At 73.1% G+C, this 54,877-nt stretch carries 55 protein-coding genes; 20 read left to right on the top strand and 35 right to left on the bottom strand.

All coding sequences use genetic code 11. The annotated features are described in order from the left end of the window. Positions 1-63: 63 nt before the first annotated feature. The gene (locus ACFVHV_RS13975) at positions 64-819 is read left to right on the top strand and encodes an alpha/beta hydrolase (protein WP_359902844.1); all 756 of its coding nucleotides are present in this window, start codon (positions 64-66) and stop codon (positions 817-819) included. 119 nt (positions 820-938) lie between these two features. Then, positions 939-1,733, top strand: a complete 795-nt coding sequence (locus tag ACFVHV_RS13970; RefSeq protein ID WP_359902841.1) for a hypothetical protein — start codon at positions 939-941, stop codon at positions 1,731-1,733. 62 nt (positions 1,734-1,795) lie between these two features. On the opposite strand, the gene mqnP is transcribed toward ACFVHV_RS13970, so the two are convergent. Next, the gene (gene mqnP, locus ACFVHV_RS13965; RefSeq protein WP_380351297.1) at positions 1,796-2,692 is read right to left on the bottom strand and encodes a menaquinone biosynthesis prenyltransferase MqnP; all 897 of its coding nucleotides are present in this window, start codon (positions 2,690-2,692) and stop codon (positions 1,796-1,798) included. Further along, positions 2,689-4,146, bottom strand: a complete 1,458-nt coding sequence (locus tag ACFVHV_RS13960; protein WP_359902835.1) for a menaquinone biosynthesis decarboxylase — start codon at positions 4,144-4,146, stop codon at positions 2,689-2,691. The genes mqnP and ACFVHV_RS13960 overlap by 4 nt, the downstream gene beginning before the upstream one ends. A gap of 92 nt (positions 4,147-4,238) precedes the next feature. On the opposite strand from ACFVHV_RS13960, the gene ACFVHV_RS13955 reads away from it, so the two are divergent. The 4 genes from ACFVHV_RS13955 (at position 4,239) to ACFVHV_RS13940 (ending at position 7,862) form a co-directional block, all read left to right on the top strand. Then, positions 4,239-4,661 (top strand): PLD nuclease N-terminal domain-containing protein, encoded by a 423-nt coding sequence (locus ACFVHV_RS13955; protein WP_380351296.1) that lies wholly within the window; start codon positions 4,239-4,241, stop codon positions 4,659-4,661. A 452-nt stretch (positions 4,662-5,113) separates the two neighbouring features. Further along, a complete protein-coding gene (locus ACFVHV_RS13950; RefSeq protein WP_359902830.1) occupies positions 5,114-6,715 on the top strand; it encodes an acyl-CoA carboxylase subunit beta in 1,602 nt (533 codons plus the stop codon). A 104-nt stretch (positions 6,716-6,819) separates the two neighbouring features. Beyond that, positions 6,820-7,029 carry an acyl-CoA carboxylase epsilon subunit gene (locus ACFVHV_RS13945; RefSeq protein WP_359902827.1) on the top strand — a complete coding sequence of 70 codons (210 nt, stop codon included), beginning with the start codon at positions 6,820-6,822 and terminating at the stop codon, positions 7,027-7,029. 221 nt (positions 7,030-7,250) lie between these two features. Continuing rightward, on the top strand, positions 7,251-7,862 hold the full coding sequence (locus tag ACFVHV_RS13940; RefSeq protein ID WP_359902825.1) for a ScbR family autoregulator-binding transcription factor: 612 nt from the start codon (positions 7,251-7,253) through the stop codon (positions 7,860-7,862). Between the two features lie 70 nt (positions 7,863-7,932). On the opposite strand, the gene ACFVHV_RS13935 is transcribed toward ACFVHV_RS13940, so the two are convergent. Continuing rightward, a complete protein-coding gene (locus tag ACFVHV_RS13935) occupies positions 7,933-8,577 on the bottom strand; it encodes a ScbR family autoregulator-binding transcription factor (protein ID WP_380351294.1) in 645 nt (214 codons plus the stop codon). Between the two features lie 349 nt (positions 8,578-8,926). Between ACFVHV_RS13935 and ACFVHV_RS13930 the strand changes: the two genes are divergently transcribed. Beyond that, entirely contained in the window at positions 8,927-10,048 is a 1,122-nt protein-coding gene (locus tag ACFVHV_RS13930; protein ID WP_380351292.1) for a ScbA/BarX family gamma-butyrolactone biosynthesis protein, read from the top strand. 62 nt (positions 10,049-10,110) lie between these two features. Here ACFVHV_RS13930 and ACFVHV_RS13925 read toward each other — a convergent pair whose 3' ends face one another. The 7 genes from ACFVHV_RS13925 to hemL form a co-directional block, all read right to left on the bottom strand. Continuing rightward, the gene (locus ACFVHV_RS13925; RefSeq protein WP_380351291.1) at positions 10,111-10,497 is read right to left on the bottom strand and encodes a hypothetical protein; all 387 of its coding nucleotides are present in this window, start codon (positions 10,495-10,497) and stop codon (positions 10,111-10,113) included. A 138-nt stretch (positions 10,498-10,635) separates the two neighbouring features. Then, on the bottom strand, positions 10,636-11,763 hold the full coding sequence (gene ccsB / locus ACFVHV_RS13920; protein WP_359902814.1) for a c-type cytochrome biogenesis protein CcsB: 1,128 nt from the start codon (positions 11,761-11,763) through the stop codon (positions 10,636-10,638). 3 nt (positions 11,764-11,766) lie between these two features. Continuing rightward, positions 11,767-13,545: a cytochrome c biogenesis protein ResB gene (locus tag ACFVHV_RS13915; RefSeq protein WP_359902811.1), complete on the bottom strand. Its 1,779-nt coding sequence runs from the start codon at positions 13,543-13,545 to the stop codon at positions 11,767-11,769. A gap of 2 nt (positions 13,546-13,547) precedes the next feature. Further along, positions 13,548-14,318, bottom strand: a complete 771-nt coding sequence (locus ACFVHV_RS13910; protein WP_359902907.1) for a cytochrome c biogenesis protein CcdA — start codon at positions 14,316-14,318, stop codon at positions 13,548-13,550. 2 nt (positions 14,319-14,320) lie between these two features. Further along, on the bottom strand, positions 14,321-14,938 hold the full coding sequence (locus ACFVHV_RS13905; RefSeq protein ID WP_359902808.1) for a TlpA disulfide reductase family protein: 618 nt from the start codon (positions 14,936-14,938) through the stop codon (positions 14,321-14,323). A 164-nt stretch (positions 14,939-15,102) separates the two neighbouring features. Then, positions 15,103-15,753, bottom strand: coding sequence for a histidine phosphatase family protein (locus ACFVHV_RS13900; RefSeq protein WP_359902904.1), 651 nt, complete (start codon positions 15,751-15,753; stop codon positions 15,103-15,105). Positions 15,754-15,827: 74 nt separating this feature from the next. Beyond that, on the bottom strand, positions 15,828-17,156 hold the full coding sequence (gene hemL / locus ACFVHV_RS13895; RefSeq protein ID WP_380351288.1) for a glutamate-1-semialdehyde 2,1-aminomutase: 1,329 nt from the start codon (positions 17,154-17,156) through the stop codon (positions 15,828-15,830). Between the two features lie 439 nt (positions 17,157-17,595). Here hemL and ACFVHV_RS13890 point away from each other — a divergent pair, with 439 nt between their 5' ends. Next, positions 17,596-18,078, top strand: coding sequence for a hypothetical protein (locus ACFVHV_RS13890; RefSeq protein ID WP_078589103.1), 483 nt, complete (start codon positions 17,596-17,598; stop codon positions 18,076-18,078). Positions 18,079-18,136: 58 nt separating this feature from the next. Here the strand turns inward: ACFVHV_RS13890 and ACFVHV_RS13885 are convergent, their stop codons facing one another. The 5 genes from ACFVHV_RS13885 to ACFVHV_RS13865 all read right to left on the bottom strand — a co-directional run bounded on the left by ACFVHV_RS13885 (position 18,137) and on the right by ACFVHV_RS13865 (position 23,880). Further along, a complete protein-coding gene (locus ACFVHV_RS13885; protein WP_359902799.1) occupies positions 18,137-19,585 on the bottom strand; it encodes a DHA2 family efflux MFS transporter permease subunit in 1,449 nt (482 codons plus the stop codon). Between the two features lie 95 nt (positions 19,586-19,680). Beyond that, positions 19,681-20,172, bottom strand: a complete 492-nt coding sequence (locus ACFVHV_RS13880; RefSeq protein ID WP_359902797.1) for a MarR family winged helix-turn-helix transcriptional regulator — start codon at positions 20,170-20,172, stop codon at positions 19,681-19,683. A 63-nt stretch (positions 20,173-20,235) separates the two neighbouring features. Then, positions 20,236-21,525, bottom strand: coding sequence for a glycosyltransferase family 39 protein (locus ACFVHV_RS13875; RefSeq protein WP_380351286.1), 1,290 nt, complete (start codon positions 21,523-21,525; stop codon positions 20,236-20,238). A 198-nt stretch (positions 21,526-21,723) separates the two neighbouring features. After that, complete coding sequence (locus tag ACFVHV_RS13870) at positions 21,724-23,397, bottom strand: RICIN domain-containing protein (protein WP_380351284.1); 1,674 nt, start codon at positions 23,395-23,397, stop codon at positions 21,724-21,726. A 243-nt stretch (positions 23,398-23,640) separates the two neighbouring features. Next, a complete protein-coding gene (locus ACFVHV_RS13865) occupies positions 23,641-23,880 on the bottom strand; it encodes a chaplin (protein ID WP_359902789.1) in 240 nt (79 codons plus the stop codon). Between the two features lie 496 nt (positions 23,881-24,376). Here ACFVHV_RS13865 and ACFVHV_RS13860 point away from each other — a divergent pair, with 496 nt between their 5' ends. The 3 genes from ACFVHV_RS13860 to ACFVHV_RS13850 all read left to right on the top strand — a co-directional run bounded on the left by ACFVHV_RS13860 (position 24,377) and on the right by ACFVHV_RS13850 (position 25,490). Next, positions 24,377-24,619, top strand: a complete 243-nt coding sequence (locus ACFVHV_RS13860) for a chaplin (protein WP_359902786.1) — start codon at positions 24,377-24,379, stop codon at positions 24,617-24,619. A 110-nt stretch (positions 24,620-24,729) separates the two neighbouring features. Then, positions 24,730-24,999 (top strand): chaplin, encoded by a 270-nt coding sequence (locus ACFVHV_RS13855; RefSeq protein WP_359902783.1) that lies wholly within the window; start codon positions 24,730-24,732, stop codon positions 24,997-24,999. Positions 25,000-25,112: 113 nt separating this feature from the next. Next, the gene (locus ACFVHV_RS13850; protein ID WP_380351282.1) at positions 25,113-25,490 is read left to right on the top strand and encodes a hypothetical protein; all 378 of its coding nucleotides are present in this window, start codon (positions 25,113-25,115) and stop codon (positions 25,488-25,490) included. 91 nt (positions 25,491-25,581) lie between these two features. On the opposite strand, the gene ACFVHV_RS13845 is transcribed toward ACFVHV_RS13850, so the two are convergent. Then, the gene (locus ACFVHV_RS13845) at positions 25,582-26,247 is read right to left on the bottom strand and encodes a hypothetical protein (protein WP_359902778.1); all 666 of its coding nucleotides are present in this window, start codon (positions 26,245-26,247) and stop codon (positions 25,582-25,584) included. A 299-nt stretch (positions 26,248-26,546) separates the two neighbouring features. On the opposite strand from ACFVHV_RS13845, the gene ACFVHV_RS13840 reads away from it, so the two are divergent. The 3 genes from ACFVHV_RS13840 to ACFVHV_RS13830 all read left to right on the top strand — a co-directional run bounded on the left by ACFVHV_RS13840 (position 26,547) and on the right by ACFVHV_RS13830 (position 27,802). Then, on the top strand, positions 26,547-26,891 hold the full coding sequence (locus ACFVHV_RS13840) for a rodlet layer protein (protein WP_359902775.1): 345 nt from the start codon (positions 26,547-26,549) through the stop codon (positions 26,889-26,891). A gap of 84 nt (positions 26,892-26,975) precedes the next feature. Then, entirely contained in the window at positions 26,976-27,320 is a 345-nt protein-coding gene (locus tag ACFVHV_RS13835) for a rodlet layer protein (protein ID WP_359902772.1), read from the top strand. Between the two features lie 212 nt (positions 27,321-27,532). Further along, the gene (locus tag ACFVHV_RS13830) at positions 27,533-27,802 is read left to right on the top strand and encodes a hypothetical protein (RefSeq protein ID WP_359902770.1); all 270 of its coding nucleotides are present in this window, start codon (positions 27,533-27,535) and stop codon (positions 27,800-27,802) included. A gap of 79 nt (positions 27,803-27,881) precedes the next feature. On the opposite strand, the gene hemB is transcribed toward ACFVHV_RS13830, so the two are convergent. The 7 genes from hemB to ACFVHV_RS13795 form a co-directional block, all read right to left on the bottom strand. Beyond that, on the bottom strand, positions 27,882-28,862 hold the full coding sequence (gene hemB, locus ACFVHV_RS13825; protein ID WP_359902767.1) for a porphobilinogen synthase: 981 nt from the start codon (positions 28,860-28,862) through the stop codon (positions 27,882-27,884). 68 nt (positions 28,863-28,930) lie between these two features. Beyond that, a complete protein-coding gene (locus ACFVHV_RS13820) occupies positions 28,931-30,580 on the bottom strand; it encodes a bifunctional uroporphyrinogen-III C-methyltransferase/uroporphyrinogen-III synthase (protein ID WP_359902764.1) in 1,650 nt (549 codons plus the stop codon). After that, positions 30,577-31,584 (bottom strand): hydroxymethylbilane synthase, encoded by a 1,008-nt coding sequence (gene hemC / locus ACFVHV_RS13815; RefSeq protein WP_359902761.1) that lies wholly within the window; start codon positions 31,582-31,584, stop codon positions 30,577-30,579. The genes ACFVHV_RS13820 and hemC overlap by 4 nt, the downstream gene beginning before the upstream one ends. A gap of 41 nt (positions 31,585-31,625) precedes the next feature. Continuing rightward, a complete protein-coding gene (locus tag ACFVHV_RS13810) occupies positions 31,626-32,990 on the bottom strand; it encodes a glutamyl-tRNA reductase (protein ID WP_359902758.1) in 1,365 nt (454 codons plus the stop codon). Between the two features lie 25 nt (positions 32,991-33,015). Beyond that, on the bottom strand, positions 33,016-33,918 hold the full coding sequence (locus tag ACFVHV_RS13805; protein ID WP_359902755.1) for a redox-sensing transcriptional repressor Rex: 903 nt from the start codon (positions 33,916-33,918) through the stop codon (positions 33,016-33,018). Between the two features lie 101 nt (positions 33,919-34,019). Then, the gene (locus tag ACFVHV_RS13800; RefSeq protein WP_359902753.1) at positions 34,020-34,775 is read right to left on the bottom strand and encodes a 3'-5' exonuclease; all 756 of its coding nucleotides are present in this window, start codon (positions 34,773-34,775) and stop codon (positions 34,020-34,022) included. 172 nt (positions 34,776-34,947) lie between these two features. Beyond that, on the bottom strand, positions 34,948-35,241 hold the full coding sequence (locus ACFVHV_RS13795) for a glutaredoxin family protein (RefSeq protein ID WP_359902750.1): 294 nt from the start codon (positions 35,239-35,241) through the stop codon (positions 34,948-34,950). A gap of 104 nt (positions 35,242-35,345) precedes the next feature. Between ACFVHV_RS13795 and ACFVHV_RS13790 the strand changes: the two genes are divergently transcribed. The 3 genes from ACFVHV_RS13790 (at position 35,346) to ACFVHV_RS13780 (ending at position 39,404) form a co-directional block, all read left to right on the top strand. Next, positions 35,346-36,392, top strand: a complete 1,047-nt coding sequence (locus ACFVHV_RS13790; RefSeq protein WP_380351279.1) for an HAD family hydrolase — start codon at positions 35,346-35,348, stop codon at positions 36,390-36,392. A 635-nt stretch (positions 36,393-37,027) separates the two neighbouring features. Continuing rightward, positions 37,028-37,849: an ECF subfamily RNA polymerase sigma factor, BldN family gene (locus ACFVHV_RS13785; protein ID WP_380351316.1), complete on the top strand. Its 822-nt coding sequence runs from the start codon at positions 37,028-37,030 to the stop codon at positions 37,847-37,849. 265 nt (positions 37,850-38,114) lie between these two features. Then, a complete protein-coding gene (locus ACFVHV_RS13780) occupies positions 38,115-39,404 on the top strand; it encodes a DUF5667 domain-containing protein (protein ID WP_380351278.1) in 1,290 nt (429 codons plus the stop codon). A gap of 158 nt (positions 39,405-39,562) precedes the next feature. Here ACFVHV_RS13780 and ACFVHV_RS13775 read toward each other — a convergent pair whose 3' ends face one another. The 5 genes from ACFVHV_RS13775 to ACFVHV_RS13755 form a co-directional block, all read right to left on the bottom strand. After that, complete coding sequence (locus ACFVHV_RS13775; RefSeq protein ID WP_380351276.1) at positions 39,563-40,570, bottom strand: lysophospholipid acyltransferase family protein; 1,008 nt, start codon at positions 40,568-40,570, stop codon at positions 39,563-39,565. Positions 40,571-40,577: 7 nt separating this feature from the next. Further along, positions 40,578-41,699, bottom strand: a complete 1,122-nt coding sequence (locus ACFVHV_RS13770) for an NAD-dependent epimerase/dehydratase family protein (RefSeq protein WP_359902740.1) — start codon at positions 41,697-41,699, stop codon at positions 40,578-40,580. 148 nt (positions 41,700-41,847) lie between these two features. Continuing rightward, positions 41,848-41,946 (bottom strand): 30S ribosomal protein bS22, encoded by a 99-nt coding sequence (locus tag ACFVHV_RS13765; RefSeq protein ID WP_003948845.1) that lies wholly within the window; start codon positions 41,944-41,946, stop codon positions 41,848-41,850. A gap of 190 nt (positions 41,947-42,136) precedes the next feature. After that, positions 42,137-42,346, bottom strand: coding sequence for a helix-turn-helix domain-containing protein (locus tag ACFVHV_RS13760; protein WP_045699258.1), 210 nt, complete (start codon positions 42,344-42,346; stop codon positions 42,137-42,139). A 214-nt stretch (positions 42,347-42,560) separates the two neighbouring features. Continuing rightward, entirely contained in the window at positions 42,561-43,757 is a 1,197-nt protein-coding gene (locus tag ACFVHV_RS13755; protein ID WP_380351274.1) for an acetoin utilization protein AcuC, read from the bottom strand. Between the two features lie 178 nt (positions 43,758-43,935). Here ACFVHV_RS13755 and ACFVHV_RS13750 point away from each other — a divergent pair, with 178 nt between their 5' ends. Then, positions 43,936-44,457 (top strand): hypothetical protein, encoded by a 522-nt coding sequence (locus ACFVHV_RS13750; protein WP_359902736.1) that lies wholly within the window; start codon positions 43,936-43,938, stop codon positions 44,455-44,457. Between the two features lie 28 nt (positions 44,458-44,485). Here ACFVHV_RS13750 and ACFVHV_RS13745 read toward each other — a convergent pair whose 3' ends face one another. Together ACFVHV_RS13745 and proC are read right to left on the bottom strand one after the other, a co-directional pair. Further along, positions 44,486-45,661, bottom strand: a complete 1,176-nt coding sequence (locus tag ACFVHV_RS13745) for an MFS transporter (protein WP_380351315.1) — start codon at positions 45,659-45,661, stop codon at positions 44,486-44,488. Between the two features lie 166 nt (positions 45,662-45,827). After that, on the bottom strand, positions 45,828-46,655 hold the full coding sequence (gene proC / locus ACFVHV_RS13740; RefSeq protein WP_380351273.1) for a pyrroline-5-carboxylate reductase: 828 nt from the start codon (positions 46,653-46,655) through the stop codon (positions 45,828-45,830). Between the two features lie 168 nt (positions 46,656-46,823). Here proC and ACFVHV_RS13735 point away from each other — a divergent pair, with 168 nt between their 5' ends. Together ACFVHV_RS13735 and ACFVHV_RS13730 are read left to right on the top strand one after the other, a co-directional pair. Beyond that, entirely contained in the window at positions 46,824-47,273 is a 450-nt protein-coding gene (locus ACFVHV_RS13735; RefSeq protein WP_359902728.1) for a hypothetical protein, read from the top strand. Between the two features lie 124 nt (positions 47,274-47,397). After that, positions 47,398-48,690: a hypothetical protein gene (locus ACFVHV_RS13730; protein WP_380351271.1), complete on the top strand. Its 1,293-nt coding sequence runs from the start codon at positions 47,398-47,400 to the stop codon at positions 48,688-48,690. 19 nt (positions 48,691-48,709) lie between these two features. Here ACFVHV_RS13730 and ACFVHV_RS13725 read toward each other — a convergent pair whose 3' ends face one another. From ACFVHV_RS13725 to ACFVHV_RS13705, 5 genes are all read right to left on the bottom strand, one after another. Then, positions 48,710-49,240: a hypothetical protein gene (locus ACFVHV_RS13725; RefSeq protein WP_359902722.1), complete on the bottom strand. Its 531-nt coding sequence runs from the start codon at positions 49,238-49,240 to the stop codon at positions 48,710-48,712. Positions 49,241-49,374: 134 nt separating this feature from the next. Next, a complete protein-coding gene (gene ilvD, locus ACFVHV_RS13720; protein ID WP_380351269.1) occupies positions 49,375-51,219 on the bottom strand; it encodes a dihydroxy-acid dehydratase in 1,845 nt (614 codons plus the stop codon). Positions 51,220-51,359: 140 nt separating this feature from the next. Next, complete coding sequence (locus tag ACFVHV_RS13715; protein WP_380351268.1) at positions 51,360-52,166, bottom strand: class I SAM-dependent methyltransferase; 807 nt, start codon at positions 52,164-52,166, stop codon at positions 51,360-51,362. Between the two features lie 46 nt (positions 52,167-52,212). Next, the gene (locus tag ACFVHV_RS13710; protein ID WP_359902899.1) at positions 52,213-53,016 is read right to left on the bottom strand and encodes a sugar phosphate isomerase/epimerase; all 804 of its coding nucleotides are present in this window, start codon (positions 53,014-53,016) and stop codon (positions 52,213-52,215) included. Positions 53,017-53,652: 636 nt separating this feature from the next. Further along, positions 53,653-54,615 carry a Ppx/GppA phosphatase family protein gene (locus tag ACFVHV_RS13705; RefSeq protein ID WP_359902714.1) on the bottom strand — a complete coding sequence of 321 codons (963 nt, stop codon included), beginning with the start codon at positions 54,613-54,615 and terminating at the stop codon, positions 53,653-53,655. Positions 54,616-54,877: the final 262 nt, after the last annotated feature.

The following is a 54,877-nucleotide window of genomic DNA, read 5'->3' as shown; positions in this document are numbered from 1 at the left end:
CGGCCGCCCGTCCCCCGCGCACCGTCCGTTCGGGCGGGCGGTTCGCGGGGAACGACCGTTGGCATGACGATCCCTCACCGCTCGACCGGCACCGGCGACCACCACGTCCTGGTCCTGCACGACTGGTTCGGCACCAGCGAGGGCTGGGGCCCGTTCCTCGACTACCTCGACGGCGACGCCTTCAGCTACGCCTTCCTCGACTACCGCGGCTACGGGCGGCGCAAGGACGTCCCCGGCGCGTACACCCTCGCCGAGATCGCCTCCGACGCGCTCGCCCTGGCCGACCAGCTCGGCTGGGACCGCTTCTCGCTGGTGGGCCACTCGATGGGCGGCAAGGCGGCCCAGCAGGTGCTCGCCGAGGCGCCGCTGCGGGTGCGCAAGCTGGTCGGCCTGGCCCCGGTGCCGGCCGGGGCGTACCCCCTGGACGAAGCGGGCGAGGCGCTGTTCTACGGCGCCGCCGAGGACCGGGAGAAGCGCTTCGCCATCCTGGACCTGGTCACCGGACAGCGGGCCGGCCGGGTCTGGCTCGACCGCATGGTCGACCAGTCCCTGCGGCTGTCCACCCCGGAGGCCTTCGGCGGCTACGTCCGCGACTGGGCGACGGCCGACCTCCAGCGCCGGATCGACGGCAACCCGGTGCCGGTCAAGGTGATCGTCGGCGAGCACGACCTCGCCCTCACCGCCGAGGTGATGCGCGGCACCTTCCTCTCCCACTACCCCAACGCCGAGCTGGAGGAGCTCGGCGGCAGCGGGCACTACCCGATGTACGAGGCCCCGGTGGCCCTGGCGGTGTCGCTGGAGGGCTTCCTGCACAACTGAGCCCGGCCCGGCGCACCGGGCCGGCGCGCACCCGGGTGGACGCGCCGGGTAGACGCTGACGCATGGACCCTAGACCCGCACGCATTGGGCGTCTCATCCTTCTCGCTTACGTTCGATGCATGACAGATGAGCGAGTTGACGGCACGTCCCGGGTCCTGGTGATCGGCGTCTCCGGGGCGGTCGGACGGCACGTCGGGCTGCAGCTCGCGGCCTCCGGAGTACGGGTGCGGACACTGCCCCCGCGGGACCTGCTCGCCCCGGTGTCGCTGGAGGCGGCGGTGCGGGGCGCCGGGGCCGTCCTGCTGGGGTGGCCGTTCCCGACGGCGGACGGGGCCACGGAGGCGGTCGGCGTGCTGGCCCGGGAGGTCGGGCGGGTGGTGCTCCTGTCGCCGGCCGGCCCCGGCCGGCCGGCGGGCGGGGTCGAGGCACTGCTCACCGGCAGCGGGGTACGGCACACGGTGCTGCGGGCGCACGGCTTCGCCGCCGCGCTGCAGTGGGCGGAGGAGATCAGGGCCGGGGGCGTGGTGCGGGGCTACGGCGGCGCGGCCGGGCTGAACCCGGTGGACGAGCGGGACATCGCGGCGGTCGCCGTCCGCACCCTGGTCGAGGACGGCCACGACGGGGCCCGGTACGTCCTCACCGGCCCGGAGTCACCAACCCAGGCGGAGCAGGTGGAGATCATCGGCGCTGCCGCGGGCCGCCCGGCCACCTGGCAGGAGGTCCCCCGCGAGACCGCCCGCCGCCGGCTGTCCGCCACCGGCCGGGCCCCCGCCGCCGTCGACGGCGCCCTGGACCTCGTGCACGCCCGCCTCTCCGCCCCCGAACCGGCCACCACCACGGTCCGGGACGTCACCGGCCACCCCGCCCGCAGCTTCCACGCCTGGGCGACGGACCACGCCGCCCTGTTCCGCTGAACCGGCCCGCCCGGCCCGGCGGTTCAGTAACGCCGGTACGCGTCACGGCGGTTGCCCGGGTGTCAGATCCCGAGGCCGCGGACGGCCAGGTCCACCAGGGCGAAGAAGAACAGCGAGATCCCCACGAAGCTGTTGGTCTGGAAGAACGCCCGGTTGAGCTTGGACAGGTCGTTCGGCTTCACGATGGTGTGCTCGTAGACGAACGCGCCCGCGACGACCACGAGACCGAGCCAGAAGGCCACGCCGGCGTCCGTCAGGAACCCGAACCAGCCCAGCAGGAGGGTGGTCAGGAGGTGGCACACCCGCGCGCCGCGGATGGCCGCCGGGACGCCGTAGCGCGCGGGCACCGAGCGGACCCCGTTCTCGCGGTCGGACTCGACGTCCTGGCAGGCGTAGATCAGGTCGAAGCCGCCGATCCAGATGCCGACCGCCACGCCGAGGACGACCGCGTCCCAGGACCAGCTGCCCGTCACCGCCAGCCAGGCGCCGACCGGCCCCATCGCCTGGGCCAGGCCGAGGATCGCCTGCGGGAAGTTCGTGAACCGCTTGCCGTACGGGTAGACCACCATCGGCACCACGGCGATCGGCGCGAGCGCCAGGCAGAGCGGGTTGAGCATCGCGGCCGCGCCGAGGAAGACCACCAGCGCGACGGCCGAGCCGACGTACGCGGTCTTCAACGACACCACGCCGGTGACGAGTTCGCGCGTGGCGGTGCGCGGGTTCCGGGCGTCGATCTCGCGGTCGATGATCCGGTTCGCCGCCATGGCGAAGGTCCGCAGCCCGACCATGCAGACCGTGACGACGAACAGTTCGCCCCAGTGCACCCGCCCGTCGGCGAGGAACATGGCCGTCAGCGCGGCGATGTACGCGAACGGGAGCGCGAAGACCGAGTGCTCGAACGCCACCAGGCGCAGGAACGCCTTGGTGCGCCCGGGGGTCTCGGCGGCGGCCGTGCTCACAGTCCGTACTCCTTCCAGCGGCGCGACACCAGCTCGGCCGTGGCCGGGTCCGAGGAGACCATCTCCGGCCAGCCGCCGTCGCGGGTGTAGCCCTCCTCGGGCAGCTTGCGGGTCGCGTCGATGCCGGCCTTGCCGCCCCAGAACTGCTGGTACGAGGCGTGGTCCAGGTGGTCGACCGGGCCTTCGACCACGGTGAGGTCGCGGCTGTAGTCGACGTTGCCGAAGGCCCGCCAGGCGACTTCCTGGTAGTCGTGCACGTCGCAGTCGGAGTCCACCACGATGATCAGCTTGGTCAGCGACATCATGTGCGCGCCCCAGATCGCGTGCATCGTCTTCTGGGCGTGCTTGGGGTACTTCTTGTCGATCGAGACGATCACGCAGTTGTGGAAGCCGCCGGCCTCGGGCAGGTCGTAGTCGACGATGTCCGGGATGATGATCTTCAGCAGCGGCAGGAAGAACCGCTCGGTGAACTTGCCCAGCGGGCCGTCCTCCGTCGGCGGGCGGCCGACCACGATGGACTGGAGGATCGGGCGGCGGCGCATCGTCACGCAGTCGATCTTCAGCGCCGGGAACGGCTCCTGCGGGGTGTAGAAGCCGGTGTGGTCGCCGAACGGGCCCTCGGGCAGCATCTCGCCGGGCTCCAGCCAGCCCTCCACGACCACCTCGGCGTCGGCCGGGACCTGGAGCGGCACCGTCTTGCAGTCGACCATCCGGACCCGCTCCCCGGCGATGAAGCCCGCGAAGAGGTACTCGTCGATGTCCCCGGGCAGCGGCGCGGTGGCCGCGTAGGTGACGGCCGGCGGGCAGCCGAAGGCGATCGCGACCGGGAGGCGCTCGCCCCGCTTGGCCGCCACCGCGTAGTGGTTGCGGCTGTCCTTGTGGATCTGCCAGTGCATGCCGATGGTGCGGCGGTCGTGCCGCTGGAGCCGGTAGAGGCCCAGGTTGCGGATGCCGCTGTCCGGGTCCTTGGTGTGGGTCAGGCCCAGGTTGAAGAAGGACCCGCCGTCCAGCGGCCAGGTGAACAGGGCGGGCAGCGCGTCCAGGTCGACGTCGTCGCCGGTGAGCACGACCTCCTGCACCGGGGCGTCACCGGACTTCACGTGCCGGGGCGGGACGTGCGCCATCGAGGCGAGCTTGCCGAAGGCGTCCCGGAAGCCGGTGAAGCCCTGCGGCAGCTCGGGCTTGAGCAGGCCGGCGATCTTCTCGGAGATGTCGTCCGGGCCCTTGAGGCCGAGCGCCTTGGCCAGCCGCCGCTCGGTGCCGAAGACGTTCATCGCCAGCGGCATCGACGAGCCCTTGACGTTCTCGAAGAGCAGGGCCGGGCCCTTGGCCTTCTGCACCCGGTCGACGATCTCGCCGATCTCCAGGTGCGGGTCCACCTCCGCCTTGATGCGCTTGAGGTCGCCCTCGCGGTCGAGGGCCCGGAGAAACGAGCGGAGATCGTCGTATGCCATGCCTGTCAGTATCCGCCACCCGATAGCCTGGCCCGGTCAAGGGCCCCTGGAAGGCGCCCGCCGCTGTCGTCGCCCGGGGGGAGATCCCAGCCGTGCCGAGGATTCTTCTGACCATCGTCCTTCCGCTCGCGCTCTGGGTCTGGGCGTTCGTGGACTGCCTGACCACGCCCGAGGACGAGGTGAAGCACCTGCCCAAGGTGGTCTGGGTGCTGATCGTGCTGCTCTTCCCGCCGCTGGGCCCGATCGCCTGGCTGATCGCCGGCAAGCAGCGCGGCTTCCTGCGGACCGCGCCCGCCGGGGCCGGGCCGGGCTACCCGGCAGACGACCGCCCGGGCCGCCCCGCCCCGCGCGGCGGGCGCCCGCTGGCTCCGGACGACGACCCCGAGTTCCTCGCCTCGTTGAAGAAGAGCAACAAGGACCACGAGGACATGCTCAAGCAGTGGGAGGCCGACCTGCGCCGCCGCGAGCGCGAGCTGCGCGACGGCGACGAGCCCGAGGACGGCCGCAAGGGCTGATCGGCGCAGGTCCGCCCGCTCGCTCGGACAGCCCACCCCCACCGCGCGGGGTGGGCTGCGGCATTTTTGGCGCTTCCCTACGACTGCGCAACCCCTAACCCGGATGGCGCCCCCCTGCCCGCCGGGCTTGAGCGGACCTTGAGCGGGGCCCAAGAGGGCCGGCCTACATTACTGGAAGACGGCCCTGACCTGCGCCTTTCTTCATGCTCAGATCATCGGACCATCATCTGTCCGACAACCCCCGGTATCCAACCGAACACCGAGCGCTCAGCGACCGAACCGACAGCTTCTGTACAGGCCTGACAGCTAAACGAACCCGACCTTGTACGGAATCGACGCCGAAACCAGCGCGCGGCCCCTCGTACAGTCATAAGTGAAGAAAGTGATTCGCAGCCGGGGGCACAGCAGACGTTGGCTGTCGGACAGTTCCCTCACCCTTGGAGTGGTTCGAGATGACGGTTGTGCATGAGGCGCCGGTCGACGGCGAGGTCCCCGAGGTCCCGGCCGACGCCCGCGGGCGGGTCGCCGAGCTGCACGAGCTGCGCGAGAAGGTCCGCCGCGGCCCCAGCGACAAGGCCACCGAGGCCCAGCACGCCAAGGGCAAGCTGACCGCTCGCGAGCGCATCGAGCTGCTGCTGGACGAGGGCTCCTTCCAGGAGGTCGAGCCGCTGCGCCGGCACCGCGCCCAGGGCTTCGGCCTGGAGGCCAAGAAGCCGCACACCGACGGCGTGATCGTCGGCTGGGGCACCGTGCACGGGCGCACCGTCTTCACCTACGCGCACGACTTCCGGATCTTCGGCGGCGCGCTGGGCGAGGCCCACGCGCAGAAGATCCACAAGATCATGGACATGGCCATCGCGGCCGGCGCCCCGCTGGTCTCGCTGAACGACGGCGCCGGCGCCCGCATCCAGGAGGGCGTCACCGCCCTGGCCGGCTACGGCGGCATCTTCCAGCGCAACACCAAGGCCTCCGGCGTCATCCCGCAGATCTCGGTGATGCTCGGCCCGTGCGCCGGCGGCGCCGCGTACTCCCCCGCGCTGACCGACTTCGTCTTCATGGTCCGCGAGACCTCGCAGATGTTCATCACCGGCCCGGACGTGGTCCAGGCGGTGACCGGCGAGAAGATCACCCAGAACGGCCTCGGCGGTGCGGACGTGCACGCCGGCGTCTCCGGTGTCGCCCACTTCATCTACGACGACGAGCAGTCCTGCATCGAGGAGGTCCGCTACCTCCTGTCGCTGCTGCCGCAGAACAACCGCGAGATGCCGCCGTCCGTGATGAGCGAGGACCCGGTCGAGCGGCGCAACGACAGCCTGCTGGACCTGGTGCCCGCCGACGGCAACCGCCCGTACGACATGCGCAAGGTCATCGAGGAGATCGTCGACCACGGCGAGTACCTGGAGGTCCACGAGCGCTGGGCCACCAACGTGCTCTGCGTGCTCGCCCGGATCGACGGCCACGTCGTCGGCATCATCGCCAACCAGCCGCAGTCGCTGGCCGGCGTGCTGGACATCAACGCGAGCGAGAAGGCCGCCCGCTTCGTCCAGATGTGCGACGCCTTCAACATCCCGCTGGTCACCCTGCTCGACGTCCCCGGCTTCCTGCCCGGCGTCGACCAGGAGCACGGCGGCATCATCCGGCACGGCGCCAAGCTGCTGTACGCGTACTGCAACGCCACCGTGCCGCGCATCTCGCTGATCCTGCGCAAGGCCTACGGCGGCGCCTACATCGTCATGGACTCCCGCTCCATCGGCGCCGACCTGTCCTACGCCTGGCCCACCAACGAGATCGCCGTCATGGGCGCCGAGGGCGCGGCCAACGTCATCTTCCGGCGCGAGATCAACGCCGCCGAGGACCCGGACGCCATGCGCGCCCAGAAGATCAAGGAATACAAGAACGAGCTGATGCACCCGTACTACGCGGCCGAGCGCGGCCTCGTGGACGACGTCATCGACCCGGCCGAGACCCGCCAGGTGATCTCTTCCGCCCTGGCCATGCTCCGCACCAAGCACGCCGACCTGCCCAGCCGCAAGCACGGCAACCCGCCGATGTAGCGGCGCGCTCCGCCGCGCGTGCGCACCGCACGCGCCCCGCAGCAACCGCCCGTACGCACCGGGCACCCACCTCAGACCGCAGCAACCGGGGGAGAAACCAGGACATGACCGCTTCCGCCGAACCCCTCGTCCGCATCGTCCGCGGCAGTCTCACCGACGAGGAACTCGCCGCCCTGACCGCCGTCCTCGCCGCGCGCGCCGCCGCCGCGCAGCAGGCCGCCGCCGCCGCGCCGATCGAGCCGATCGCCAACTGGCAGCGCCTGGAGCGCCGCCCGGCGTACTACTCGCCGTTCAGCTGGCAGCAGGCCGCCTGACGGCCCGCGGCCCGAGCCGACGGCCGGTCACCCCGCCCGGGTGACCGGCCGTCCGGCATTGCCCCGGGGCCGCGCCGGAGCGGCCCCCGCCCGCTCGCCCGGGGCCGGAAGGGCCCGCGGAGGGCTCGGTAGGATGCCTACTGGACGGTATGCGTCCGCCGCCCCGTCCGCCCCCATAGGATCGGCCGCTGCCGAGACCAGAACACTCCAGGGAGGCTGCGATGGCCAGGCAGGCCCGCGCACTGGCGACCCGCCAGGCGGTACTCGTCGCCGCGGCCGAGGTGTTCGACGAGCGGGGCTACGCCGCCGCCACGATGTCCGAGATCCTGGACCGGGCCGGCGTCACCAAGGGCGCGCTGTACTTCCACTTCCGCTCCAAGGAGGAGCTGGCGCTCGCCGTCATCGAGGGACAGGGCGTCTTCATCTCCGGCTGGACACCGGCCTCGGACAGCCCGGTGCAGAACCTGATCGACCTCGGCTACGCCTTCGCCCGCGCGCTCCAGACCGACCCGCTGGTGCGCGGCAGCATCCGGCTGACGATCGAGCACGGCAGCTTCACCCAGCCGCAGCTCGCGGCCTACCAGGGCTGGATGGACACGGTCCGCGAACTGCTGGAGCACGCCCGGGAGGCCGGCGACCTCCACCCGGGCGTCGACCTGACCGCGGCCGCCGGGGTGATCACCGGGGCCGTCACCGGCATCCAGCTGAGCTCCCAGGTGCTGGCCGACCGGCAGGACCTGGTCCAGCGGCTGTCCGACCTCTGGACGCTGCTGCTGCCCGGCCTGGTCCAGCCGCACGCGCTCGCCCGGCTGAGCGTCGCCGAGCGCGCCTGAGCCGCCGGGCACGACCGCGCGCGACCGGGCGCGACCGGGCCGCCGGGGCCGGGCGGCCACGGCGGCCGGCTCAGACCCGGTAGCCCACCCGCCGCTCCGCCGCCACCAGGGCCGGCAGCGCCGCCGTCCAGAGCCTGCTCACGGCCTCCGGCCCGGGCCGGCCGGCCTCCTCGCCCGCGAGCAGCACCAAGCCGGCCGCCACCGCGGTGAGCAGTTCGGCGGCGGCCCGCCGGTCCACCCCGGGGCTCAGCTCGCCGGCCTCGGCGGCGCGGTCCAGCAGCCGGTGGACGACGGCGGTGAGGCTGCGCCAGGCGACGTCGGGGGCCACCGGAACGGGCCGGCCCTCCGGCCCCTCCTGGGCACCGTCCCGGCGCGGCCCCGGCCGGCCGAGCCGGACACCGGCCCGCACCACCACGTCCTCGCGCAGCATCCGGGCCAGCTCGTGCGTGAAGTCGATCAGGCCCTGGAGCGCCGGACCGTCGGCCCGCAGCGCGCGCAGCGCGGCCGAGCCGACCTCCCGTCCGGAGGCGCAGCGCACCCCGTCGGCGAGGGCCTGCTTGGACACGAAGTGGAAGTAGAGGGCCCCCTTGCTCACCCCGGCCCGCCGGCTGATGTCGACCAGGCTGGCGGCCTCGAAGCCCACGCGCGCGAAGGTCTCCGCGGCGGCGAGCAGTACGGCCTGCCGGGTCCGCCCAGCCCGTTCCTGCTTGACCACTGGCCCCCTCCGGACTCGGCCGGGCGCGATCCCCGCCCCACCCGGCTGCTGTCGGCGCGGCCCCTGCGGAGGCGGCGCTCGCATGCGGACGGCACCCTCCGAAACCGCATGGTTGGTATCTAATCTAGCGCCTGCTTCGCCCCCGCCGTCCAGCGGGGACGGACCCCCATCGATGGTCCGGGACCCCCTCAACGGGCATTCCCCCAGCCCACGGGGCAGGTAGCGTGATCGGGCCGGAGAATGCGACCCGGGCACCCCCAGTCGCAAAACACAAACCGGGTGGTATGTATGTTTTGCTCGGACGGCCGTGGCGGCCGCTCCGACCGACACCCTGAAGCGGGGGCCCGTCATGCCATCGATCGTAGAGCCGGACCCGCACGGCCCGAACGCCCGCCCCGGCCCGGGCGGCGGTGGCGGCTTCGACTTCCACGACGGCCCCGCGACCGGCTACGACTTCCACGACCGGACCGTCTCCCGGCACCTGGTGCACCGCGCCTCGGTGTCCGAGGTGTTCCTCACCGGCTGGCAGGCCACCGGCCCGTACGACTTCCTGCTCGGCGCCCAGTGGCCCCGGCTGCACGGCTTCTACCGGCTGCCCGGGGACCGCTACCACGACCCGGTGCTGCTCGCCGAAACGATCCGGCAGACCGGACTGCTGATCGGCCACGCCGGGTTCGGGGTGCCGCGCGGCCACCACTTCGTGATGGAGGACCTCTCCTACGCGCTCCACGAACCCGGACTGCCGGGCCTGGCCGTCACCGCCGGCCCCGCCTCGCTGATGCTGACCGTCGGCTGCGAGGACGTCCGGATGCGGCACGGCGAACTGGTCTCCCTGCGGGTCCGCGTCGACGTCACCCGGGACGGCCGGCCGATCGGCCGCGGCAGCGGCCGGCTGCGGGTGCTCTCCCCCGCCTCGTACGCCCGGCTGCGCGGGCCCGCGCGGCGCACCGCCCCGCCGCTCCTGCCGGCGCCCGCCGCACCCGAGCTGGTCGGCCGCGCGCAGCCCGCCGACGTGGTGCTCGGCCCGACCCTGTCCCCGGACACCTGGCTGCTGCGGGCCGACGCCACCCACCCGGTGCTGTTCGACCACGAGCTGGACCACGTGCCCGGCATGCTGGTGCTGGAGGCCGCCCGGCAGGCCGCCCAGCGGCTGCGCCACCCCGAACCGGTGGTGCCGGTCGAGCTGGTGACCTCCTTCGACCGCTACATCGAGCTGGACCGGCCCTGCTTCGTCCGGGCGGTCCCCGAACCGACCGCCGGGCCGACCGCCGGGCCGGTCGCGGCGGACGGCCGGCTGGCGGTACGGGTCCAGCTGCTCCAGGACGGCCGGCCGGCGGCCGAGTGCCTGCTGCTCACCGCACCCCTGGACGGGCCGGCCGAGGGCCCGAGGGTGCCGGCCCGGCGGGAGGCCTACGAGGGCCGCCCCGCCGCGCCGGGCCTCGGCGGCACCCGGCTGCCGCTGGCGAGCTGATCCCCCGACGGACGGCTGGTCCCCAAACGGGCGACTCGACCCCGTCGGGGGGCTCGTGCCCGTCAGGCGGCCACCAGTGCGGCCGGCCGGCCCGCGTGCATCACGCTGAGATTGGTCGCCAGCCGGACCGGGTCCTGGGCCAGCCACAGCCGCAGCGCCGCGCCCAGGGCGGCACTGGCCGACTCGACCCGGACGTCGGTGATCTGCGTGATCCGGGCCGCGCCCGGCACCAGCAGGTCGGCCAGCGCGGTCGGCAGCCAGACCGTCAGGGCGCACGGCGCGGGCATGGCCAGCGCCCCCAGCAGCCGGTAGGCGTCCCCCGGCGCGCTGAGCGTGGGGATGATGTCCAGCAGCGCGTCGGACACCACCTCGGACACGTCGCTCCGGTGTCCCTGGGCGAGCCTGCGGAGCAGCATGCGCTCGGCGGCGGTGATTCGGACGGTCAGCATGACCTCGTCGCACTCCATTGCGCGATTTCCTCCTCAATTCCCTCTCGCACCGACCGGCGGCCGGCACGCACTACCCCTGCACATCGGCCCGGCTACCTGTGGGAGAGAGCCGGGCCGGTGGGTCATCGTGTGCCCCGGTCAGATCCCCGCGTAGGAGTGCTTTCCGGTGACGAAGATGTTCACGCCGTAGTAGTTGAAGAGCCAGCAGGCGAACGCCGCCAGCGCCAGGTAGGCGGCCTTGCGGCCCTTCCAGCCGGCCGTCGCGCGGGCGTGCAGGTAGCAGGCGTAGGCGACCCAGGTGATGAACGACCAGGTCTCCTTCGGGTCCCACTCCCAGTACTTGCCCCAGGCCGCCTCGGCCCAGATCGCGCCCGCGATGATGGTGAAGGTCCACAGCGGGAAGACCAGGGCGTTGATCCGGTAGGACAGCTTGTCGAAGGTCGACGCGGCGGGCAGCCGGCGCCAGATCGAGGCCGAAGTGCCCAGCGGACCGGTGGTCAGGCCGGCCGCCATGCGCTTGTCGAAGGAGTCCTTGCCGAGGTACAGCAGCGTCGCGATGAACGCCGCGTAGAACGCGCCGCCGCAGAAGATCGCGGTGGACACGTGGATCGCCAGCCACGGCGAGTGCAGCGCCGGGACGAGCTGCTCCGAGTCGGTGTACAGCACCGTGGTGGCGATGCCGAGGGTCAGCAGCCCCGCGAGGACGACCGGCAGGCCGAGCCAGCGGACGTTCTTCTTCGCGGCCAGCAGCACCAGGTACGCCGCCGTCATGGCGAAGGCGAAGGCGCAGGAGAACTCGTACATGTTGCCCCACGGCCAGCGCGAGACCGAGAGGCCGCGGGCGACGATCCCGCCCGCGTGCAGCGCCGCGCCGAGCACGGTGAGCGAGACGGCGATCCGGCCGGCCAGGTCGGCCCGCTCGTTGGTGCCGGCCGCGCCCGGGCCGTCCTCCTCCTCGACGCCGCGCCCGCTGGTGACCACCGTCGCGCCCTCGCCCGCGACCGCGGTGCGGGTGAGCGTGGTGGTGCCGCCGCCGGCCCCCGCCACGGTGACGGTGACCTTCCTGGCCTTCTTCTCGGCCGTGGCGACGCTCTCGCCGAGGGTGCCGGCCTGGACCTTCGAGCGGACGGCGACGGCGCCCTTGCTGCCGAAGGTCCACTCGATCATGTGGGCGAACATGGCGAGCGTGTAGACCACCATCGCCGAATAGATCAGCTTGTTGGAGAGGTCGGCCAGCTGTGGGTCGACCGCCGAGGCGAGTTGCACCGTCTACTCCTTGGAGTTCTGGTCGGCAGGGACTGCGGGGGCTGAGGCCTCGGCCTCGGGGTCGTGGGGTGTCGCGTCGGACGCGGTGTCGGCTTCCCCGGCACCGTCCCCGGCGTCCTCCTCGGAGGCCGGGGCGTCGTCCTCGGAGGCCGGGGCGTCGTCCTGGAGGTCGACCGCGAGCTCCGCCAGCTCCTCGGCGATCTTCGCCGACTCGCTGCGGGCCAGGCCGGCCAGCTCGACCTGGGTGCCGCCGCCCGGCAGGGCGACCGCCCGCACCCAGATCCGGCGGCGCTGGATGAACAGCGAGCCGATCAGACCGAGGATCGCCAGCACGCCGCCGACCAGGGCGATCTCGTTGCCCGGGCGGTGCGTGATGTTGAAGCTCGCCCACTGCTTGTAGCCGTCGAAAGTGATGGAGCCGTAGCCGTCGGGGAGGTTCCAGCCCTCACCCGGCTTGAGCCTGGCCTTGGCCGGCTGGCCGTCCTGGGTCAGCTGGGTGAGCTTGCGGGTGTTGAGCTGGTAGACGTTCTGCGGCAGGCCGGAGTCGGTGCCCAGGTCGCCCGCGAAGGCGTTCAGCACCAGTTCGGGGGCGGCGTCACCGGGGAACAGCGAGACCGGGCCGGTGCCCTCGAAGCTCAGCGGGGCGGTCGGCAGGAAGAACCCGGAGAAGCCCATCTGGGTCTTGTTGCCGTCGGGACCCACGCCGTAGTCGGAGGCCTTCACCACGCCGGTGGAGGTCAGGTTGCCGTCCTGCGGCAGGAACGGGACGGCGCCCTGGTAGACGACGTCGCCCTTGCCGTTCTTGAGGGTGATCATCGGGGCGTAGCCGTGGCCGATCAGGTAGACCTTGCTGCCGCCGACCTCCAGCGGGTGGTTCACCTCGATCGTCGACTTCTTCAGCGCGGACGGGTCGCCGCCCTCGGAGTACTGGACGTGCGCGGTGAACTGCCGGGCGGCGCCGATCTGGTCGCCCTTCTCCTGGAACTTCGAGGTGAAGCCGTCCAGCTTCAGGTAGAAGGGGTCGAGGTCCTGGCTGCCGTAGAACCGGGTGCCGGTGAAGTCGTCGAGCTGGGTGATGGTGTTGGAGTAGGCCTCGCCCTCGATCATCAGCTTGCCGCCGGTGCCGGCGGCCAGGCTGGACCAGGCGAAGCCGCCGAGCAGCGCGAACAGCGACAGGTGGAACAGCAGGTTGCCGACCTCGCGCAGGTAGCCCTTCTCGGCCGCGACCGCGCCGCCGGACAGGTGGGCGCGGAAGCCGCGCTTGCGCAGCAGCCGGTGCGCGGCGGCGTTCACCCGGTCGGCGTCCGCCTCGGTGCGCCAGACCGCGTGCACCGGCATCCGGGTCAGGTTGCGCGGCGCGGCCGGCGGCCGGGAGCGCAGCACGCCGACGAACTGCCAGGTGCGCGGGACGATGCAGCCGGCCAGCGAGACGAACAGCAGGATGTAGATCGCGGAGAACCAGACCGAGCTGTAGACGTCGAACAGCTGGAGCTTCTCGTAGATCGGCGCGACCGTGGTGTGCTGCGCCTTCCAGGTCTGCACCTTGAACTGGTTCTGCCCGTTCTGCGGGATCAGCGAGCCGGGGATGGCGGCCAGCGACAGCAGGAACAGCAGGATCAGGGCGACCCGCATCGAGGTCAGCTGGCGCCACATCCAGCGGGCCCAGCCGAACGGCCCTATGCCGGTCGGGCCTTCGGACTCGACCGGGGCGGTGCTGAGCCGCTCGGCGGCACTGTCGTCCGGCGCCGGCGGCTGCTCGGTCTCGGTCGTGGTGTTGCTCACGGTCAGATTCCGATCTGGAAGTCGGCGGTCCAGGACTGCAGCTGGCTCATCATCGAGTCCCAGATCCCGGTGACGAGCAGCAGACCGACCGCGACGAGCATGCCGCCGCCGATCCTCATGACGAGCGGGTAGTGCCGCTTGACCCAGCCGAAGGCGCCCAGCGCCCGGCGGAAGGCCACCGCGGCCAGGATGAACGGTACGCCGAGGCCCAGGCAGTAGAAGGTGGTCAGCAGCGCGCCACGCTGGGCGTCGGCCTGGTTGAGGGCCAGGTTCTGCACGGCGGTCAGGGTCGGGCCCATGCACGGGGTCCAGCCGACGCCGAACACCACCCCGAGCATCGGGGCGCCCAGCAGGCCGACCGCCGGGCGGCGGTGGGAGCGGACCTCGCGCATGCTCAGCCCGGGCACCAGGCCCATGAACGCCAGGCCCATCACCACGGTGAGCGAGCCCAGCACGATGCTGATGATCCGCTTGTAGTCCTGGAGCTCCTGGCCGAAGTAGCCGAACAGGGCGCCGGTGGAGACGAACACCGCGGTGAAGCCGAGGATGAACAGCACCACGCCGAGCAGCATCCGGCCGCGCCGCGAACCGCGGGCGTCCGCGAGGTCGGCGGCGGAGAAGCCGGTCACGTACGACAGGTAGCCGGGGACCAGCGGCAGCACGCACGGCGAGAAGAACGACGCCAGCCCCGCCACCAGCGCGACCGGGGCGGCGGCCAGCAGCGCGCCGCTCTGGACGGTCGAGGTGGCGTCGGCGAGGTGCAGGGGCGGCAGACTCACTGCTTCTGCTCCGCCACCACCGGCTGGAGGATCGACTCCAGCGCGTCCTCGGTGGTGCCGCCGACGGCGCGGGCGGCCAGCTTGCCGTCCCGGTCGACGATCAGGGTGGTCGGGATGGACTGCGGGTTGAGGCTGCCCTTGGGGAACTTGAGCAGCTGGGTGCCGGCCGGGTCGAAGAGGCTCGGGTAGGTGACGCCCTGCTCCTGCTCGAAGCGGACGGCGTTCTGCTTCTCGGTGTCCCGGGTGTTGATGCCGAGGAACTGGACGCCCTGGTCCTTGTACTTCTCCGAGACGTTCTGGAGGCTCTTGGCCTCGGCCCGGCACGGGCCGCACCAGGAGCCCCAGACGTTCAGCACGACGACCTTGCCCCGGTAGTCGGAGAGCTTGGCCGCGGTGCCCTCCAGCGTCTCGCCGGAGATGTCCGGCGCGTCCCCGCGCTTGCCGGCCTCCGCCTTCGACAGGTTGGTGCCCTTGACCGTGACGAAGCCGACCTGGCCCTCGCCGCCGCCCGACGAGCCCGAGGAGGAGCAGCCGGTGAGGGCGAGCGCAGCGGCGGCGACGGTGGCGGCGGCTGCTGCGGCGACACGGGGACGGGGGCGCGTCATGGCAGACATGTGAAAAGTTTCGCATGGAGTTCCGGGCCGGTTCGCCGGGGTCCTGCCTTGCGCGTCGCACCCCCTCTGACCTGCGACGAAATCGGGTCACCCGGCATCTGCCAGGTGACCCGAAGTCATACTTACACGCCGCTTACGGAGGCGGGGCGGCGAAGGTGCGGAGGCTAGGCGCCGAAGCTCTTGCCCACCGGCTTGTCGCCCTTGCGGCCCTTGCCCACCAGGTGCGCGGGCAGCAGGTCGCGGGCCGGCTCGCGGTAGCCGACCGAGACGATCCGGTCGCCCTCGAAGGTGAAGCTGGTCAGCGAGGCCAGCGAGCACTGCCGGTTGCGCGGGTCGTGCCAGAGCCGGCGGCGCTCCACGAAGGAGCGCAGGGTCCAGATCGGCAGCTGGTGGCTGACGCAGACCGCCTCGTGCCCGCGCGCGGCGTCCCGGGCGGCGCCGAGCGCGCCCATCATCCGCACCGCCTGGTCGAGGTACGGCTCGCCCCACGAGGGCTTGAACGGGTTGGTGAGGTACTTCCAGTAGCCCGGGTTCCGCAGCGACCCGTCGCCGACCCCGAAGGTCTTGCCCTCGAAGACGTTCTCCGCCTCGATCAGCCGCCCGTCCGCCGCGACGTCCAGGCCGTGCGCCTCGGCGATCGGCGCGGCGGTCTCCTGGGCCCGCTCCAGCGGGGAGGCCACCACGTGGGTGATGTCCCGGCCGGCCAGGTCCTCGGCGACCCGCTCGGCCATCTTCCGGCCCAGCTCGGACAGGTGGTAGTCCGGCAGGCGCCCGTACAGGACGCCCTCCGGGTTGTGCACCTCGCCGTGCCGCATCACGTGGACGACGGTGATCTCTTTGGCGCTCACTTCTCGACTACTCCTGGGAATCGGGTTCGGGCCGCGACGGGTCAGGCCGTGGCGGCGGCAGCGGCGCGCGCGGCGGCCGGCAGGGCGGCGGCGATCCGCTCGATCGCCCGCTCGTCGTGGGCCGCCGAGACGAACCAGGACTCGAAGGCGGACGGCGGCAGGTAGACGCCCGCGGCCAGCATCGCGTGGAAGAAGGCGGTGAAACGGTACGCCTCCTGGGTCCTGGCCTCGTCGTAGTCGGTGACCGGGGCCTCGGTGAAGAACACCGAGAACATGTTCCCGGCGGTCTGCAGCCGGTGGGCCACGCCCTCCTTGGCGAGCGCGTCGGTGACCAGGCCGGAGACCTCGGCGGCGACCTTGTCCACCGTGGCGTACACCTCGTCGGTGCAGCCGCGCAGCTGGGCCAGGCCGGCCGCGGTGGCGATCGGGTTCCCGGACAGGGTGCCCGCCTGGTAGACCGGGCCGGCCGGGGCCAGGTGCGCCATCACGTCGGCGCGGCCGCCGAAGGCCGCGGCCGGGAAGCCGCCGCCCATGACCTTGCCGAAGGTCAGCAGGTCCGGCGCCCAGCCCTCGTTCGCCGCCTCCAGGCCGTACCAGCCGGCCTTGGAGACGCGGAAGCCGGTCATCACCTCGTCGGAGATGAACAGCGCGCCGTTCTCGCGGCAGAGCCGGGCCAGGCCGCCGTTGAAGCCGGGCAGCGGCGGGACGACGCCCATGTTGCCGGGCGAGGCCTCGGTGATCACGCAGGCGATCTCGCCCGGGTGGGCGGCGAAGGCCTGCTCCACGGCGGCCAGGTCGTTGTACGGCAGCACGATGGTGTCGCCGGCCTGGGCGCCGGTGACGCCCGGGGTGTCCGGCAGGCCGAAGGTGGCCACGCCGGAACCGGCGGCGGCCAGCAGCGCGTCCACGTGACCGTGGTAGCAGCCGGCGAACTTGACCACCTTCGCCCGGCCGGTGAAGCCGCGGGCCAGCCGGATCGCGGACATGGTGGCCTCGGTGCCGGAGGAGACCAGGCGGACCTGCTCGACCGGGGCGACCCGGCCGACGATCTCCTCGGCCAGCTCGACCTCGCCCTGGCCGGGGGTGCCGAAGGAGGTGCCCTTGGAGACGGCCTGCTGGACGGCGTCGATCACCGCGGGGTGCGCGTGGCCGAGGATCATCGGACCCCACGAGCACACCAGGTCGACGTACTCGCGGCCGTCGGCGTCGGTCAGGTAGGGGCCGGTGCCGGACACCATGAAGCGCGGCGTGCCGCCGACCGCGCGGAAGGCGCGCACCGGGGAGTTGACGCCGCCGGGCGTCACCACGGAGGCGCGGTCGAACAGCGACTGGGACTGGGGGGCTTCGTAGGGGTAGCTCACAAAAGACATGGTCTCAAATCGTGTCCTCACGCTCTGCATGTCCGACCCGATCATCTGGAACGATGATCCGGGCACCGTTGTCTGTACGGTTGTCCGTACAGCAGGGGCCGCTGACTGCACCGGACCGGGGACCAGTCAGACTGTGTACACAGAGTGCACGGGCGTTCCGGTTTGTGTGCAGGGGTGTGGAGAGGACTGCCGCGTACCACGAGTGGGTACGGCGGCGCATGACGGGTAAGGAGCACGTCCGGTGGGCGCCGGATGTGCGGGGGTCTGTCGATTCCGGCGAATTCCGGTGAGGATGGTCCGAGTGTCCGAGGCGCAGGACGGCTACGACGAGGCTGCGGGGGGCTCCCGCAGGCCCGCCGAAACCGCACGCGGGGGTACGGGAGCGGGTACGGGTCGTGGTCGTCGCGGCGGTGAGAGGCGGGGTGAGGGACGCGTGGGGGTGACCTACAAGTACTTCGGGGCCCCGGACCGCGCGACCGCCGCCAGAGTCCCCACCGCCCTCGGCCCGGGCGGACTCGGCCTGGACGCCGGCGAGCTCGGCTCGCTGGGACGGCTCGGCGACCTGATGGAGACCAGTGGCTCCCCCACCGGCCACCTCTCCACCAAGATCAAGCCGGAGACGATGAGCGCCATGGTGCTCACCGGCATCCAGGGCGTGCCGCTGCACCAGGTGCCGCCGCTGGAACTGGTCGTGCTGCACCCCGACTACGCCGTCGTCCAGCTGCCCCACAACGTCGTCGAGCCGTTGCGCAAGGCCGACGAGACGGAGCTCGGCGCCGCCGCCTTCATCTGGTCCACCGTGCCGGACCGGCGCGGACCGCGGGACGCGTTCGTGATCTACAGCATGCTGCACGAGTGGCAGGACTTCGCCAACCGGCTGCACGAGGCCGGGCACCAGCTGTACTGCCTGGTCTGGCCGTGACGCCCGGCCCCGGCGCGCCGTTCGAACGCGGGCCGGGGCGGGGCGGGTTGGCGGACCGTCAGTTCTGACGCCCGGTCGGCCGCAGGACGGTGGCGGCGAGCAGCAGGGCCACCGCGAGCAGCCCGGCGGCGACCGCGAAGGCGAGGCGGAAGCCGCCGGCCAGGGCGTCCGCGGCGGGGTGTCCGGCCGCGGCCAGGGCGGCGGTGCGGCCGCTCGCGAGGGTGCCGAGGACGGCGACCCCGAGCGCGCCGCCGACCTGCTGGGTGGTGTTGAACAGGCCGGAGGCGGTGCCCGCGTCCTGCGGTCCGGCGCCCGACATGCCGAGGACCGCGAGCGTGGACAGCACCAGGCCGCCGCCCGCGATCAGCAGCATGGTCGGCAGCAGGTGGACGACGTAGTCGGCGTCGGCGGGCAGCCGGACCAGCAGTGCGAGCGCGGCGAGCAGCATGGCGAGCCCCGCGAGCAGCACGGCGCGCTCGCCGAACCGGGCGCTCAGCCGGGCCGAGAGCAGCAGCGACACCGCGCCGATGGCGGCCGCCGCCGGCAGCATCGCCAGGCCGGTGGCGGCGGCGCCGTAGCCGAGGACCTGCTGCAGGTAGAGCGCGACCATGATCTGGAAGCCGAACATCCCGGAGATGGTCAGCACCTGCACGGCGTTGGCGCCGGAGACGTTGCGCGAGCGGAACATCCGCAGCGGGAGCAGGGGTTGGGCGGCCCGGGCCTGCCGGAGCAGGAAGCCGGCCAGCAGCGCGAGCGAGAGCGCGCCGAGGCCCAGGGTGCGGGCCGAGGTCCAGCCGTGCTGGCCGGTGCCGACGATGGTGTAGATGCCGAGCATCAGGGCGGCGGTGATCAGCACGGCGCCGAGCACGTCGGCGCCGGCCCGCAGGCCGGGGCCGCGGTCGGACTCCAGCAGCCGCAGGGAGAGCAGGACGGCGGCCAGGCCGAGCGGCAGGTTGATCAGGAAGATCCAGTGCCAGTTGAGGGCCTGGGTGAGCACCCCGCCGAGGACCTGGCCGATCGAGGCGCCGGCCGCGCCGACGAAGCTGAACGCGCCGATCGCCCGGCCGCGCTCGGCCGGCTCGGGGAAGAGCGTGACGATCATGCCGAGGCTGACGGCGGAGGCCATCGCGCCGCCGACGCCCTGGAGGAAGCGGGCGGCGATCAGCGCCTGCTGCCCGGTGGCGACGGCGCAGAGCAGCGAGGCGGCGGTGAAGAGGGTGAGCCCGGCGACGAACATCCGCCTGCGGCCGATCAGGTCGCCGAGCCGGCCGGCCAGCAGGAGCAGGCCGCCGAAGGCGATCAGGTAGGCGTTGACCGTCCAGGTGAGTCCGGCGGGCGAGAAGTGCAGGTCGCCCTGGATCGCGGGCAGCGCCACGGTGACGATCGAGCCGTCCAGGACGATCATCAGCATTCCCGCGCAGAGCACCGCGAGCGCGAGGGTGCGGGAGCGGGCGGTGGCGGGGGCTGCGGAGGCCGGCGTGGGCGCGGCCGGGGCGTGCGTGGTCATGGCGGTTCTCCCGGTTCGTCGAGTACCGGGTAGGACGCTATCAGATCGTTTTGTTCGGGACTATCTATCTCGGGAGCAGCTTGGGGTCGGGGCGGTCAGCCCCGGGAGCGGCGGGCACGGCGGACGGTGCGCTCGACCTCGACCGGTTCCGCGAGGTGGCCCTCCACCAGGCGGGTCAGGGCCGAGACGAACACCTCGCGCTCCGGCTGCGGCAGCGCCTCCAGCAGCTCGCGGTGCACCCGGTCGGCGATCGCGGTGCCCTGCACCACGGCCCGCTCGCCCGCCTCGGTGACCGAGACGATCCGGGCCCGCCGGTCGGTCGCGGACGGGCGGCGCTCGGCCAGGCCCGCCTTCTCCAGCTCGTCGACGGTGACCACCATGGTCGTCTTGTCCAGGTCCGCCAGCTCGGCCAGCTGGATCTGGGTGCGTTCGGACTCCTGCGCGTGGAACAGCACGCAGTAGGCGCGCGGGGTGATCCCGAGCTCGGTGAAGGCGGCCGCCATCCGGGTGGCCAGCACGTGGCTCGCGTGGTCCATCAGCCCGGAGATGTCGCGGATCTGGCGCACGGGCGGCGGGGTCGTCGTCATACGTCCGAGGTTAGCAACGGCCCGTCTGCTCCCGGATGATCCCGTAGCCAACCAACGCCGGGTCTACGGGATGCCCAACTCGAACAGCGCATAGCCCCCGTACCAGCCCGCCGCGAGGACGGGCATCGCCAGCAGCCAGGCCAGCGAGGAGAGCCGCACCCGGCGCAGCGCCACCGCCAGGCCGATGCAGAGCGGGAAGGCGGGCAGCAGGTAGCGCGAGATGTTGCCGAAGATCTGGTTGGTGCTCAGCGCGGTGAAGATGGTGAGCCCGGTGTAGACCCACAGCACCAGCGGCGGCCGGGTGCGCCACAGCAGCAGCACCAGCCCGGGCAGCGCGATCAGCAGGCCGATCGCGATCAGGTCCGGGACGGGATTGGCCTGCCAGTAGGTCCAGTGGCCGGTGATCACGTCCCTGATCGTGCGCAGGGTGGAGGAGCCGCCGTCGAAGTAGCGGTTCCAGGCGCCCTGCTGGAGCTTGAAGTAGCCGCCCCAGTCGCCCATCTTCCAGCCGACCCAGGCGACGTAGCCGAGCAGGCCCCACGGCGTGATCAGCATCGCGGTCAGCGGACGGGCCACCCCGTCGGTGCGGCGGACCAGCGCGACCAGCGCGGCGATCGAGACGGCGGCGATCAGCACGGCGGCGGTCGGCCGGTTGAGGCCCGCCACCAGCGTCAGCACACCGGCCGCGAGCCAGCGGCGGGTCATCACGCAGTAGCAGGCCCAGGCGGACAGCGCGACGAACAGCGAGTCCGAGTAGACCGCCCACTCCACGCCGGAGCCCGGGAACAGGCCCCAGAGCACCGCCGCGATCACGCCCGCCCGGAAGCCGCCGAGCCGCTCGGCGATCGCGAAGATCCCGGCCGCCGCGACCAGCGAGGCCAGCACCGAGACGACGATCCCGGAGCCGTACGGGCCGAGCCCGGTGACCGCGCCGACCAGCCGCATCAGCCAGGGGTAGAGCGGGAAGAAGGCGGCCGAGTTCTCGTAGTAGGTCGCCAGCGGGAAGCCGTGCAGCGGGATCAGCTGCGGGTTGTACCCGTTCTCGGCGATCCGCTGGTACCAGACGCCGTCCCAGGTGCCCAGCACGTCCCAGGGCTTGGCAGCGCCCCCGCGGCCCGGCTGCTTGGTCAGGTAGTCGCCGGTGTGCGAGAGCAGCAGCATGAAGACGGTCACGCCGATGGCCTTGACCGCCGCGTACGCGCCCAGTGCGGGCCCGAAGCGGTCCACCAGCGCCCCGAACCGGCCGGGCTCCCGGCCGGTCCGTTCCTCGGGGGTCTCCGCCGACTCCGCTGCGGGCGCCGCGGGCGCTCCGGACTGGGTGCTGGACGACTCAGTGCTCGATGCCGTGCTCATCTGGTCTGGGTACTCCCCGCCCCGCTCGTGGTCCGCGCGGCTCCGGCGCAACGATTTTCCCGTGAGCCTACGGCACGCCCCCGAACCGAGGCCCCCTGGTGCCCCCGGAGCCCTGTCCGGCGCCGTGCCACCCGTGCCGAAGACCAGGCCGTCGCCGCCCGGTCGGGGGCGGCGACGGCCTGGGCGCGTGCGGGTGGATCAGCCGTGGACGTAGACGATGCCGAGCTTGGTGAGCTGCCAGAGCTGGTTGGCGGCGCCGGTGTCGGTGGCGAGTTCGACGTACGGGTTGCCCTTGGCGTCGAGGGTGCTGCCGGCAGCCAGGACCTTGCTGCGGTCCTGGGAGTCGGCGATCTTGTAGCGGCCGTCGCCGGCCGGCGTGAACACCCAGTGCTGGTTGCCGCCGCCGTTGCAGCCCCACTGCTGGATCCGGGTGCCGGGGGCGGTGGAGCCGGCGTTGGCGTCCAGGCACATGTTCCGGTTGCCGCTGAAGTCGAGCTCGTAGCTGCCGCCCGCCTTGGCCTCCAGGACGAAGGACTGGTTGAGCCCGCCGGTAGCCGGATAGGTGATCGCGGGCCGCCCGTTGGTGGAGTCGCCGTAGCTGCCGCCGCCGGTGAGGTCGAGCGCGTTGCCGCTGGCGGCGTTGGTCAGCTGGTACCAGGCGCCGTCCTCGGGGACGTCCCCGAACGGCTGTCCGGGCGTGAGCGGCTGGATCGAGGTGGTGTTCTGCTGGTTGAGCGTGCAGTACGCCTGCGCCAGCTCGGTCCGGGCGTAGAACTGGCCGAGGCAGACGCCCTCGCCGCGGTAGCCGGCCACCCGCAGGTGGTACGACTGGCGGATCATGTTCATGCACAGCCCGGGGATGCCGATCTGCGAGTCGCAGCCGTTGCGCGCCCACTCGGAGAGGTTGATGACGTCCCCGTTGGAGTACTCGTACGGGGAGGACGTCCACTCCGCGCAGACCTCGTGCCCGAAGGCGACCCGCCGCTGGTCCAGGTACCGGACGCCGGGCACCTGCTCGACCGCGCCGCGCAGCGCGTCACTGAGTGTCGGCACCACCCAGTTGTGGCCCCAGGCGAGGTCCTCGGGGAAGGCCGGGCAGCCGTCGGCGATCTTGCCGAGGTAGTCGTTGCGCCGGATGTCCGGGGTGATCGGGTTGAAGTACGACTGGTAGACCAGCTGGTACGAGGAGTCGGCGTAGCCGGCCCTGCGCATGGTCTGACGGATGTTCTGGAGCGCGGCGACCACCTTGGGCTGGACGCCCTTGGCGCGCCGGCGGATCTCGTCGCTGCCGATGGTGTCCCGGCAGCCCTGGTCCTTGGGGATCGGGAAGTACTGCGCCAGGCAGTGCATCATGATCCCGCTGAAGTCGAAGTCGTCGTTGGCGCCGATGGTGACGACGACCATCCTGACGTCGTACTTGGCCGCCGTGTCCGCCAGTTTGACGTCCTGCTTGGGCTCGCCGAAGTCGCCGCTGCCGGGGCCGGTGACCTTGGCCAGTTCCGGGTCGCTGACCAGGTCGCCGGTCTGGGCGCCGGAGCAGGCCAGGTCGATCGGGGTGACCCCGGGGATGTCGGTGACGAAGATCTCCGACTTGGGGTGGCGGTGGCAGTAGTTGGTGGGGCTGTCCGTCTCCGGGAAGTAGCCGTCGTTGGTGTCGGTGCCGGCGCCCTCCCCGGAGATGGCGCTGTCGCCGAGGGCGACGATCGCGGCCGGACGGGTGGCCGCGGGCGCGGCCGGGGCGGGGTCGGCCAGGGCGGCGGGGGCGCCGGTCAGGCCGAGGGTGGCGAGGAGGGCTCCGGTGGCGAGCAGTGCGGCGCACCGGGACGCACCCGTACGCGTTCGCCGTGCCGCCGGCAGGGGTGACCTGATCACACGCGACTCCTTGCGGGGGTGGGGGACCGCCCTGGCGGGGAGCCGAGCGGTGCGGAGCAAGAGAGGAGCAGGAAAGGTGAGCAGGTCTCGCATTCTAGGTACTGACAAGTAACGCAACAAGACTCGTGACACCGCCGGGAACCGACGGATCGACACGCTCCCGGCACAACGAAGAGCCGCCGCCCCGCGCCCCAGGAGGGAGGCGCGGAACGGCGGCTCGTACCGGCCGAACCGGGTGCGGGCTCAGCCCACGTTGGCGCACTTGTTGCCGAACGCCGGGTTCAGCAGGCCGATGATGTCGATGGTGTTGCCGCACAGGTTGATCGGCACGTGCACCGGGACCTGGATCTGGTTGCCGGAGACGACACCGGGGGAACCGGCGGCGACGCCCTGGGCGCCGGAGCTGGCCATCGCGGAACCGGCGCCGGTGGCCACGATGCCCACCACGGCCGCGCCGACGGCGGCGGTCTTCTTGATGCTCATACGAGCCTCCTGACTGTTCGACAGATATGCACGGGGAGTGCGACATCTAGAACGAGACCCCACCGGACCGGTTGCGACGGTCCCGGCACTGTCACCCATCCGGCGCAACGGCGCCGCGGACCGGGCATTCGGGTGATCGGAGGGTCGGACCGTTTCCCCCCGCGCGGTGCCTCGTTCTCCCTCACGGAACCCGGTCTCCACCGGCCCCCGCGCGGCGGGCCTCCCAGAACCCGGCGTCCGGCAACCCGTGCCGGAACGCCCGACCGGAATTCCACCTGGTCGCGCCTTTGTCCGAAGCCTTTCCCGGCCGTGCGGGAATCGTTCCGGAAGGCACCGCGACCCGGCAGTCACGGCCACGCCCGAGCCATGGGCGGAACACGCCGATATGCGCCGACCGAGTGACAATCACGGCAATCCCTGAAGCCTTCGGGTGAGTATTCGCGCTCGCCCGACTCCCGACATTCCCATTCCGTCGGGCAGAAATCGGAGGAATGACATGCGCAACTTCAAGAAGGCCGCCGTCCTGTCCCTGGCCGCCAGCGGCCTGGTGCTCGGTGCCGCCGGCGGTGCGGTCGCCAGCTCGGGCGCCGAGGGCGTCGCCGCCGGTTCCCCCGGCGTGCTCTCCGGCAACCAGATCCAGATCCCGCTGCACATCCCGATCAACCTGTGCGGCAACAGCATCGACATCATCGGCCTGCTGAACCCGGCCTTCGGCAACCAGTGCGCCAACATCGGCTGAACCCGCGGTCGCCGCACCGGCGACAGCCGATTCACCGAGCCCGTGCCGCGCCCCGCAGCGCCGGGGCGCGGCACGCTCCACCCGTGTGTGATCGAGGAGATCAACCCCCCATGCAGAACATGAAGAAGGCCGCCGTCCTCTCCGCCGCCGCTGCCGGCCTGGTGCTGGGCGCGGCGGGCTCCGCCGCCGCCAGCGCGGGCGCCGAGGGCGCGGCCGTCGGTTCCCCCGGCGTCATCTCCGGCAACCAGATCCAGGTCCCGGTGCACGTTCCGGTCAACCTGTGCGGCAACTCCATCAACATCGTCGGCCTGCTGAACCCGGCCTTCGGCAACGCCTGCGCCAACGTGGAGCTGCCCCCGCCGCCCGCGGACGACTGCTGATCCCCGATCGGCACGTGTTCCGGCCGTCCTGCCCCCCGACCAGTCGGCCGGGGGGCAGTTCGGCGTCCCCGGACAGCCGTCCGGGATCCCCGATCCACCGAAGGGTGATCACGATGGTTTCGAAGAAGAACGCGGCCGGACTGGCCGCCGCCGTGGGTGCCGCGGTGCTGCTCGGCGCCGGTTCGGCGCAGGCCGCCACCGCCCCGGGCGAGGCCCCGGCCGGCCCGGCCACGCTGACCAAGACCGACCTCGGCCAGGCGCTGGGCGGGACCACCACCGGCCTCGGCTACGGCATCGCGCCGATCAAGAGCCTGCGGCTGGACCCGTGGGCGAACTCCTCGGCCGACTTCCTCAACAACGGCGCGGCCCTCCAGCCCGACCAGGGCCTGCCCGCCGTCGGCACCGGGACGCTGACCGGCCCGCTGAGCGCCGGCGGCGGCGTCAAGGACCTCCCGCTGGTCGGCGGGCTGACCGGCCTCCTGCCGGGCTGAGCCCCCGGGCGCGCGGGAGCCCGGCACCCCGGCCGCGTGGCCTGGGTGCCGGGCTCCCGTCCCCGGGCGCGGCGCCCGGGTCGGAGCCGACTCAGAGCTGGGTCAGGCCCGTCAGCCCGGTCGTCTGCACCACGCCGGTGGCGGTCCCGGTGGTGGTCCCGGCCAGGGCGGCCGCCGTGTCGGTGAGGGAGAGCCGGCTGTCCTCGCCCCCGAGGCTGGCCTTGGCCCCGGGAACCACCTGCACCGCGCCGGAGACCAGGCGCGGGTCGATCTCGTCCACCTTCAGCCGGCCGTCGGCGAGCTGGCCGGCGCCGTCCTGGGCGAGCGAGAGCGGCTTGCCGAGGGTGAGCCCCGGGGTCCTGGCGTGCAGCGGCGCGGCCGGGGCGTCCAGCAGCACCTTGCCGAGGTCGGCGCCCTGGTCGACCAGCGGGAGCGGCAGATCGGCCTTGGCGCTCGGGCCGACCTTGCCGGTGGTCAGCTGGGGGAGGATCTGCTCCGGGAGCAGCGCGCCGCCGCCGCTGGTGGTCCGGTCGGGCGCCGGCGGCATCACCAGCGAGGTCGGGATGCCGGCCGTGAGCCGGCTGCCCAGCGGGGCGAGCGGGATGTCCGCCGGGACCTGCTGGGTGGCCAGCGCGTCCTCCAGCGCGCCGACCTGGTCGGGGCCGATCGGGGTGGCGGCGCCGGCCGCTCCTTGGGAGGCGAGCACACCGGCACCGACCGCCAGCAGCATCGCGCCGGCCCGCTGGGAGAACTTCATGCTTTTCACCGTTCTGCTGTCCGTACTGGGGATCATTGGGAAGGGCTGCGGGGCCGCAACCGGAAAGCGATCTGCTCAACGAGTGACCGGGAGTGCGGATTGCGGCCGTTAACCGGTTCGGAGTAATAATCCGATCGGATTCCCCCCGCCGTCGCGCCTCCGGGACTCTTTTCAAGAATCCCCGTAACCTTCCGTGCCGTCGTTCTTTGATCTGGACGTCAGTGACTGCAGACCGGGTCTGAGCGTTCTCAGCGTTGTACGCACGGAATCCAAAGAGCATTTCAGAGAGGGATCTCGCCATGATCCAGAAGTCCTTCGCCGCCGCCGGCCTGGCCGTCGCCGCGCTGGCCGGTGCCGCCGCGCCCGCCTCCGCCATCGGTGACGCGGACGGCGCCGCCGCCTCCATCGAAGGCAACGGCGGTACCAACTTCACGGGCACGGTCGGGAACAACAGCCCGAACTTCCACTTCCTGGACAACCCGAACATCTGCCTGCCGGAGATCCACAACATCGCGGTCGGCGTGCTCGGCGTGGCCGTCCCGGTCGAGGTCCCGATCGCCAACAACGGCGGCAGGCAGTACTGCACCGTCGGCCAGGGAACCCAGAGCCAGGGCGACGGCGGCGTGTCCCACCTGATCGGCTGATCGGTCGCCGCTCCGTTCTCCCTGCACCACCCTCCGATCCACCTACGAATCGCTCCCCGATTCACCCCGAGAGGAAAACCAGAGATGATCAAGAAGTCCCTCGCCGCCGCCGGCCTGGCCGCCGCCGCCTTCGCGATGTCCGCCGGCTCGGCCTCCGCCATCGTCGACTCGGACGGCGCCGCCACCTCCGTCCAGGGCAACGGCGGCACCAACCACACCGGCACCGCCGGCAACGGCAGCCCGAACAGCCACGTTCTGGACAACCCGAACATCTGCCTGCCGGAGATCCACAACGTCGCCGTCGCCGTCATCGGCATCGCGGTCCCGGTCGAGGTCCCGGTCCTGAACAACCAGCCGAAGCAGATCTGCAACGTCGGCCAGAACACCCAGTCCACGGGCGACGCGGGTGTCTCGCACCTGATCGGCTGATCAAGGGGCACAGCACGGTCGGAGGGCCCGGGGAGGATCACCTCCCCGGGCCCTCCGGGCTGTGCGGGCGAAGTGTCCGGCCGGCCGCGCCGCAGCGCGGTCCGGACGGGTGAGCGGCGGGCCGGTCCGGCGCGTGGATCGCCGATCAGGACCGCCGGTTGTGATCACGTGTCAGAGCGCCCGCGGGGCGCTCCCAGAGAGAGGGCAGTTCCATGAAGAGCAAGCTGGCCAAGGCCGCCCTGACCGCCGCCGCCGCACTGGCGCTCGCGGGTGCCGCCACCCCGGCCTTCGCCCACGTCGGCCTGGCCGGCGGCGGCGAGTTCGTCGCCTCCGCCGACCAGCCGTTCGTGGCCGGCGGGGGCTTCGGCGTCGCCCACGCCGGTGACGTCGTCGCCGGAGGCTTCGGCGGCGGTGCCGCCACCTCCACCGACGTGATCGGCGGCGGCGCGGGCTTCGCGCACGCCGGCGACGTGGGCATCTGAGTCCACGGCCTGACGGAAACCCGGAAGGCCGGGTCGCTCCCCCACGGGAGCGGCCCGGCCTTCCGCCGTACGGGGTCCGCTACTTGAGCATCGCGGCGGCTTCGAGGGCCCAGTAGGTGAGGATCTGCTCGGCGCCCGCGCGGCGGATCGAGGTGAGCGTCTCCATGATCATCCGCTCCCGGTCGATCCAGCCGTTCGCGGCGGCCGCCTCGACCATCGCGTACTCGCCGGACACCTGGTACGCGGAGACCGGCACCGGGGAGGCGTCGGCGACCTGGCGCAGGATGTCCAGGTAGGCCATGGCCGGCTTGACCATCACCATGTCCGCGCCCTCGGCGAGGTCCTGCGCCAGCTCGCGCAGCGACTCGCGGGCGTTGGCCGGGTCCTGCTGGTAGGTCTTGCGGTCGCCCTTGAGCGAGGAGCCGACGGCCTCGCGGAACGGGCCGTAGAAGGCCGAGGCGTACTTGGCGGTGTAGGCGAGGATGCCCACGTCCTGGTGCCCGGCCTCGTCCAGCGCCCGCCGGATCACGGCGATCTGGCCGTCCATCATGCCGGACGGGCCGACCAGGTGGACGCCGGCGTCGGCCTGCACCCGGGCCATCTCGGCGTAGCGCTCCAGGGTGGCGTCGTTGTCGACGCTGCCGTCCGCGGCCAGCACGCCGCAGTGGCCGTGGTCCGTGTACTCGTCCAGGCAGAGGTCCGACATGACCACCAGGGAGTCGCCGACCTCGGAGACCACGTCCCGGATCGCCTGCTGGAGGATGCCGTCCGGGTTGGTGCCCTCGCTGCCGGTCGCGTCCTGCACCTGCGGGACGCCGAACAGCATGAGGCCGCCCAGGCCCGCCTCGGCCGCCTCCACCGCGGCCTTGCGCAGGGTGTCCCGGGTGTGCTGGACCACGCCCGGCATCGAACTCACCGGGACGGGCTCGCTGACGCCCTCGCGGACGAACAGCGGCAGGATCAGCTCCGCCGGGTGCAGCCGGGTCTCGGCCACCAGGCGGCGCATCGCCGGGCTCCGGCGCAGTCGGCGCGGGCGTACGTACGGGAATTCAGCGGACACGGCTTCTCTCTCCGAACGGTTGTGCAGTGCCGGGGGCGACGGTCGGCCGCCCCCGGCCATGAGGGGTGTCAGCGGGCCTTGCGGCGCGAGCCGGGACGGCGCTCGCTGGGCCGGTAGACCGGCTCACCGGCGGCCGTCGCGGTGTCGCGGCGCTTGGCCCCGAAGTCTGCCAGCGCCTGGGCCAGCGCGGCCGCCGACGGCGCCGGGGCCATCACGTCGACCCGCAGGCCGTGCTCCTCGGCGGTCTTGGCGGTGGCCGGGCCGATGCAGGCGATGACGGTCACGTTGTGCGGCTTGCCCGCGATGCCGACCAGGTTCCGGACGGTCGAGGACGAGGTGAACAGCACCGCGTCGAAACCGCCGCCCTTGATCGCCTCACGGGTCTCGGCCGGCGGCGGCGAGGCGCGCACCGTCCGGTACGCCGTCACGTCGTCGACCTCCCAGCCGAGCTCGACCAGGCCGGCCACCAGGGTCTCGGTGGCGATGTCGGCGCGCGGCAGCAGCACCCGGTCGATCGGGTCGAAGACCGGGTCGTACGGCGGCCAGTCCTCCAGCAGGCCGGCCGCGGACTGCTCGCCGGAGGGCACCAGGTCCGGCTTCACGCCGAAGTCCACCAGGGCCTGCGCGGTGGTCTCGCCGACCGCCGCGACCTTGATCCCGGCGAACGCGCGGGCGTCCAGGCCGTACTCCTCGAACTTCTCCCGGACGGCGCGCACCGCGTTCACCGAGGTGAAGGCGATCCACTCGTAGCGACCGGTGACCAGGCCCTTGATGGCCCGCTCCATCTGCTGCGGGGTGCGCGGCGGCTCGACCGCGATGGTCGGCACCTCCTGCGGCACCGCGCCGTACGAGCGCAGCTGCTCGGACAGGCCGGTGGCCTGCTCCTTGGTGCGCGGCACCAGGACGTTCCAGCCGAACAGCGGCTTGGTCTCGAACCACGAGTGCGAGGCCCGGTGGGCGACCTGCTCGCCCACCACGGCTATCACCGAGGTGGCCGGGTCGACCGGGGCGGAGACCGGCGAGGGCAGCACCCGGGCGGCCTTCAGGTCGGCCGCGATGCCGGACAGGGTGGAGGTGAAGGTCCGCTGGCGGGTGGTGGTGCCGGAGAGCGTGGCGCTCAGCGCCGACTCCGGCTTGCGGCCGCACGCGACCAGGGCGGTGGCGGTGGCGGGCAGCTGGCCCAGGGTGGTGCGGACCACCAGGGTGGTCTCCGGCGCGCCCAGGTCCACCGGGCTGCCGGCCAGCAGCGCGGCGCCGTCCACGAAACGCACGTCGGTGCCGGACCCGGCGCGCAGCGGGACGCCCGCGTACGCCGGGACGCCGACCGACTGGGCCACGCCCGGGATCACCTCGAACGGGATCCCGTCGCCCGCGCAGCTGAGCATCTCCTCGGCGGCGCAGCCGTCCAGGCCGGGGTCGCCGTCGACGGTGCGGACCACGTGCTTGCCGGAGCGGACGGCCTCGGCGACCAGCTTGGCCAGGTCGAAGTCGGTGCCCTCGGCGGCGGGGGCGTGCACCTGCACGCCGGCCGGACAGTGGCTGCGCACGGCGGCGGCGGTCAGCGGGTCGGCGACCAGCACGTCGGCGGTGGACAGCACCTCGACCGCGCGCAGGGTCAGCAGGCCCGGGTCCCCGGGGCCCGCGCCCAGGAAGGTGCACCGTCCGGTGGCGGGCTGTCCCACCGGGAACAGGGCATCGGTGGCGGTGGTGGGGCTCATCGGGCTCGCTCCCCCATCAGGGCGGCCGCGCCCGCGGCGAGCAGCCGGTCAGCCAGCGCGCGGCCGAGGGCCACCGCCTGCTGCTCGGCGGTCTCGTCGAGGACGATCGGACCGTTGGCGGACATCTTCAGCAGGGCGGTTCCGTCGGGGTCGCCGACCACGCCGTCCAGCCGCAGTTCGTTCTCCCGGCCCCAGGTGGCCAGCGCGGCCACCGGCGCCGAGCAGCCGGCCTCCAGGGTGGCCAGCAGGGCGCGCTCGGCGGCCACGGCGACCCGGGTGGGGGCGTGGTCCAGCGCCGCGAGCGCGGCGGTCAGCCCGGTGTCGGCGGTGGTGCACTCGATCGCGAGCGCGCCCTGGCCGGGGGCCGGGACCATCACCTCGGTGTCGAGGTGCTGGGATATCTCGGCGCTGCGGCCGAGCCGGTTCAGGCCGGCCGTCGCCAGCACCACCGCGTCCAGCTCGCCGCTGGTCACGAAGCCGATCCGGGTGTCCACGTTGCCGCGGATCGCGACGGTCTCCAGCTGCGCGCCGCGGGCGTTGGCCCAGGCGTTCAGCTGCGCCATCCGGCGGGGCGAGCCGGTGCCGATCCGGGCCGGGCGGCCGGCGCCGGCCAGCTTCTCCACCAGCTCCTCCAGGGCCAGGCCCTCGGTCGCGACCAGGGCGTCCCGGACGTCCTCGCGCTCGGGGACGGCGGCCAGCGCCAGCCCCTGCGGGGCGGCGGTGGGCAGGTCCTTGAGCGAGTGCACGGCGAAGTCGATCCGGCCCTCCAGCAGCGCGTCGCGCAGCGCGGAGACGAACACCCCGGTGCCGCCGATCTGCGCCAGCGACTCCCGGGAGGTGTCGCCGTAGGTGGTGATCTCGACCAGCTCGACGGCGCGCCCGGTGACCCTGGTCACCTCGCGGGCCACCATGCCCGACTGCGCCATGGCGAGGGCGCTGCGCCGGGTGCCGAGCCGCAGGGCCGCGGTGGCCGAGGGCTGCTCCGTGATCGGTTGACCATTCATGAGGTGATCGTCCCGGTGGTACTCGTGGGATGGCTGACGGTTCATCTGGTGCCCCCGGCCGAGGGCTGGGGCGCCCCGCCGACGGGCGTGCCCGACACGGCGTGCACGGCCGCCGGGTCGAGGTCGAACAGTTCGCGCAGCGCCTCCGCGTAGGAGGCGCCGCCCGGCTCGGCGGCCAGCTGCTTCACCCGGACGGTCGGGGCGTGCAGCAGCTTGTCGACGACGCGGCGGACGGTCTGGGTGATCTCGGCGCGCGAGCGCTCGTCCAGGTCGGGCAGCCGGGAGTCCAGCCGGCCGAGCTCGGCGGCGACCACGTCGGAGGCCATCGAGCGCAGCGCGACCACGGTCGGCGCGATCCGGGCGGCCCGCTGGGCGGCGCCGAAGGCGGTCACCTCGTCGGAGACGATCCGGGTGACCTGGTCGACGTCGCCGGCGCCGGGGCTGGCGGCGTGCGCGTGGGAGAGGCTCTCCAGGTCGACCAGCAGGGCGCCGGGCAGCTCGTGCACGGTGTGGTCGACGTCGCGCGGCATGGCCAGGTCGAGCAGGGCGAGCGGCTCGGACGCCCCGTGGCGGAGCCGCTGGGCGTCCCGTCGGGAGGCGACCGCGGCGGCCACGTCCTCGGCCTTGATCACCACACCGGCCGCGCCGGTGCAGGAGATCACCAGGTCCACCTCGGCGAGCGCCTCCGGCACCTTGGCCAGGTCCAGGACCGAGGCCACGTCCGGGCCGAGGATCTCGACCAGCCGCTCGGCGCGGGCCGGGGTCCGGTTGGCGATCAGCAGGTCGGTCACGCCGGAGCGGACCAGGGTGGCGGCGGCCAGCGAGCTCATCGAGCCGGCGCCGACCACCAGCGCGCGCTTGCCGGCGATCTCGCCCGCGCCCGCCGCGACCTGCTCCAGGCCGAAGGTGACCAGCGACTGGCCGGCCTTGTCGATGCCGGTCTCGCTGTGCGCGCGCTTGCCGACCCGCAGGGCCTGCTGGAACAGCTCGTTCAGGCCGCGCCCGGCGGTGTGCTCCTCCTGGGCCTTGGCCAGCGCGTCGCGCAGCTGGCCGAGGATCTGGCCCTCGCCGACGACCATCGAGTCCAGGCCGCAGGCCACCGAGAAGAGGTGGTGGACGGCGCGGTCCTCGTAGTGGACGTACAGGTGGGAGGTCAGCTCCTCCAGGTCCACCCCGCTGTGGTGGGCCAGCAGCAGCGACAGCTCGGCGACGCCGGCGTGGAACTTGTCCACGTCCGCGTACAGCTCGATCCGGTTGCAGGTGTTCAGCAGCGCGGCCTCGCCGACCGTCGCGGTGGCGGCGGCGTCGTGCAGCAGCCGGGTCGGTACGTCACCCGTCAGCGCGGCGCGTTCCAGCACCCCGACCGGGGCGGTGCGATGGCTCAGCCCTACGACGAGAAGGCTCATGCCCGCCCCCCACAGCTCTCGGTGTTCATGCGGGCATCACCGCGGAGAGATCCCCGTCGCCGCCCTTGGCGGACTTTCCCTTGGCCTGCTCGGCCTGGTCCTTGGCCGCCGACTCGACGGTGCCCCGGGGCTTGCCGCTGCCGCCGGCCGCGCGGCGCAGCTTGGCGGCGGCCGCCCGGACCGGACCGGGGGCGCGGTCCAGCACCGACTCGGCACGGTCGTCCGGCTCCTCGCCGGCCTTGCGCTGCTCGTGGAAGGCGAGGATCTGGAGCTCGATGGAGAGGTCCACCTTGCGCACGTCCACGCCGTCCGGGACGGTCAGCACGGTCGGGGCGAAGTTCAGGATGCTGGTGACGCCGGCCTCCACCAGCCGGTCGCACACCTGCTGGGCGGCGCCGGGCGGGGTGGTGATCACGCCGATGGAGACGTGCTGGCTCTCGACGATCGACTCCAGCTCGTCCATGTGCCGCACCGGCAGTCCGGCCGCGGTGGAACCGACCACGTTGGGGTCGGCGTCCAACAGGGCGGCCACCCGGAAGCCGCGGGAGGCGAACCCGCCGTAGTTGGCGAGCGCGTGGCCGAGGTTCCCGATGCCGACGATGACGACCGGCCAGTCCTGGGTCAGGCCGAGCTCGCGGGAGATCTGGTAGACGAGGTACTCGACGTCGTAGCCGACGCCGCGGGTGCCGTAGGAGCCGAGGTAGGAGAAGTCCTTGCGCAGCTTGGCCGAGTTCACGCCGGCCGCGGCGGCCAGCTCCTCGGAGGAGACGGTCGGCACCGAGCGCTCGGAGAGCGCGGTGAGGGCCCGCAGATAGAGGGGCAGGCGGGCGACTGTCGCCTCCGGGATGCCCCGGGCACGCGACGGTCGGCGCGCGGCGCCCTGGTCGGGCGTCTGCGAACTGCTCTGTGGTGATCGGCCGATTGCCACGGTGCTCCTGTGGGTGAAGCTGGGCTTTGGCAGCCAGGCTATGCGTTTGTGAACGTGTGCACAAAGATGGTGTCCGTTTTGTCCCTACACAGTGATGCGCATCACGCCATCGACCGCATAGCACCGGCCCGGGTCAGCACGACCTCCGGGGCTCGCGAACCGGGCAGCCAGGGGCCGTACGGGGCCTCCCTGCGCAGCAGCGGGACGCCGGCGCCGGACGGGTGGGAACGGGCCCGCCCCAGCCGGGGCCAGGGCACCTCGGCGGCCTCGCGCAGCGGGCCGGCCCAGTCGCCCGGCGGGCAGGACGGGGCGCCCAGGCAGTGCCGCAGCAGCTCGGCGGTCACCCGGGCGTCGCCCAGCGCGGTGTGCGCCGGGTACCAGCCGAGGTCCGCCGCCTCCGCACAGGCCGCCAGGCCCTGGCCGCGGGCCTGCGGCAGGTGCGCGCGGGCCAGCCGCATCGTGCACAGCAGCGGCACGGGCGGCAGCGGCACCCCGATCCGGGCGAACTCGCGATCCAGGAAGGCGTGGTCGCAGCTGACGTGGTGACCCACCAGCACCCGGCCGGCCAGCAGCTCCAGCAGCCGCGGGGCGATCTCCCGGAAGCGCGGGGCGCCCTCCACGTCGCACTGGCGTATCCGGTGCACATGGGTCGGACCTACCGGGCCCAGCGGATCCAGCAGGGTGGCGAACTCGCCCTCGGGACGCAGCCGCTCGTCGAGCAGCACCACGGCCACCTCGACCACCCGGTGCCGCCACGGGCTGCGGCCGGTCGCCTCCACGTCCACCACGGCGAAGCCCCGGGGGACCGTCCGGGGCTCCGGAGCTCCGGACACCCGGAGGGCAGGACCGGGAAGCATGGCGCACTCCTCGTGTGCTCAGCCCCCCACGGGCGCAAACGCGTTCGATCGTAAGCCGACCGACCCGCCCCGCCCCACGCCGGAACGGAGTGTCTTCGGCAACGATTCGGCGAACCTCCCCCGCCGATCGGCGGGGGGTCGGTACACGGACGAACGCCCGGTCAGGCCCCGCTCAGCCGCCGAGGGCAGTGCGCAGACGGCGCTCGTCGACCCGCCAGAAGTCGTGCTGGCGACCGTCGATCAGGGTGACCGGAATCTGCTCCCAGTAGCGGCGGTACAGCTCCTCGTCCTGGGTGATGTCCCGCTCCTCGAAGGACGCCCCCAGCTCGCCCGTCACCCGGAGGATCACCTCGCGGGCCTCGTCGCACAGGTGGCAGCCCGGCTTGCCGACCAGGGTCACGGTCCGGTCCGCGGGCTCGGGGCTCTTGCGTCGCAGCAGTGGGCTCACCACCCCATTCTCCGCCATGGCACCCGCCCGCCCGGGGGCACCCGGCACCCGGTGGAGCTGTTCACCTCGCGGGCACGGCTCCGTCACGGTCGCCGCGCGCCCGGCTGGCTATCCTCGATGACATGGCCGTGCTCAGAAGGCTCACCCAGGCAAGGCGTTCCAGCAGCGAGCGGAGCGCCCTGGCCGGCGAAGCCGCGGCCGAGGCGGCCGAGGCCGCGCTGCGGGCCGAGCCCGGGCCGGACGGCACCGCGGGGCGGGACGGCGGCACCGGGCCGGACGGCACCACCGGAACGGACGGCAGCACCGGGCCGGACGCGCCGGCCGCGGCGAAGCCCGGCAGGGCCCCCAAGACCCCCAAGGCCTCGACCGAGAACCACACCCCGGACCCGGACGACCCCCGCGCCGCCGCCTTCTTCGACTGCGACAACACCATCCTGCGCGGCGCCGCGATCTTCTACCTCGGCGTCGGCCTCTACCGCCGCGGCTTCCTCACCCGCCGCGACATCGCCCGCTTCGCCTGGCAGCAGGCCTGGTTCCGGCTGCACGGCACCGAGGACCCGGACCACATCTCCGACGCCAAGCAGTCCGCCCTCGGCATCGTGGCCGGCAAGCCCACCGCCGACCTGGAGGCGATCTGCGAGGAGATCTTCGAGGAGGTCGTGGCGGACAAGATCTGGCCCGGCACCCGCGCCCTGGTCCAGATGCACCTGGACGCCGGCCAGCGGGTCTGGCTGGTCACCGCCGCCCCGCTGGAGGTAGCCAGGATCATCGCCCGGCGGCTCGGCATGACCGGCGCGCTGGGCACCGTCGCCGAGGCCCGGGACGGCCTGTACACCGGCCGGCTGGTCGGCGACCTGCTGCACGGCCCGGCCAAGGCCGCCGCCGTCCGCGCGCTGGCCCGGCGCGAACGCCTCGACCTCGACCGCTGCGCCGCCTACAGCGACTCGGCCAACGACATCCCGATGCTCTCGCTGGTCGGCCACCCGTACGTGGTGAACCCGGACGGCGCGCTGCGGCGCCACGCCCGGACCCAGGGCTGGCGGGTGCGGGACTTCCGGACCGGGCGCAAGGCGGCCCGGGTGGGGCTGCCGGCCGCGGCCGCGCTCGGGGTGCTGGCCGGCGCGACGGCGGCCGGGGTGGCGCTGAACCGGCGCAGGCGCCGCTCCTGAACCTCCCGCGCCGGGGGTCGCGCGGGCTCCCGAAGACCGCCGGGGGCGCGCCCGAGGGCCGCCCGAAGACGGTCGGGAGGTCGTCGGCGGATCGTCGGGACGCCGTCGGGACGCCGTCCGGACGGGCTCGCCCCGGCGAGCGAGCGGGCGTCAACAGGGCCTCTGACCTGGCCCCTCTTACGGGCGAACTCCCCTGCACCGCAGGGTGGTCCGAGTCACCTGCACGAACCTGTCGCCCGGTGACCGGTTCTGATCGTTCGCCAGGCCGGGAAAGTCAGGGGTTGCCGAGCCCCAAGGCTGGGAAACCGCCCCTCAGGCCGCCGAATTGGTCACCCTGAGCGCCTGTTCGATCACGTTGAGCCGGATGAACGATGACAGCTCCGGTCAGTGTCAGCCGAATATGCACAACAAATGGATCCCAAACGACCACTTCGACCACACGGTGTAGCTGTCATTGCACAAAGCGTTATTCTCTCCTGGATGCACGTCACCACGCGTCCCGCTCGAACGGACGCTTCGGGGAGTGCTCTCCGCGCAGGCGGAGGTGATCCGTCCACAGTTCTGCCTCTGGGAGTCCCGTGTACCCACCCGTCCGGAACGACGCGCCTGCACCCTCCCGCCCGTCGTCCGCGCCCCTGCGCCCCCGCACCGGCCTGCGCGGTCGGCCGACCGCCGAGCGGCAGATCTCCACCGGCCTGACCCTGCTGCGCACCCTGCTCCGCAGCCAGTTCGCCGTCCTGCCCCAACTCGCGCCGGCTGGAGGATCGTTCGTCCAGCCCCAGCCGCCCGGCCCGGCGCTGCGCACCACCGCCGCCGGCTCGGCCGGCACCGGCTCGCGCGGCCGCACCGGCAGCACCGGCGCCGGCCGGGGCCGCGCCCGGACGGCGCCCAACCCCGGCTACGAGACCGAGCACAACCCGATCATGGAGCTGGTCGAGCGCGCCCAGGCCGGCGAGAGCGAGGCCTTCGGGCGGCTCTACGACCACTACGCGGACACCGTCTACCGCTACATCTACTACCGGGTCGGCAGCCGGGCCACCGCCGAGGACCTCACCAGCGAGACCTTCCTGCGCGCCCTGCGCCGGATCGGCACCTTCACCTGGCAGGGCCGGGACTTCGGCGCCTGGCTGGTCACCATCGCCCGCAACCTGGTCGCCGACCACTTCAAGTCCAGCCGCTTCCGGCTGGAGGTCACCACCGGCGAGATGCTGGACTCCAACGAGTGCGAGCGCAGCCCGGAGGAGTCGGTGCTGGAGTCGCTCTCCAACGCCGCCCTGCTGGACGCCGTGCGCCGGCTCAACCCGCAGCAGCAGGAGTGCGTCACCCTGCGCTTCCTGCAGGGGCTCTCGGTGGCCGAGACGGCCCGGATCATGGGCAAGAACGAGGGCGCCATCAAGACCCTCCAGTACCGCGCCGTCCGCACCCTGGCCCGGCTGCTCCCGCCCGACGCGCGATGAACCATGCCGAGGACGACCCCGGTGCCATACGGCACGGCCGTCCGTCACCGTTCGCGCCCGGCCGACACGTCAGGGTGAACGGTCGGTCCGATGATCAGCCGTGCGTAACCGACCGCCCGCACCACTCGTTGGCCAACGTGCAAGCCCCCACCAGGCGTACGGTCAAGTCGAATTGCGGCCTATCACCCGATGGAGTGGCTTTGGCCAGCCAGGGCAACCGTCCGGCAGGCCAGGGTGTCGACAACGACGAAGGGAGGTGTGGCCCGTGACGGCAAACGTGCTGGAGCACCGGCGGGCGAAGGCCTTCGCCGAGGCGCTGGAGGCCCACCAGGCAGAGCAACGCGCTGCGGCCAACGCCGAATCGGACAACGCCGCCGCCACCGGCGCCGGTCCGGTCGCGATGGCCGAACTGGTCGGTCTGACCGACGCGCTGGGGGCGCTGCCCGGGCCGGTGCTGGACCGGGAGGTCCGCACGGTCCAACGCGCCCAGCTGATGGCCGCGTTCGAGCAGGCCTTCGCCGGCGGGACGGGCACCCCGGTGCCCCGGCAGCGCCGCCACCGGGCGATCCGGACGGCGCCGCGCGGCCGCTGGAGCCGCCGGTTCGCGATCGGCGGGCTGGTCGCCGGGCTCGCCGTCGGCAGCCTGACCGGCGCCGCCGCGGCCAGCGCCCACGCCCTCCCCGGGGACACGCTGTACGGCCTCAAGCGCGGGCTGGAGGGACTCCGGCTCGACTTCGCCGGTTCCGACTCCGAGCGCGGCGAACTGCTGCTCGACAACGCGGCCACCCGGCTCGGCGAGGCCAAGACCCTGGTCGGCCGCACCGGCCCGGCCGGCGGCCTCAGCCCGGCCACCGTCGAACAGGTCCGCCGCGCCCTGGACGACATGCACGCCGACGCCCTCAGGGGCCGCGAGCTGCTGCGCTCGGTCTACCGCAGCAACGGCTCGCTCGACCCGATGCGGGCGCTGGCCGGCTTCGCCCACGACGAGGACGGCCGGTGGAGCGAGCTGCAGGGCCGACTGCCCGTCCAGCTCACCCAGCAGGCCGACCTGGTGAACCGCCTCTTCGACGACATGAGCGAGGACGTCGCGCCCCTGCGCCTGGTCCTGCCCCCCGCTCAGAGCGGTGGCGCGGCCGGCTCCGGAGCGGGCGACGGCTCCTCCCACTCCACCGACGGCTCCCCGGCCGGGTCCCCCGCGGCCGGATCCGGCACCACGGCCGGCGCCGACCGGGCCCCGGGCTCCGCCGGCAACCGCCCCGGCGCCCCCGAGCACGCCCCGGCCAACCCCGGCTCCGGCGCCTCCGGCACCGGGGGCAAGGGCGGCGTCCTGCCGGACACCCTGCCCAGCAGCGCCCCGGACGCCGTCAACGGCCTGGTCGGCGGCCTCACCAGCGGCCTCACCGGCACCAAGCCCTCGCCGAGCGCCGACGCGGCCCCGCAGCAGGCACCTCAGCAGGCCACGCCCGGCGCCCCGAACGCGGCCCAGCCGCAGGGCGTCGAGGTGCCCCCGCTGCTCCCGGACTTGTTGCCCGGGCTGCGCATCCTGGGCGGCTGACGGCAGGGCGGTGGGGGCCCGGCGGAGTGCGATATCCGCCGGGCCCCCGCCGTACCCGGATTCTTCCGTGGCGCCCGGCTCCTCGGAAGGACCCGGGCCTCCTCGGCCGAGCACCGCCGGAAGAGCACCGCCGGCGGAGCGCCATCGGCAGAACACCGTCAGAAGAACACCGAACGCCGCTGCACCAGCAGCTGGTAGAGGGTGTGCTGGATGGTCTCGCGCACCTCGTCGGCCAGGTCGAAGACCAGCATCGGGTCGTCCGCCGCCTCCACCGGGTAGCTGTCGGTGGCGATCGGCTCGCCGAAGCGGATCGTCCACTTGGTCGGCAGCGGCAGCACCCCGAGCGGGCCCAGCCACGGGAAGGTCGGGGTGACCGGCACGTACGGCAGGCCCAGCAGCCGGGCCAGGGTCTTCACGTTGCCGATCATCGGGTAGGTCTCTTCGGCCCCGACGATCGAGCAGGGCACGATCGGCACCCGCGCCCGCAGCGCCGAGGCGACGAAGCCGCCGCGGCCGAACCGCTGGAGCTTGTAGCGCTCGGAGAACGGCTTGCCGATCCCCTTGAAGCCCTCCGGCCAGACCCCGACGACCTCGCCGCGCTCCAGCAGGGCCTGGGCGTCCTCGTTGCAGGCCAGCGTGTGGCCGGCCTTGCGGGCCAGCTCGTTGACGCCGGGCAGCACGAAGACCAGGTCGGCGGCGAGCATCCGCAGGTGCCGCCGGGCGGGGTGGTGGTCGTGGATGACCACCTGGGTCATCAGGGCGTCCAGCGGGATCGTGCCGGAGTGGTTGGCGACGATCAGCGCGCCGCCCTCGGCCGGGATGTGCTCCACGCCCTGGACGTCGATCCGGAAGTACTTCTCGGCCAGCGGGCGCAGCAGCGAGAGCAGCACCTCCTCGGTGAGCTCCCGGTCGAAGCCGAACTCGTCCACCTCGTAGTCGCCGGTCACCCGGCGGCGCAGGAAGGCCAGCCGCTCGGCGGCACGGCCCTCCCAGCCCTTGCCGAACAGCCCGGTGGCGGCCGGGCCGAGCGGCCCGGACAGCACGCCGCCGACGGCCTCGGCGAGCCGGTCGGCCAGTTTCGGCCCCTCGGGCGAGGTCCAGCTGGGGGCGGACTCGATCGGGATGACCTTGGCCTCGCCCGACGCGTTCTCGGCTGCGGCACTCATCGCGGGTTCAGCTCCTCGGTGGGCGGGGGCGGTTCGGTACGGCGTCCGGTCCGGCGGCCGGCCCCGCGGGGGCGGCCCCTTCCGGGCCGAGCAGGGCCGTCAGCCGGTCGGTGACGGCGGCCAGCCGCTCGGGCGGCAGCAGACCCGGCCCCTGCGCGGCGGCGAAGTCGGCGAAGGCCTCCGGGGTGCCGAACGCCGGGCGGTAGCCGAAGGTGTCGCGCAGCCGCGCGGTGTCCACCACCCGGCCGTGGGTGAGCAGCCGCAGCTGCTCGGGCGAGACGTCGACCAGCCGGGTCTGCCGGGCCAGCACGGCCATCCAGCTGACCGCGGGCAGCAGCAGCGGCAGGGTGGGCCGGCCGAGCCGGCGGGCGCACTGGGAGAGCAGCAGGACGCCCTCCCCCGCCACGTTGAAGGTCCCGGTGTTGACGGTGCCCGGCGCGGGCTCGTCGGCGGCCCGGCAGAGCACCGCGACGGCGTCGTCCTCGTGCACGAACTGCAGCCGCGGGTCGTAGCCGAGCACGGTCGGGAGCACGGGCAGCGCGAAGTACTCGCTGAGCGGGGTGTCCGCGTCCGGGCCGACGATGTTGGCGAAGCGCAGCACCGTCACCGCGACGTCCGGGCGGCGCCGGGCGAAGCCGCGCACATAGCCCTCGACCTCCGCCGCGTCCTTGGCGAAGCCGCCGCCGGGCGGGTCCTTGGGCTGCATCCGCTCGCTGAACACCGCCGGGTCGCGGGGCGCGGATCCGTAGACGCCGGTGGTGGACTTCACCACCAGCCGGCGCACCCCGGGGGCCTTCTGGCAGGCGCCGAGCAGCTGCATGGTGCCGATCACGTTGGACTCCTTCACCGCGGAGCGGTTGGTGGAGCCCAGGCCGGTGGCGCTGACGCTGAGGTGCACCACGGTGTCCACCCGGTGCTCGGCGAGCACCCGGGAGAGCGCCGGGCGGCGCAGGTCGAGCTGGTGGAAGCGGTACGGGGCGGCCGGCCCGGCCGGCTCCTCGGGCGGCAGTCGGGGCGGCTGCACGTCCACGCCGACCACCAGGTCCACGCCCGGCCGGCGGCGGACCTCGGCGACGAAGCGGGCACCGAGATGGCGCGCCACGCCGGTGACGAGCACGACCACGCCCACGGTGTTGCCCCCGTTCCCCGGCCCGAGCGGCCTGCGTGCACCGTACCGCGCCGCCCTGCCGGGCCGTGAAATGACACCGCCCGCCCAGACCACGAGGGGCTGGACGGGCGGTGGAAGCGCTGGGCGCGCTAGGCGCGGCCGGGGGCGCTTACTTCTTGTTGCGACGCTGAACGCGGGTCCTCTTCAGAAGCTTGCGGTGCTTCTTCTTGGCCATACGCTTGCGACGCTTCTTGATGACAGAGCCCACGGAACAACCCTCGCTCACTGAGACTCTCGCCCGTGAGAGACGGAGTCCATACGACTGACGTGAGGGCCTAGCCTACCGTCCACGGTGCTAAGGCCGTAATCGTGCTCCCCGATACCGGGAAACTCGGGGGAAATCCCCGGCGAACGGGTGCGGCGCCCACCGGTGTGGACCCCGCACCCGCGCGCCGCCGCTACGCGCTCTCGAGCCGCACGTAGGACTCCTTGAGGTACTCGTGCACCGCCTGCTGGGGCACCCGGAAGGACCGTCCGACCCGGATGGCCGGCAGCTCTCCGCTGTGCACCAGTCGGTACACCGTCATCTTGGACACCCGCATGACCGCGGCGACCTCCGCCACGGTCAGGAAGACGACTTCCTGAAGGGGGCGCTCGACGGAACTCATGACCATCACCCGACCCTTACCCGTGTGCAAGGCACCGGCTTCCCCTCCGGTGACTCCACCGGCACACGTGTATCCCCAGAGTAGTTATGGGTGGTACCAGTGGGAAGAGGGGAAGTGCAGTCCTCGTACGGTGAGAGATAGGACCGTTGCAGTACGTAGCCGATCGGCCGATGGCACCGCCCGGCGTACGCACGGCCTGACCAGGGCGGCGGGTTCAGGCCAGCAGCCCGTGCTGGGGGAACACCGCCCGCCGGGTGGCGAGGATGGCCTGATCGAGCCGGTCGGCCGGATCGTAACCCGAGTCGAAGTCGCGCCAGGCGGGGCGGGCGCCGTCGGTCATCCGCAGCGGGGCCGGGCGGCGGGTGCGGCGGTAGACCTCGGCGCGCCAGGACTCGGGGGTCTCGGTGGCCGGGTCGACGGGCCGGGCGGCGGCGGTGGCGACCAGGTGGGTCCAGGTGCGCGGGACGACGTCCACCACGGCGTAGCCGCCCCCGCCGGTGGCCACCCAGCGACCGCCGGCGTACTGGTGGGCGAGGTCGTGCAGCGCCTCGGCGATCAGCCGCTGGGCGTCCACGGTGACGGCGAGGTGGGCGAGCGGGTCCTCCAGGTGGGTGTCGGCGCCGTGCTGGGTGACCAGGACCTGTGGCCGGAACGCGTCGAGCAGTTCGGGCACCAGGGCGTGGAAGGCGCGCAGCCAGCCGGCGTCGCCGGTGCCCGCGGGCAGCGGCAGGTTGGCGGCGGAGCCGGGGGCGTCCTCGCCGCCGGTCTCGATCGACCAGCCGGTCTGCGGGAAGAGCGTGGCGGGGTGCTCGTGCAGCGAGACGGTGAGCACCCGGGGGTCGTTCCAGAAGGCCGCCTGGACGCCGTCGCCATGGTGGACGTCCACGTCGACGTAGGCGACCCGCTCGGCGCCGAGTTCGAGCAGCCGGGCGATGGCCAGCGCCGGGTCGTTGTAGACGCAGAAGCCGGAGGCCTTGCCGGGCATCGCGTGGTGCAGCCCGCCGCTGAAGTTGACGGCGTGCGGGGTCTCGCCGCGCCAGACGGCCTCGGCGGCGGCGACGGACTGGCCGGCGATCAGTGCCGAGGCCGAGTGGATCGCCGGGAAGGACCAGTTGTCGTCGGTGCCCAGTCCGTGCAGCGGGTCGGAGCGCTCGGGATGGGCGGCGGCGTTCCGGACCGCCTCGACGTACTCCCGGGTGTGCACCAGCCGGAGGGTGGACTCGCCGGCTGGCGGCGCGGAGCGGACGGTCACCCCGGGGCCGGTGCTCAGTCCGAGGGCCTCGACCAGGCGCATGGTGAGGGCCAGCCGGGTCGGGTCCATCGGGTGGCCGGGGCCGAAGTCGTAGGCGGTGACGGCCTCGTCCCAGAAGAGGTGCAGGCCGCAGGGGGTGTCACGCTCGGCTTCGGGCATGGCCTCCACCGTAGCGGGTGGCGGTGGCCGGACCGCCCTCAGGGCGCGCCGGGGCGGCACTCGCGGGAGCCGCCGGGCGCGGGGTGCGCAATGAAACTACGGAAGTTGTGGGGCAGCTGTGGAGGCGGGTGTTGAGGCGGTGCAGACAAACGCTTTGCGACTCCATATCCTCTCCGCCATGAAGCCATTCAGCGTGCAACGCCTTGGGGTAATTCTCGCTGCAATACTGGGTTTTGGCGTCTTCTTCGCCGCCCAGCCGGCCTCCGCCGCGGTCAGCGGCACCACCTTCGCGGTCGACAAGTCGACGGCGAAGGCGGGAGACCAGCTGACCCTGACGCTGTCGCTCACCAACAGTGAGACCAGTCCCATCTACTTCGCCTACGAGGCCGTCCAGCCGACCTGGCCGGCCAACACGCAGGCCGGAGCGTTCACCGTCCTCAGCTGCACCGGTGACACCTCCGACTGCGCGATCAACGGGAACAGCGCCAACTTCCACTTCAACGCGCCGATCGCGCCCGGTGCGACGAAGAGCGTCACGCTCACCGTCAAGATCACCGACACCCCGGCGTGGGGCACCGCGCCGTACACGCTGAACTGGGCGCCGTACGTCTACTACGAGTTCGGCCAGGTCGGCAACGGCACGGCCAAGGACCAGGGCTGGACCTACGGAGTGCCCGAGCTCCAGACCGTGATCAGCTGACCCCACGTCCCGTCGACCGCCCCCGCCGTCACCCGACGGCGGGGGCCGGGGCGGGTTCCGGGGCGGGCTCCGGGGCGAAGCGGTCGGCCAGCGGCAGGACGGCGAGCACCAGCAGCATCGGGGCGAGCAGCGCCCAGCGGTACGAAGCGGCGTCCGCGATCGCCCCGACCAGCGGCGAACCCAGCAGGAACCCCACGTAGTTGAAGAGGTTGAGCCGGGCCACCGCGGCATCGGAGTCGGCCGGGAAGAGCCGGCCGCCGGCCGCGAACACCTGCGGGATGATCGCGCAGATGCCGAAGCCCAGCACGGTGAAGGCGGCGATGCCCGCCCAGGCGCCGGGCGCGACCGCGGCCAGCCCGAAGCCGAGCGCGGCCAGCGCGGCACCGGCACGGACCACCGGGACGGCGCCGAAGCGCTGCACCGCGCGGTCGCCCAGTGCCCGGCCGAGCAGCATCGCGACCATGTAGCCCAGGTAGGAGAGCTTGGCGAGGTCCTCCCGGCTGCCCAGCCCGTCGGTGAGGTACTTGACGCTGTAGTTGGAGACCGAGGCGTCCGCGATGTACGCGAAGGCCATCGCCAGGCAGAGCGGCAGCAGCGGACGCCAGGGGACGGACCGGGCGGCGGCCTCCGCGGCCTCCCGGACGGCGTCGCCGAGTTCGGCCGGGCCGGCGAGCAGGCCGCCGGTCAGCAGGGCGAGCGGGGCGATCACCGCGGCGGCCGTGCCGAACAGCACCGGCAGCCCGAGGTCGTAGTGCGAGCCGAGGCCCGCCAGGGCCGCGCCGAGGATGCCGCCGAGGCTGAACGCCGCATGGAAGCCGATCATGATCGAGCGGCCGTAGCGGTGCTGGAGCCCCACCCCGAGCATGTTCATACTGGCGTCCAGCGCGCCCACCAGCAGCCCGAACGCGCCGAGGGCCAGGGCGAGTTGCCACAGCGTGCCGCCCAGTCCGGCAGCCGCCAGGCTGAGGCAGACGGCGGGCTGGACCACCCGCAGCACGGTCCGTGCGCCGGTGCGCTTCACCAACTGCTCGGAGACGATCGAACCGACCCCGGCCAGAACCGGCACCGCGGCCAGGAAGACCGGCAGCAGCCCGTCGCTCAGCCCGTACCGGTGCTGGATCTCCGGGATGCAGGTGACCAGCAGGGCGAAGGTGACGCCCTGGAGCAGGAAGCTGACGGCGAGCGCCGCCCGCCCCACGCGCAGACCGGGCGCCGCGGCGGACGCGACGGGCCCTGCGGACGGTGCGGCACTCAAGCGGACCTCCAGGCGGACTCCACACGGACCTCGCAGACCTCGCTACCGACCGGTAGGACGATGTTGGCGAGAGCGTAGGGGGTGCGCCGCGATTACGGGAGGGGTCGCGCAGCGGTCATTTCCCGCCGGAGGCCAACTCCCGGGAGCGGTCCCGCGCCGCCTCCAGGGCGCCGAGCAGCGCGGCCCGCACCCCGTGGTTCTCCAGCTCGCGGATCGCCGCGATGGTGGTGCCGGCCGGGGAGGTGACCGCCTCGCGCAGCTTCACCGGGTGCTCGCCGGAGTCGCGCAGCATCACCGAGGCGCCGATCGCGGACTGCACGATCAGGTCGTGCGCCACCTGCCGGGGCAGCCCGAGCAGGATGCCGGCGTCGGTCATCGCCTCGACCAGGAAGTAGAAGTAGGCCGGACCGGAGCCGGAGAGCGCGGTGGCCGCGTCCTGCTGGGACTCGGGCAGCCGAAGCGCCTTGCCGACCGAGCTGAAGATCTCCTCGGCGCGCACCAGGTGCTCCTCCCCCGCGTGCGAACCGGCCGAGATGACGCTCATCCCCTCGTCCACCAGGACCGGGGTGTTGGGCATCACCCGGACCACCGGGGTGCCCGCCGCCAGCCGCTCCTCGAACCAGGCGGTGGGGACGCCGGCCGCGGCCGAGATCACCAGCCGGTCCGCGTCGACGTGCGGGGCCAGCTCCTCCAGCAGGGCGCCCATGTCCTGCGGCTTGACCGCCAGGATCAGGGTGTCGGCGAGCTTGGCGGCCTCGGCGTTGGAGACGGCCACCACGCCGTAGCGGGCCGCGAGTTCGGCCGCCCGCTCCGGGCGGCGGGCGGTCACCAGGACATCGGCCGGATCCTTGCCCGCGCGCAGCAGACCGGAGAGCAGGGCCTCCCCGATCTTGCCGGTGCCCAGGAAGGCGATCTTCTGTCCGTGTGCTGCGCTGCTGCCCATCGTCCGCTCCTTGCCTCGGTACTGCGGCCATCCTCGCACCGCCCACCGGCACACGCGGGGACCGTCCGACCCGTGGTCGCCACGGACCCGAACGACCCTTGCCCCTAGGGAGAGAACTCGGGGGTTTCCCCTATGGCCTCCCGGCTCCGGGGAGCGCACCGTGGAGTCATGGCACACGACGAAATGTCCCGACGTGAGAACCGGCAACTCGCCGTCGCCTCGGCGACCGTGGGCCCGTGGCGGACCGCCGCGGGGGTCGGTGCGGTGGTGGGGGCGACGGCCCTGGGGATCGAGGCGATCTCCGGGAACTGGTCGCTGAGCATGCTGGCCTCACCGGCCGGCTGGGGCCTATTCTTCTTCTTCCTGGTCGGCACCGTCGGCGGCCAACTGCGGCGCGACACCACCGACCGGCGACTGCGCCGCTGGGCGAACGAGCACCCGTGGCAGTCCGCGCTCCCGGCGGCCGGCGGCCTGCTGGCACTGAACACGCTGGCCCAGCTGTTCCTCGGCGACGAGGGCCTGTTCGGCGCCTTCTTCCTCTCGCTGCTGCCGGCCGGCCTCCTGCTGGCGATCGCCGGGGTGGTCGGGTCGGTCAAGCAGGCCCGCGGCAAGGGCTGACGGCCACCCGCGACCTGCCCGTTTCCGGACAAACGACACCGATCCCACGGATCACGCACACGCGTTCACCACGAAGTGTGCCCCCGATCAACGGACCGTCACACCCTGTCGGCATACTGGCGCGATGCCGACAGCCGAAGATCCGGAACCGCGCCCCGAGACGGGCCGCGAGGCGGGCGGGAAGGACCCGTTCGCCGACCTCGTCCTGGACGAGGAATTCGTCCGCGGGGCCACCGTCAAGGAGCAGAGCGGGCGCACCCGCATGCTGTCCGCCCGGTGGAAGCACACCCCGCCGGTCGACCCGGGCGGCCGCCGCTCGGTCAACGACGGCCCGTCCGCGCCCAAGGGCCGGTTCGGGTGCAAGCCGAAGCCCGCCGCGCTCGACCCGTGGGGCAACCCCCGCCGCCCGAGCCGGCGCGGCTGGCGCACACCTGTGCTCGTGGCGCTGACCGTCGCGGTGGTGCTCTCCGTCCTGAACGTCGACGGGCTGCGCACATGGTTCTCGGACCACGTCTGGAAGAACTCCTCCGCCACCCCGGTGCCCACCGTCGCCCCGGAGACCGCCAGGCCGACCTCGGCACCGCCGACCACCCCCGACGACCAGCCGACCGTGGACCACCCCTGGAAGGGCTCCCCCGCCGAGGGCTGGCCGAACGGCCCGGAGGCCTTCGTGCTGCCCGAGGCCAAGGCCGTCGGCGTCTTCTCGGCCGACGAGGTCGCCGCCCAGCTCCAGTCGGTCAAGGACTACCTGACGGCCTCCAACCTCGACCCCCGGGTGATCGCGGGAGCCCGTCCGGACGCCGCCCTGGCGATGCTCGACCGCCAGGAACGGGCCAACGCCGTCGCCGCCCTCGACCACCCCGCCAAGGAGACCGACCCGACCAGCTGGTTCACCCGCTTCGACCCGCGCGAGGCCGCCCTGGTGGGCACCACCGTCAAGGTCCAGGGCCGGATCAGCTTCGAGGAGGACGGTGACGGCGGCGTGCTGGTGCACACCGACTTCACCTTCGTCTACCCGCTGCAGCCGGGCCCGGACGCGGAGAAGCTGGCCTCGTCCCGCCGCCGCACCCCGGACACCGCGCCGGGCGGCACCGCCAAGCCGGTCGGCCTGGTCACCCGGACCGCCGCCACCGACAACGGCGACACCTGGACGACCCGCACCATCGTGCGCAAGGTCGACGACGTCCGCTTCTACGACCCGAAGCACTACAAGGTCGACGCGAAGAAGCTGGTGTTCGCCAAGACCCAGTGGGACGCCGGCAACAGTGCCTGCGACGTCTACGACGGCTTCCTGCACCCGCAGTTCCAGCAGTTCACCAGCCACGACCCGGCACCGGGCGGCCCGACCACCGACCCGTACGACCGGAGCAAGGACATCACCCCGGCCGACCAGTGCGGCAGCGTCAGCCGGACCTAGGGTCCGGTGGCAGGAGGCGTCAGCGCTTGCGCTTGGCCCGGCCCGGCGCCTTGGCGTCGGGCCGGCGGCTGCGGCCCGCCTGGCGCTTCTCGTACTGGGCGACGGCCCGCTCGTAGGCGGCCCGCCGGACCGCCTCGCCGGGGGCCTCGACCAGGCTGCGGGCGAAGTAGGCGAGCAGCGAGCCGGCCCCGCCGATCAGCCAGACCGCGCCGAGCGACTTCTCCTCGGCCATCCAGCCGGTCAGCTGGTCCTTGCCCTCGGTGAGCACCTTCCAGGTGCGCCGCACGGCCATCATCGAGCAGACCGCGATGGCGGCGGTCAGCAGCCCGTTGAGGAACGTGCCGTTGTCGGAGAGGGCGATGCCCTCGATGCCGAAGCGCAGCAGCAGCACCACGGCGGCCGCCGCGACCAGGGCGCCGATCGACACGGCGACCCGGCGCGGCCAGTAGCCGTTGTCCCGGTTCAGCCAGCTGGTGCCGAACCAGCGGATCGGCTCCGGCTCGGGGGCGCCGACGGGAGTGGGGGCGGGGGTGGGGGGCTGCTCGCTCACGCCGTCGATTATCACCCGACCGCCGCACACGGCGGAGGAGCCGTCCCGGCCGGTGGGACGGCTCCTCCTCGTTCCGTGCGGGCCCGGCCGCGTTCCGTTCGGGCCCGGTGCCGTTCCGTGCGGGCCCGGCCGGGTCAGCCGAGCTTGGACACGTCGCGGACGGCGCCCCTGTCGGCGGAGGTGGCCATCGCGGCGTAGGCGCGCAGGGCCTGGCTGACCTGCCGGTCGCGGTTCTTCGGCCGGTAGCCGCCCGCGGCCTCCAGGGCCCGGCGGCGCTCCGCCAGGACCTCGTCCGGGACCTCCAGGGAGATCCGGCGGCCGGGGATGTCGATGGCGATGGTGTCGCCGTCCTCGACCAGCGCGATGGTGCCGCCGGAGGCCGCCTCCGGGGAGGCGTGGCCGATGGACAGGCCCGAGGTGCCGCCGGAGAAGCGGCCGTCGGTGACCAGCGCGCAGGCCTTGCCCAGACCCCGGCCCTTGAGGAAGGAGGTCGGGTAGAGCATCTCCTGCATGCCCGGGCCGCCCTTGGGGCCCTCGTAGCGGATGACGACGACGTCGCCCTCCTTGACCCGCTTGGCGAGGATCGCCTCGACCGCGTCCTCCTGGGACTCGACCACGACGGCCGGACCGCTGAAGGTCCAGATCGACTCGTCCACGCCGGCGGTCTTCACGATGCAGCCGTCCTCGGCGAGATTGCCGTACAGCACGGCCAGGCCGCCCTCGACCGAGTAGGCGTGCTCGACGCTGCGGATGCAGCCCTTGGCGGAGTCCGTGTCCAGCGACTCCCAGCGCTCGGACTGCGAGAAGGCCTCGGCGGAGCGGACGCAGCCGGGAGCGGCGTGCCACAGCTCGACGGCCTCCGCGGAGGGCGAACCGCCGCGCACGTCCCAGGTCTTGAGCCACTCGGCGAGCGAGTCGGCGTGCACGGTGTGGACGTCCTCGTTGAGCAGCCCGCCCCGGTACAGCTCGCCGAGGATGGCCGGGATGCCGCCGGCCCGGTGCACGTCCTCCATGTAGTACGAGCCGTTCGGCGCGACCTTGGACAGGCAGGGCACCTTGCGGGAGATCGCGTCGATGGCCCGCTGGTCGAAGTCCAGCTCGGCCTCCTGGGCGGCGGCGAGCAGGTGCAGGATGGTGTTGGTCGAGCCGCCCATGGCGATGTCCAGGGCCATGGCGTTCTCGAAGGCGGCGCGGGTGGCGATCGCCCGGGGCAGCACCGAGGCGTCGTCCTGGCCGTAGTGGCGGTTGGTGATCTCGACGACGGTCCGGCCTGCGTCCTCGTAGAGGGCGCGGCGGGCGGTGTGGGTGGCGAGCACCGAACCGTTGCCCGGCAGCGAGAGGCCGATCGCCTCGGTCAGGCAGTTCATCGAGTTGGCGGTGAACATGCCGGAGCACGAACCGCAGGTGGGACAGGCGTTCTCCTCGATGATCGCGATGTCCTCGTCGGAGACGTTCTCGTTGACCGCCTGGGAGATCGCGTCGACCAGGTCGAGCTTGCGCACCGTGCCGTCGACCAGGGTGGCCTTGCCGGCCTCCATCGGGCCGCCGGAGACGAAGACGGTCGGGATGTTCAGGCGCAGCGCGGCCATCAGCATGCCCGGGGTGATCTTGTCGCAGTTCGAGATGCAGATCAGGGCGTCGGCGCAGTGCGCGTTCACCATGTACTCGACCGAGTCGGCGATCAGGTCCCGCGAGGGCAGCGAGTAGAGCATGCCGCCGTGGCCCATCGCGATGCCGTCGTCCACGGCGATCGTGTTGAACTCGCGCGGGATGCCGCCCGCCCGCTTGATCGCCTCGGAGACGATCCGGCCGACCGGCTGGAGGTGGGTGTGCCCGGGCACGAACTCGGTGAAGGAGTTGGCGACCGCGATGATCGGCTTGCCGAAGTCCTCGCGGGCTACGCCGGCCGCCCGGAGAAGCGCCCGGGCGCCTGCCATGTTGCGACCGTGGGTGACCGTACGGGACCTCAGCTCGGGCACTGTGCTCCACTCCTTCGGGGCTCTCGCGGGCACCCCGCTGCTGGGAGGGTCCGGGGGCCGCTGTGGGTACCGAGCCTACGCCCGCCGTCCGGCCGGCGGACGCTCCGTCCGCGATGCGGGCAGGCGGCGGGCCTCCCCGGTCAGTCCCGCTTGACGGCCACGGTGAGGTCCAGGACGTACGGCTCGACCACCTGCCCGTCCGGGAACTCGGCCAGCAGCGCCGCACGCTCGGCGGCGAGCAGCGGTTCGCGCCGCTCCGGGTCCAGCGAGGCGAAGTAGGAGCGCGAGGTGAGGTTGTCGACCACCTGCTCGACCGGCACCCGCCGCTGCCAGCGCAGCTCGGCACGGGAGACCTCCAGCCCGGCGGCGGCGAAGGGCACCGTCAGCTCGGCGATCCGGCGGTAGCCGTGGTAGCGGCCCGACAGCGCCGCCCACAGCCGCTCGTCCCGGGCGCGCACCCACGGGACGCTCTCGTCGAAGACGTTCCACCAGGCCGCGACGGCGCCGCCCGGCCGCAGCACCCGCAGCGCCTCGGGGACGGACTTCTCGGGGTGCGTCCAGTGGAAGGCCTGGGCGTAGGTGACCAGGTCGGCGGAGCCGTCGTGGAACGGCAGGTCGTCGCCGACGCCGCGGACCAGCGGCAGGTCCGGCGAGACGGCCTGGAACTGCGCGGCCATCCCGGCGGAGGGCTCGACCCCGACGACGTCCGCGCCGCGGGCGGCCAGCAGACGGGTGGCGATGCCGGTGCCGGCGCCGACGTCCAGGACCCGGGCGCCCTTGAGCCCGCGGCCCCAGAGCCGCTCCAGCTCGTCGAACAGCCCCTCCGGGTAGCCGGGGCGGCCGCGGTCGTACGCGGCGGCCACCGCGCCGAAGCTCCCGGCCAGCTCGCGGAAGTTGCGGACCTCACTGAAGCCGCCGGCCCCACCGGCGTTCTGATCGTTCGTCACTTCTCCCCCTCGACAGGGCGGTTCGCGCCCGATCCGGCCGGACGGCTCAGCGTACGCGCGAGGGGGTGGCCAGGTGCAAGCGGGTAAAAGCGAGGGCCTCGGCCAGATCGGCCTCGCGTTCGGCGGGGGAGGCCGCGCGCCGGGTGTTGACCTCCAGCACCACGTGGCCGTCGAAACCGGTGCGGGCGAGGTGCTCCAGCAGCTCGGCGCAGGGCTGCTTGCCGCGGCCGGGGATCAGGTGCTCGTCCTTGCCGGAACCGCTGCCGTCGGCCAGGTGGACGTGGGCGAGCCGGTCGCCCATCCGCTCGACCATCGCGAAGGTGTCGATCCGGGAGGTGGCGGCGTGCGAGAGGTCGATCGTGAAGTGCCGGTAGTCCTCGTCGGTGACGTCCCAGCCCGGCGCGTACGCGAGCATCTCGCGGTCGCGGTAGCGCCACGGGTACATGTTCTCGACGGCGAAGCGGACGTCCGTCTCGCCCGCCATCCGGTTGATGCCCTCGACGAACTCCTTGGCGTACTGGCGCTGCCAGCGGAACGGCGGGTGGACGACCACCGCGCTCGCGCCCAGCTTCTCGGCCGCCGCCCGGGCCCGGACCAGCTTCGTCCACGGGTCGGTGGTCCACACCCGCTGGGTGATCAACAGGCACGGCGCGTGCACGGCCAGGATCGGCAGCCGGTGGGCGTCGGAGAGCCGGCGCAGGGCGTCGATGTCCTGGCTGACCGGGTCGTTCCACACCATCACCTCGACCCCGTCGTAGCCGAGCTTGGCGGCCAGCTCGAAGGCCACGGCGGTGCTCGCCGGGTACACCGAGGCGGTGGACAGCACCACCTTGGTGTCGGGGATGTGCAGGGCCGGGTGCCGGGGCAGCACCAGCCGGTCGGTGGTGCGCAGCAGCGGCGGGCGGGCGGCGTCGCGCTTGGCGGCCTTGACCGAGCGGACGGACTGGACGGCGGCCTTGGCGGCGCCGGCGGCCCGGGCGGTGCGGGTCTCCTTCGGGACGGGCTTCGCGGCGGCCCTGTTCGGGGTGCCCTTCCCGGTGGCGGGCTGCTGCGCGGCGTGCTTCTGCGCGGTGTGCTGCTGTTCGGTGTGCTGCCGTGCGGTGTGCTGCTGTGCGGTGCGCTTCCGTGCGGTGGCCGTCTTCGCCGTGTCCGCCGTGGTCGCGGTCTTCGCCGCTGCCGTCTTCGCGGTGCGCTGGGCGGCCTTGACGGCCTTCGCGGCCTGCTTGGCGGCCTGGGCGGCGGTGGCACCCGTGACCGCCTTGCCGAGCCGGCGGCGCGGACCGTCCGACCGCGACTGCCCGCTCCCGGGAGTGCGGCCCTCCTGCGTTCCGTCCTCGCCCGCTGGTTGCACCACGGGAGACAGCGTAAGCGGAGCACGCTGCGAACGGGGCGGGATGACCGGCGCAGTGACCATCGGCACGTCGACCCGGCCGCGGTCGATCGACGGCCGGCACTCCGCCGCGCCCGGCGCCCGGGCGCGGCCGGGCTACGGGGTGAGCGCCGGGCGGCGGCGGTCGGCCGGGCTGTCCATGGCGTCCAGGCGGCGCAGGATGATGCCCTCGCGCAGCGCCCACGGACAGACGTCCAGCTCCTGCAGGCCGAACAGGTCCATCGCGGCGTCGGCGACCAGCGCCCCGGCCAGCAGCTGCTTGGCCCGGCCCTCGGAGACGCCGGGGATCTGGGCGCGCTCGGCGACGGTCATCGCGGACAGCCGGGGCAGCCAGGAGGCCAGCCCGCTGCGGGTGAGCCGGCGGTCGGCGTACGGGCCCGCGTCGGCGGGGGCGGCGCCCGTCATCCGGGCCAGCTGCTTGAAGGTCTTGGAGGTGGCGACCGCGTGCCGCGGCGGGCCGAGGCGGTTGATCTCGCCGACCACGGCGGCCAGCTCGGCCCGGATGTGTCGTCTCAGCTCGCGCAGCACCTCCGGGTCGGCGACGTCGCCCGGCAGCCAGCGGGCGGTCAGCCGGCCGGCGCCCAGCGGCAGCGAGCAGGCGACGTCCGGCTGCTCGTCCAGGCCGCAGGCGATCTCCAGCGAGCCGCCGCCGATGTCCAGGTTGAGCAGCCGGCCCGAGGACCAGCCGAACCAGCGGCGGACGGCCAGGAAGGTGAGCCGGGCCTCGTCCTGCCCGGAGAGCACGCGCAGCTCGACGCCGGTCTCGGCGGCCACCCGGCGCAGCACCTCCTCGCCGTTCGCCGCCTCGCGCACGGCGGAGGTGGCGAACGGGAGGATGTCGACGACGCCCTTGTCCTCGGCGACCCGCAGCGAGGAGGCCACATGGCCGACCAGCCGCTCGACGCCGGCCGCGCTGATCGCGCCGTCCGCGTCCAGCAGCTCGGCCAGGCGCAGCTCGGCCTTGTGCGAGTAGGCCGGCAGCGGGGCAGCGCCCGGATGGGCGTCCACCACGAGGAAGTGGACCGTGTTGGAACCTACGTCGAGCACACCGAGTCGCATAACTCTCCACGCTACGCGATGCGGACCCTGGTGAGAGGGGGTGTGACGGTATTCGCGCTGGTCCGGGACCGGGCGGCGGGGCCGACGGCCATCCGGCGGCGGTCCGGCGGCCCGGGTCGTCCGCGCCCGGACCGTCCGGGCGCTCAGTGGCCGCGCGGGCGGGCGGGGTGCCGGCGGGGTGGGCGGGGTGGGCGCCGGTAACGGCGGTGCGGGTGGGCGTCGGTAGCGGTGAGGGCCGAGCTGTTTTTATCGGCGAAGGGAA

This window comes from Kitasatospora sp. NPDC127116 (assembly GCF_042677365.1).
Taxonomy (GTDB): domain Bacteria; phylum Actinomycetota; class Actinomycetes; order Streptomycetales; family Streptomycetaceae; genus Kitasatospora; species Kitasatospora lactacystinica.
This window is presented reverse-complemented; position numbering and strand designations above follow the sequence as displayed.

Bases quoted from the DNA above. Each gene is read 5' to 3' on its own strand.
- ACFVHV_RS13975 (WP_359902844.1), top strand. From the start codon at position 64: ATGACGATCCCTCACCGCTCGACCGGCACCGGCGACCACCACGTCCTG.
- ACFVHV_RS13970 (WP_359902841.1), top strand. From the start codon at position 939: ATGACAGATGAGCGAGTTGACGGCACGTCCCGGGTCCTGGTGATCGGC.
- ACFVHV_RS13960 (WP_359902835.1), bottom strand. From the start codon at position 4,146: ATGGCATACGACGATCTCCGCTCGTTTCTCCGGGCCCTCGACCGCGAG.
- ACFVHV_RS13950 (WP_359902830.1), top strand. From the start codon at position 5,114: ATGACGGTTGTGCATGAGGCGCCGGTCGACGGCGAGGTCCCCGAGGTC.
- ACFVHV_RS13945 (WP_359902827.1), top strand. From the start codon at position 6,820: ATGACCGCTTCCGCCGAACCCCTCGTCCGCATCGTCCGCGGCAGTCTC.
- ACFVHV_RS13940 (WP_359902825.1), top strand. From the start codon at position 7,251: ATGGCCAGGCAGGCCCGCGCACTGGCGACCCGCCAGGCGGTACTCGTC.
- ACFVHV_RS13930 (WP_380351292.1), top strand. From the start codon at position 8,927: ATGCCATCGATCGTAGAGCCGGACCCGCACGGCCCGAACGCCCGCCCC.
- ACFVHV_RS13925 (WP_380351291.1), bottom strand. From the start codon at position 10,497: ATGCTGACCGTCCGAATCACCGCCGCCGAGCGCATGCTGCTCCGCAGG.
- ACFVHV_RS13905 (WP_359902808.1), bottom strand. From the start codon at position 14,938: ATGTCTGCCATGACGCGCCCCCGTCCCCGTGTCGCCGCAGCAGCCGCC.
- ACFVHV_RS13900 (WP_359902904.1), bottom strand. From the start codon at position 15,753: ATGCGGCACGGCGAGGTGCACAACCCGGAGGGCGTCCTGTACGGGCGC.
- hemL (WP_380351288.1), bottom strand. From the start codon at position 17,156: ATGTCTTTTGTGAGCTACCCCTACGAAGCCCCCCAGTCCCAGTCGCTG.
- ACFVHV_RS13885 (WP_359902799.1), bottom strand. From the start codon at position 19,585: ATGACCACGCACGCCCCGGCCGCGCCCACGCCGGCCTCCGCAGCCCCC.
- ACFVHV_RS13880 (WP_359902797.1), bottom strand. From the start codon at position 20,172: ATGACGACGACCCCGCCGCCCGTGCGCCAGATCCGCGACATCTCCGGG.
- ACFVHV_RS13875 (WP_380351286.1), bottom strand. From the start codon at position 21,525: ATGAGCACGGCATCGAGCACTGAGTCGTCCAGCACCCAGTCCGGAGCG.
- ACFVHV_RS13865 (WP_359902789.1), bottom strand. From the start codon at position 23,880: ATGAGCATCAAGAAGACCGCCGCCGTCGGCGCGGCCGTGGTGGGCATC.
- ACFVHV_RS13860 (WP_359902786.1), top strand. From the start codon at position 24,377: ATGCGCAACTTCAAGAAGGCCGCCGTCCTGTCCCTGGCCGCCAGCGGC.
- ACFVHV_RS13855 (WP_359902783.1), top strand. From the start codon at position 24,730: ATGCAGAACATGAAGAAGGCCGCCGTCCTCTCCGCCGCCGCTGCCGGC.
- ACFVHV_RS13850 (WP_380351282.1), top strand. From the start codon at position 25,113: ATGGTTTCGAAGAAGAACGCGGCCGGACTGGCCGCCGCCGTGGGTGCC.
- ACFVHV_RS13845 (WP_359902778.1), bottom strand. From the start codon at position 26,247: ATGAAGTTCTCCCAGCGGGCCGGCGCGATGCTGCTGGCGGTCGGTGCC.
- ACFVHV_RS13840 (WP_359902775.1), top strand. From the start codon at position 26,547: ATGATCCAGAAGTCCTTCGCCGCCGCCGGCCTGGCCGTCGCCGCGCTG.
- ACFVHV_RS13835 (WP_359902772.1), top strand. From the start codon at position 26,976: ATGATCAAGAAGTCCCTCGCCGCCGCCGGCCTGGCCGCCGCCGCCTTC.
- ACFVHV_RS13830 (WP_359902770.1), top strand. From the start codon at position 27,533: ATGAAGAGCAAGCTGGCCAAGGCCGCCCTGACCGCCGCCGCCGCACTG.
- ACFVHV_RS13820 (WP_359902764.1), bottom strand. From the start codon at position 30,580: ATGAGCCCCACCACCGCCACCGATGCCCTGTTCCCGGTGGGACAGCCC.
- hemC (WP_359902761.1), bottom strand. From the start codon at position 31,584: ATGAATGGTCAACCGATCACGGAGCAGCCCTCGGCCACCGCGGCCCTG.
- ACFVHV_RS13810 (WP_359902758.1), bottom strand. From the start codon at position 32,990: ATGAGCCTTCTCGTCGTAGGGCTGAGCCATCGCACCGCCCCGGTCGGG.
- ACFVHV_RS13800 (WP_359902753.1), bottom strand. From the start codon at position 34,775: ATGCTTCCCGGTCCTGCCCTCCGGGTGTCCGGAGCTCCGGAGCCCCGG.
- ACFVHV_RS13795 (WP_359902750.1), bottom strand. From the start codon at position 35,241: ATGGCGGAGAATGGGGTGGTGAGCCCACTGCTGCGACGCAAGAGCCCC.
- ACFVHV_RS13790 (WP_380351279.1), top strand. From the start codon at position 35,346: ATGGCCGTGCTCAGAAGGCTCACCCAGGCAAGGCGTTCCAGCAGCGAG.
- ACFVHV_RS13775 (WP_380351276.1), bottom strand. From the start codon at position 40,570: ATGAGTGCCGCAGCCGAGAACGCGTCGGGCGAGGCCAAGGTCATCCCG.
- ACFVHV_RS13760 (WP_045699258.1), bottom strand. From the start codon at position 42,346: ATGAGTTCCGTCGAGCGCCCCCTTCAGGAAGTCGTCTTCCTGACCGTG.
- ACFVHV_RS13755 (WP_380351274.1), bottom strand. From the start codon at position 43,757: ATGCCCGAAGCCGAGCGTGACACCCCCTGCGGCCTGCACCTCTTCTGG.
- ACFVHV_RS13750 (WP_359902736.1), top strand. From the start codon at position 43,936: ATGAAGCCATTCAGCGTGCAACGCCTTGGGGTAATTCTCGCTGCAATA.
- proC (WP_380351273.1), bottom strand. From the start codon at position 46,655: ATGGGCAGCAGCGCAGCACACGGACAGAAGATCGCCTTCCTGGGCACC.
- ACFVHV_RS13735 (WP_359902728.1), top strand. From the start codon at position 46,824: ATGGCACACGACGAAATGTCCCGACGTGAGAACCGGCAACTCGCCGTC.
- ACFVHV_RS13730 (WP_380351271.1), top strand. From the start codon at position 47,398: ATGCCGACAGCCGAAGATCCGGAACCGCGCCCCGAGACGGGCCGCGAG.
- ACFVHV_RS13705 (WP_359902714.1), bottom strand. From the start codon at position 54,615: ATGCGACTCGGTGTGCTCGACGTAGGTTCCAACACGGTCCACTTCCTC.